Source organism: Wenzhouxiangella sp. 15190, assembly GCF_003417465.1.
GTDB lineage: Bacteria > Pseudomonadota > Gammaproteobacteria > Xanthomonadales > Wenzhouxiangellaceae > Wenzhouxiangella.
Genome location: NZ_QVMV01000028.1, coordinates 171,982 through 229,652, shown reverse-complemented (window position 1 = coordinate 229,652; position 57,671 = coordinate 171,982). Strand labels below are relative to the sequence as shown.

50 protein-coding genes and 2 tRNA genes (2 of these 52 only partly in view) are annotated in these 57,671 nt (G+C 62.3%); 18 read left to right on the top strand and 34 right to left on the bottom strand.

Features of this window, described 5'->3' with window-relative positions:
• Both DZK26_RS08095 and DZK26_RS08090 read left to right on the top strand, forming a co-directional pair.
• Window positions 1-585, top strand: partial view of an NAD-binding protein gene (locus DZK26_RS08095; RefSeq protein WP_116897667.1) — the 3' end only. It extends 1,110 nt beyond the left edge of the window; only the last 585 of its 1,695 coding nucleotides appear in the window; its start codon lies off the left edge, out of view; its stop codon occupies window positions 583-585.
• 37 nt (window positions 586-622) lie between these two features.
• Window positions 623-2,053: a pyridoxal-dependent decarboxylase gene (locus DZK26_RS08090; RefSeq protein ID WP_116897666.1), complete on the top strand. Its 1,431-nt coding sequence runs from the start codon at window positions 623-625 to the stop codon at window positions 2,051-2,053.
• A gap of 146 nt (window positions 2,054-2,199) precedes the next feature.
• Here DZK26_RS08090 and DZK26_RS08085 read toward each other — a convergent pair whose 3' ends face one another.
• The 23 genes from DZK26_RS08085 to DZK26_RS14740 form a co-directional block, all read right to left on the bottom strand.
• Complete coding sequence (locus DZK26_RS08085; protein WP_116897665.1) at window positions 2,200-4,257, bottom strand: M13 family metallopeptidase; 2,058 nt, start codon at window positions 4,255-4,257, stop codon at window positions 2,200-2,202.
• A gap of 89 nt (window positions 4,258-4,346) precedes the next feature.
• Window positions 4,347-5,816, bottom strand: coding sequence for a DASS family sodium-coupled anion symporter (locus DZK26_RS08080; RefSeq protein WP_258870831.1), 1,470 nt, complete (start codon window positions 5,814-5,816; stop codon window positions 4,347-4,349).
• Between the two features lie 19 nt (window positions 5,817-5,835).
• Window positions 5,836-6,504 carry a lysoplasmalogenase gene (locus tag DZK26_RS08075; RefSeq protein WP_258870830.1) on the bottom strand — a complete coding sequence of 223 codons (669 nt, stop codon included), beginning with the start codon at window positions 6,502-6,504 and terminating at the stop codon, window positions 5,836-5,838.
• 16 nt (window positions 6,505-6,520) lie between these two features.
• Complete coding sequence (locus DZK26_RS08070) at window positions 6,521-7,984, bottom strand: phospholipase D-like domain-containing protein (protein ID WP_116897662.1); 1,464 nt, start codon at window positions 7,982-7,984, stop codon at window positions 6,521-6,523.
• A gap of 185 nt (window positions 7,985-8,169) precedes the next feature.
• Window positions 8,170-8,610: a hypothetical protein gene (locus DZK26_RS08065; RefSeq protein WP_116897661.1), complete on the bottom strand. Its 441-nt coding sequence runs from the start codon at window positions 8,608-8,610 to the stop codon at window positions 8,170-8,172.
• 268 nt (window positions 8,611-8,878) lie between these two features.
• On the bottom strand, window positions 8,879-11,329 hold the full coding sequence (locus DZK26_RS08060; protein WP_147306617.1) for a complex I subunit 5 family protein: 2,451 nt from the start codon (window positions 11,327-11,329) through the stop codon (window positions 8,879-8,881).
• On the bottom strand, window positions 11,326-12,816 hold the full coding sequence (locus tag DZK26_RS08055; RefSeq protein WP_116897659.1) for a complex I subunit 5 family protein: 1,491 nt from the start codon (window positions 12,814-12,816) through the stop codon (window positions 11,326-11,328). The genes DZK26_RS08060 and DZK26_RS08055 overlap by 4 nt, the downstream gene beginning before the upstream one ends.
• Window positions 12,813-14,306, bottom strand: a complete 1,494-nt coding sequence (locus tag DZK26_RS08050) for a proton-conducting transporter membrane subunit (RefSeq protein ID WP_116897658.1) — start codon at window positions 14,304-14,306, stop codon at window positions 12,813-12,815. Before DZK26_RS08050 ends, DZK26_RS08055 begins: the two co-directional genes overlap by 4 nt.
• A gap of 3 nt (window positions 14,307-14,309) precedes the next feature.
• Window positions 14,310-15,794 (bottom strand): complex I subunit 5 family protein, encoded by a 1,485-nt coding sequence (locus tag DZK26_RS08045; RefSeq protein WP_116897657.1) that lies wholly within the window; start codon window positions 15,792-15,794, stop codon window positions 14,310-14,312.
• Complete coding sequence (locus tag DZK26_RS08040; protein ID WP_116897656.1) at window positions 15,795-16,145, bottom strand: cation:proton antiporter subunit C; 351 nt, start codon at window positions 16,143-16,145, stop codon at window positions 15,795-15,797. It lies immediately after the preceding gene.
• Between the two features lies 1 nt (window position 16,146).
• Window positions 16,147-16,869 carry a hydrogen gas-evolving membrane-bound hydrogenase subunit E gene (mbhE, locus tag DZK26_RS08035; RefSeq protein WP_116897655.1) on the bottom strand — a complete coding sequence of 241 codons (723 nt, stop codon included), beginning with the start codon at window positions 16,867-16,869 and terminating at the stop codon, window positions 16,147-16,149.
• Complete coding sequence (locus DZK26_RS08030) at window positions 16,866-17,114, bottom strand: hydrogenase subunit MbhD domain-containing protein (protein WP_116897654.1); 249 nt, start codon at window positions 17,112-17,114, stop codon at window positions 16,866-16,868. Before DZK26_RS08030 ends, mbhE begins: the two co-directional genes overlap by 4 nt.
• A complete protein-coding gene (gene mnhG, locus DZK26_RS08025; RefSeq protein WP_116897717.1) occupies window positions 17,101-17,424 on the bottom strand; it encodes a monovalent cation/H(+) antiporter subunit G in 324 nt (107 codons plus the stop codon). The genes DZK26_RS08030 and mnhG overlap by 14 nt, the downstream gene beginning before the upstream one ends.
• Window positions 17,424-17,705, bottom strand: a complete 282-nt coding sequence (locus DZK26_RS08020; RefSeq protein WP_116897653.1) for a monovalent cation/H+ antiporter complex subunit F — start codon at window positions 17,703-17,705, stop codon at window positions 17,424-17,426. Before DZK26_RS08020 ends, mnhG begins: the two co-directional genes overlap by 1 nt.
• Complete coding sequence (locus tag DZK26_RS08015; protein WP_181918313.1) at window positions 17,702-18,187, bottom strand: Na+/H+ antiporter subunit E; 486 nt, start codon at window positions 18,185-18,187, stop codon at window positions 17,702-17,704. Before DZK26_RS08015 ends, DZK26_RS08020 begins: the two co-directional genes overlap by 4 nt.
• Before the next feature lie 309 nt (window positions 18,188-18,496).
• A complete protein-coding gene (locus tag DZK26_RS08010; protein WP_116897651.1) occupies window positions 18,497-19,432 on the bottom strand; it encodes a cation diffusion facilitator family transporter in 936 nt (311 codons plus the stop codon).
• 14 nt (window positions 19,433-19,446) lie between these two features.
• Window positions 19,447-19,767 carry a P-II family nitrogen regulator gene (locus DZK26_RS08005; protein ID WP_116897650.1) on the bottom strand — a complete coding sequence of 107 codons (321 nt, stop codon included), beginning with the start codon at window positions 19,765-19,767 and terminating at the stop codon, window positions 19,447-19,449.
• 10 nt (window positions 19,768-19,777) lie between these two features.
• On the bottom strand, window positions 19,778-20,272 hold the full coding sequence (locus DZK26_RS08000; RefSeq protein WP_116897649.1) for a DUF411 domain-containing protein: 495 nt from the start codon (window positions 20,270-20,272) through the stop codon (window positions 19,778-19,780).
• On the bottom strand, window positions 20,262-20,945 hold the full coding sequence (locus DZK26_RS07995) for a cytochrome c (protein ID WP_116897648.1): 684 nt from the start codon (window positions 20,943-20,945) through the stop codon (window positions 20,262-20,264). Before DZK26_RS07995 ends, DZK26_RS08000 begins: the two co-directional genes overlap by 11 nt.
• Window positions 20,942-24,094 (bottom strand): efflux RND transporter permease subunit, encoded by a 3,153-nt coding sequence (locus DZK26_RS07990; protein ID WP_116897647.1) that lies wholly within the window; start codon window positions 24,092-24,094, stop codon window positions 20,942-20,944. Before DZK26_RS07990 ends, DZK26_RS07995 begins: the two co-directional genes overlap by 4 nt.
• A complete protein-coding gene (locus DZK26_RS07985) occupies window positions 24,091-25,515 on the bottom strand; it encodes an efflux RND transporter periplasmic adaptor subunit (RefSeq protein WP_116897646.1) in 1,425 nt (474 codons plus the stop codon). Before DZK26_RS07985 ends, DZK26_RS07990 begins: the two co-directional genes overlap by 4 nt.
• Window positions 25,512-26,807, bottom strand: coding sequence for a TolC family protein (locus DZK26_RS07980; protein WP_116897645.1), 1,296 nt, complete (start codon window positions 26,805-26,807; stop codon window positions 25,512-25,514). The genes DZK26_RS07985 and DZK26_RS07980 overlap by 4 nt, the downstream gene beginning before the upstream one ends.
• 114 nt (window positions 26,808-26,921) lie before the next feature.
• Window positions 26,922-27,329 carry a CopL family metal-binding regulatory protein gene (locus tag DZK26_RS14740; RefSeq protein WP_116897644.1) on the bottom strand — a complete coding sequence of 136 codons (408 nt, stop codon included), beginning with the start codon at window positions 27,327-27,329 and terminating at the stop codon, window positions 26,922-26,924.
• 234 nt (window positions 27,330-27,563) lie between these two features.
• On the opposite strand from DZK26_RS14740, the gene DZK26_RS07970 reads away from it, so the two are divergent.
• Together DZK26_RS07970 and DZK26_RS07965 are read left to right on the top strand one after the other, a co-directional pair.
• Window positions 27,564-29,825, top strand: a complete 2,262-nt coding sequence (locus tag DZK26_RS07970) for an ATPase, T2SS/T4P/T4SS family (RefSeq protein ID WP_220337061.1) — start codon at window positions 27,564-27,566, stop codon at window positions 29,823-29,825.
• Window positions 29,822-30,910, top strand: coding sequence for an AAA family ATPase (locus DZK26_RS07965; protein ID WP_258870829.1), 1,089 nt, complete (start codon window positions 29,822-29,824; stop codon window positions 30,908-30,910). The genes DZK26_RS07970 and DZK26_RS07965 overlap by 4 nt, the downstream gene beginning before the upstream one ends.
• Window positions 30,911-30,917: 7 nt before the next feature.
• On the opposite strand, the gene DZK26_RS07960 is transcribed toward DZK26_RS07965, so the two are convergent.
• The 6 genes from DZK26_RS07960 to serA form a co-directional block, all read right to left on the bottom strand.
• A complete protein-coding gene (locus DZK26_RS07960) occupies window positions 30,918-32,852 on the bottom strand; it encodes a nitric oxide reductase activation protein NorD (RefSeq protein ID WP_116897643.1) in 1,935 nt (644 codons plus the stop codon).
• A gap of 36 nt (window positions 32,853-32,888) precedes the next feature.
• Window positions 32,889-33,695 carry a CbbQ/NirQ/NorQ/GpvN family protein gene (locus DZK26_RS07955; RefSeq protein ID WP_116897642.1) on the bottom strand — a complete coding sequence of 269 codons (807 nt, stop codon included), beginning with the start codon at window positions 33,693-33,695 and terminating at the stop codon, window positions 32,889-32,891.
• The gene (locus DZK26_RS07950) at window positions 33,688-35,043 is read right to left on the bottom strand and encodes a cbb3-type cytochrome c oxidase subunit I (RefSeq protein ID WP_116897641.1); all 1,356 of its coding nucleotides are present in this window, start codon (window positions 35,041-35,043) and stop codon (window positions 33,688-33,690) included. Before DZK26_RS07950 ends, DZK26_RS07955 begins: the two co-directional genes overlap by 8 nt.
• Window positions 35,044-35,056: 13 nt before the next feature.
• Window positions 35,057-35,512 (bottom strand): cytochrome c, encoded by a 456-nt coding sequence (locus tag DZK26_RS07945; protein ID WP_116897640.1) that lies wholly within the window; start codon window positions 35,510-35,512, stop codon window positions 35,057-35,059.
• 108 nt (window positions 35,513-35,620) lie between these two features.
• Window positions 35,621-35,899, bottom strand: coding sequence for a GNAT family N-acetyltransferase (locus tag DZK26_RS07940; protein ID WP_116897639.1), 279 nt, complete (start codon window positions 35,897-35,899; stop codon window positions 35,621-35,623).
• Window positions 35,900-35,921: 22 nt separating this feature from the next.
• On the bottom strand, window positions 35,922-37,154 hold the full coding sequence (gene serA, locus DZK26_RS07935) for a phosphoglycerate dehydrogenase (protein WP_116897638.1): 1,233 nt from the start codon (window positions 37,152-37,154) through the stop codon (window positions 35,922-35,924).
• A gap of 50 nt (window positions 37,155-37,204) precedes the next feature.
• Here serA and DZK26_RS07930 point away from each other — a divergent pair, with 50 nt between their 5' ends.
• Window positions 37,205-38,563 (top strand): FAD-binding oxidoreductase, encoded by a 1,359-nt coding sequence (locus DZK26_RS07930; RefSeq protein WP_116897637.1) that lies wholly within the window; start codon window positions 37,205-37,207, stop codon window positions 38,561-38,563.
• Between the two features lie 220 nt (window positions 38,564-38,783).
• On the opposite strand, the gene DZK26_RS14180 is transcribed toward DZK26_RS07930, so the two are convergent.
• From DZK26_RS14180 to DZK26_RS07915, 3 genes are read right to left on the bottom strand one after another with little or no spacing between them, the layout of a single operon-like run.
• Entirely contained in the window at window positions 38,784-39,515 is a 732-nt protein-coding gene (locus DZK26_RS14180; protein ID WP_147306616.1) for a hypothetical protein, read from the bottom strand.
• A gap of 24 nt (window positions 39,516-39,539) precedes the next feature.
• The gene (locus DZK26_RS07920) at window positions 39,540-41,390 is read right to left on the bottom strand and encodes an alpha/beta fold hydrolase (RefSeq protein ID WP_116897635.1); all 1,851 of its coding nucleotides are present in this window, start codon (window positions 41,388-41,390) and stop codon (window positions 39,540-39,542) included.
• A gap of 40 nt (window positions 41,391-41,430) precedes the next feature.
• Window positions 41,431-42,546 carry a choice-of-anchor L domain-containing protein gene (locus DZK26_RS07915; protein ID WP_116897634.1) on the bottom strand — a complete coding sequence of 372 codons (1,116 nt, stop codon included), beginning with the start codon at window positions 42,544-42,546 and terminating at the stop codon, window positions 41,431-41,433.
• On the opposite strand from DZK26_RS07915, the gene DZK26_RS07910 reads away from it, so the two are divergent.
• Both DZK26_RS07910 and DZK26_RS07905 read left to right on the top strand, forming a co-directional pair.
• On the top strand, window positions 42,537-42,992 hold the full coding sequence (locus DZK26_RS07910) for an FAD-linked oxidase C-terminal domain-containing protein (RefSeq protein WP_220337069.1): 456 nt from the start codon (window positions 42,537-42,539) through the stop codon (window positions 42,990-42,992). The two genes, DZK26_RS07915 and DZK26_RS07910, sit on opposite strands and share 10 nt — an antisense overlap.
• Window positions 42,993-43,284: 292 nt before the next feature.
• The gene (locus DZK26_RS07905) at window positions 43,285-43,953 is read left to right on the top strand and encodes a MarC family protein (RefSeq protein WP_116897633.1); all 669 of its coding nucleotides are present in this window, start codon (window positions 43,285-43,287) and stop codon (window positions 43,951-43,953) included.
• A gap of 283 nt (window positions 43,954-44,236) precedes the next feature.
• Here DZK26_RS07905 and mfd read toward each other — a convergent pair whose 3' ends face one another.
• Window positions 44,237-47,659, bottom strand: coding sequence for a transcription-repair coupling factor (gene mfd / locus DZK26_RS07900; protein WP_116897632.1), 3,423 nt, complete (start codon window positions 47,657-47,659; stop codon window positions 44,237-44,239).
• A 153-nt stretch (window positions 47,660-47,812) separates the two neighbouring features.
• Here mfd and DZK26_RS07895 point away from each other — a divergent pair.
• From DZK26_RS07895 to folE2, 11 genes are all read left to right on the top strand, one after another.
• Window positions 47,813-47,889 (top strand) — tRNA-Val (locus tag DZK26_RS07895).
• A 357-nt stretch (window positions 47,890-48,246) separates the two neighbouring features.
• Window positions 48,247-50,169 carry a threonine--tRNA ligase gene (gene thrS, locus DZK26_RS07890; RefSeq protein WP_116897631.1) on the top strand — a complete coding sequence of 641 codons (1,923 nt, stop codon included), beginning with the start codon at window positions 48,247-48,249 and terminating at the stop codon, window positions 50,167-50,169.
• Between the two features lie 38 nt (window positions 50,170-50,207).
• Complete coding sequence (gene infC, locus DZK26_RS07885; protein WP_116897630.1) at window positions 50,208-50,729, top strand: translation initiation factor IF-3; 522 nt, start codon at window positions 50,208-50,210, stop codon at window positions 50,727-50,729.
• A gap of 123 nt (window positions 50,730-50,852) precedes the next feature.
• Entirely contained in the window at window positions 50,853-51,050 is a 198-nt protein-coding gene (rpmI, locus tag DZK26_RS07880) for a 50S ribosomal protein L35 (RefSeq protein WP_116897629.1), read from the top strand.
• A gap of 12 nt (window positions 51,051-51,062) precedes the next feature.
• A complete protein-coding gene (gene rplT, locus DZK26_RS07875; RefSeq protein WP_116897628.1) occupies window positions 51,063-51,419 on the top strand; it encodes a 50S ribosomal protein L20 in 357 nt (118 codons plus the stop codon).
• 2 nt (window positions 51,420-51,421) lie between these two features.
• Window positions 51,422-52,426, top strand: coding sequence for a phenylalanine--tRNA ligase subunit alpha (gene pheS / locus DZK26_RS07870; protein ID WP_116897627.1), 1,005 nt, complete (start codon window positions 51,422-51,424; stop codon window positions 52,424-52,426).
• Window positions 52,427-52,460: 34 nt separating this feature from the next.
• Window positions 52,461-54,836 carry a phenylalanine--tRNA ligase subunit beta gene (gene pheT, locus DZK26_RS07865; RefSeq protein ID WP_116897626.1) on the top strand — a complete coding sequence of 792 codons (2,376 nt, stop codon included), beginning with the start codon at window positions 52,461-52,463 and terminating at the stop codon, window positions 54,834-54,836.
• Between the two features lie 7 nt (window positions 54,837-54,843).
• On the top strand, window positions 54,844-55,143 hold the full coding sequence (locus tag DZK26_RS07860) for an integration host factor subunit alpha (RefSeq protein ID WP_116897625.1): 300 nt from the start codon (window positions 54,844-54,846) through the stop codon (window positions 55,141-55,143).
• Window positions 55,124-55,480, top strand: a complete 357-nt coding sequence (locus DZK26_RS07855) for a MerR family transcriptional regulator (RefSeq protein WP_116897624.1) — start codon at window positions 55,124-55,126, stop codon at window positions 55,478-55,480. Before DZK26_RS07860 ends, DZK26_RS07855 begins: the two co-directional genes overlap by 20 nt.
• Before the next feature lie 200 nt (window positions 55,481-55,680).
• Window positions 55,681-55,757: transfer RNA gene (locus DZK26_RS07850), tRNA-Pro, on the top strand.
• 144 nt (window positions 55,758-55,901) lie between these two features.
• On the top strand, window positions 55,902-56,876 hold the full coding sequence (folE2, locus tag DZK26_RS07845; RefSeq protein ID WP_116897623.1) for a GTP cyclohydrolase FolE2: 975 nt from the start codon (window positions 55,902-55,904) through the stop codon (window positions 56,874-56,876).
• Window positions 56,877-56,880: 4 nt separating this feature from the next.
• On the opposite strand, the gene DZK26_RS07840 is transcribed toward folE2, so the two are convergent.
• Window positions 56,881-57,671, bottom strand: the 3' portion of a protein-coding gene (locus DZK26_RS07840) for a hypothetical protein (RefSeq protein WP_147306615.1). Its footprint extends 127 nt past the window's final position; the window shows 791 of its 918 coding nt (coding positions 128-918); its start codon lies off the right edge, out of view; its stop codon occupies window positions 56,881-56,883.

Below are 57,671 nucleotides of genomic sequence, written 5' to 3'. Positions count from 1 at the left end.
CTCAATCCCGAATTGCTGGTGATTGCACGTGAGAACCATCTTCACAATCGCCAATTGTTCGAGGAAGCCGGAACGCATCTGACGTGTTCGGTCAGCGGTATCGTCGCCTCGGCGATACGCCCGGTACTGGAAGCCCCGATGGTGCCGGCTTTCTTCGAGGCCATGCTCGGGCGTGACGAAGGCTGGAGTCGCGACTGCCTGAAGCGGATTCATGATCGGATCGGTGAAGAACGCGTGCAATACTGGAGTAGCAGAGTCAGTGAAAAGCGTACGCCACCGTTGGCTGAAATTATCGAATCCGGTGGAGAATTTACGGTCGGGATGCTGACGCTCGATCCTCGAGACCGAAATGAAAAGCTGGATGCCCTGGTTCTGATGATCGGGCGCGAAGACCATGTGCTCCTATTGCCGGATGAGGACGAGCCTCTGGCCATGGGTGACCGCATTTTGTTTTGCGGCACTCCGCACTCGGCAGAACTGATCTGGGCGGTAGCGGTCGATCCCGACGTGGTCCGCTACCTGCAGTCCGGTCACCCACGCCTGGCGAGTCGACCCTGGTGGTGGCGAACGGCGGCCTCACCGTAGCCGGTTTATATTCAGAGAACCACGGACTCAGGAATCAATGGACAGCAACGAGTTTCGTCGTCATGCCCATGCGCTGGTCGACTGGATGGCCGACTACATCGACACCATCGAGGAGCATCCCGTCAAGGCGCGTGTCGCACCGGGAGAGATCGCCGAACAGCTTCCGACCAAGGGTCCGCAAGCGGGCGAAGACATGGCTGCCATCCTCGCGGACTTCCGCGAGCTCGTCCTGCCCGGGATGACGCATTGGCAGCATCCCATGTTCATGGGCTATTTTCCGGCCAACAGTTCCTACCCTTCCGTGCTGGCGGAGATGTTGACCGCCACCCTGGGTGCGCAGTGCATGAGCTGGGAGACTTCCCCGGCTGCCGCCGAGCTGGAAGGCCGAGTCATGGAATGGCTACGTGACTGGCTTGGGCTGCCGGCGGACTTCGAGGGCGTGATCCAGGATACGGCCTCGACGGCGACTCTATGCGCGTTGTTAAGCGCCCGCGAGCGGGCGACCGGATTTCTCGTCAACGAGCACGGCTTTGCCGACCTGGATGAGCGGCGCTTTGCCATCTACTGTTCGACCGAGGCACACTCGTCGGTCGAGAAGGACGTCAAGATCGCCGGTTTCGGTTCAGCGGCACTCAGAAAGATTCCGGTCGATACCGATTTCGCCATGCGCCCGGAAGTATTGGCCGAACGGATCGAGTCCGATCTTGCTGAAGGAGTGGTTCCACTGTGTGTGATTGCTGCCCTGGGCACGACCAGTTCCACCGCGATCGATCCGATCGACGCCATCGGCGTGATCTGTGCCGAACACGGCACCTGGTTTCACGTGGATGCGGCCTATGCCGGTACGGCATTGCTGCTGCCCGAATTTCGATGGATGCTGGGCTCGGCCGGGAACGTCGATTCCTTCGTTGTCAATCCGCACAAGTGGATGGCCACGAATTTCGATTGCACGGCTTACTACGTGCGTGATGTCGACGCCCTGGTGCGAACTTTCGAGATCCAGCCGGAATACCTCAGGACCCGCGCAGATGATCAGGTGCGCAATTATCGCGATTGGGGCATCCAGCTCGGCCGGCGCTTCCGTGCGCTCAAGCTCTGGTTCGTGATGCGCTCGTTCGGCCTCGATGGTCTGCAGGCCATGCTGCGCCGGCATATCGAATACGGCCAGTGGCTGGCCGAGACCATCGACACCCATCCAGGCTTCGAGCGCCTGGCTCCGGCGCCGCTCAACTGCGTATGCTTTCGCTGGCTGCCGCCGGGAGGTGCGGACGAGGCTGTGATCGAGAAAGCCAACCAGCGCTTGTTGGCCAACATCCAGGACAGCGGCAAATTGTATCTGACGCATACCCGCCTGGATGGCCGCTACGCGCTGCGTATCGTTCCGGGCCAGACGCGCGTCGAGCGCTTTCACATCGAAGCAGCCTGGGCCCTGATCGAGGAAACGGCCAGGAATCTCGCAGTCGACTGAAGCACTGCAAAACCCGGAAGCCACGGAAAACACGGAGTTCACGGAACAACGATCGGTTAGCAGCAAATCCGCCTATTGGGGGGTGCTGGGCGTTCTCGTTAGTCTTTCCGTGTACATCCGTGTATTCCGTGGTTGAAAGGTCTTGATTACCAGATGCTGATGCGGTCTTCCGGCGCCAGATAGAGTTCGGCGTCCGAATCGACCCCGAAAGCTTTGTACCAGGCGTCGAGATTGCGAACGATGCCGTTGACGCGGTACTCGGCCGGGCTGTGTGAATCATTGATCAGCCGGTTGCGGAGGGATTCCTCGCTGGCCCACAGGTTGCGCCAGACCTGCGCCCAGGCCATGAAGAATCGCTGGTTGCCGGTGAAGCCGTCGAGTACCGGCGTCTCGCCGTCGGCGTGATCATCGAGATACATCCTGTAGGCGTGGTGGGCGATCGACAGGCCGCCGAGGTCGCCGATGTTTTCGCCCAGGGTCAGTTCACCGTTGATGTTCATGCCTTCGATCGGTTCGAAGCCGTTGTATTGCTCGACGAGCTTGCCGGTGCGCTGCTCGAACTGCTCGCGAGCGGTGTCGGTCCACCAGTTGCGTAGCACGCCGTCGGCATCTGAGCGTGAGCCCTGGTCGTCGAAACCGTGGCCCATTTCATGGCCGATGACGCCGCCGACGGCGCCGAAGTTGACGGCCGGATCGGCGTTGGGATCAAAGAACGGCGGCTGCAGGATGGCGGCCGGAAAGACGATTTCGTTGCGGGTGGGGTGATAGTAGGCGTTGACCGTCTGCGGCGTCATGCCCCACTCCCATTCACGTACCGGCTCGTCGAGCTTGGCGAGTTGATCGTTCCAGGACCATTCGCTGATCCGATGGCTGTTGCCGATCAGCTCGTCTGCGTTAATGGCCACGTCGGAGTAGTCGCGCCACTTTTCCGGATAGCCGATCTTGGGCAGGAAGGCCTCGAGCTTGCGGTGAGCCTCCTTGCGTGTTTCATCGTCCATCCAGGCCAGGGTGTCCAGGCGCTCGGCGAAAGCCCGGCGCAGGTACTCGACCAGTTCCATCATCTGTTCGCGGTAATCCGGCGGGAAGTGGCGCTCGACGTAGACCCGGCCGACCAGTTCGCCCAGGCGAGAGCTGACGAAGTTGATGCCGCGTTTTTCGCGCTCGCGCTGTTCATCGACGCCATCGAGGCGCTGTTCGAACAGATCGAAGTGGGCCTGCTGGTACTCGCTCGACAGCAACGGTGCGTGGTTGTTGATCCAGTGGAAAGCGTGCCAGGACGCCCAGTCTTCAGCCGGGGTGGCGGCGAATACTTCGCTGTTGGCGTAAATGGCCGTGTTGGTGGCCACGACCGCCTCCTCGATGCCGTCGAGATTGCGTTCGGCCAGGAAGGCCTGCCAGGGGAATTCCGGTGCGTTCTCGGCCAGTTCGGCCGGGCTCATGAGATTGTAGTTGGCCTGGCGATCGCGGGCCTCGACCCGGGTCCAGTGGTTCTCCGCCAGCTTCATTTCCAGCGCCAGCACGGCGTCGGCCCGCTCCTGGGCCTGGTCGATGCCGGCGCGCTTGAAGGTGGCGGCGATATAATCGCGGTAGGCCTGGCGATGACCCGGGAAGGGATCATCCTCGCGCGTGTAGTAGTCGCGGTCGGGCAGGCCCAGGCCGCCCTGGTAGAGATAGGCCAGGTAGCGATTGGGGTTGCCCTGGTCCAGGGTGACGAAAGACGCCACGATGGAATCCGTGCCCTGTCGTCCCATCCAGCGGGCGGCGGCCTCGTGCGAATCGATGGCCAGCAGCTTGTCCAGGGTTTCGCGGATCGGCGCCAGGCCCAGCGCTTCGATGCGATCGGTGTTCATGTAGCTGGCGTAGAGATCACCAACCTGCTGTGACGGGCTGCCCGGCTGCGGGTCGTTGTCGCCCAGGTCGCTGATGATGTCCTCGACGCGTTCCTCGGAGAGGATGCGCAGTTCGTTGAAGGCGCCCCAGCGCGAGAAGCCCTTCGGAATTTCCGTCGATTCCAGCCAGCCGGCGTTGACCCAGGTGAAGAAGTCGTCGCCGGGTTCGACCGATTCGCTGATATTGGCCGTGGCGATACCCCAGTCGCCCAGTGTGGCCTCGGGCGAGGTGGTGCCCCGGTCGTCGGCGTTTGCGTGCGCGCCGACCAGGCCCAGCAGGGCGGCGGCCGTCAGGCACTGATTCAGTTTTCTCATGCGGTTTCCCCGGTTGGTGGATTGTAAAACGATGCTGCCGGCTCCAGCGGCAGTTCAAAGAGTGAAAGACAACGGCCCGGCGCTCGGGTTCAACCCGGAATGAGGTCGGCGGCGAATACCCGGCCCAGCAACGCGTACATCAGCCCTGTGACCACAATGACCATCACCAGATTGATGACCAGGCCGGCGCGCGCCATTTGCGGGATCGTCACCAGACCGCTGCCGTAGACGATGGCATTCGGTGGCGTGGCGACCGGCAGCATGAATGCACAGCTGGCGGCGACCGCCGCGGGTGCGGCGAGTACGATCGGGTCGAGTCCCATGCCTACGGCGACGGAGCCGAGGATCGGCAGGAAAGCCGCGGCAGTGGCCGTGTTGCTGGTCACTTCCGTCAGGAGGATGACCGCGCCGACGACTAGCCCGATCAGCACCACAACGGACAGGCCATCCAGCTGCTGGAAGACTTGTCCGATCCATTCGGCCAGGCCCGAATCGCTGATGCCGGCCGCCAGGCTCAAGCCCCCGCCGAACAGAATCAACACTTCCCAGGGCAGGCGAGCGGTGTCCCGCCAGGAGAGCACGAAACGCCACTCGCGCCAGTCGATCGGCACGATGAACAGTAGCAGGGCGCCGAAGATGGCGATGCCGGTATCCGACAGGCCGGGAAGAAAAGTCTCGAGAAGCGGGCGACCAATCCACAGTCCGGCAGTGAGCACGAAGATGACAGCGACCTGCTTCTCGGCGCGGTCCGTGCGCCCGGATCGGGCCAGTTCGTTGCGGATCAATTCATCGCCCCCCGGAAACTGGTAGACGCGCAACGGAAAAAGCACGCGGGTCAGCAGCAGGAAGACGAGGGGAAGGGCGACGATCACCAGGGGCAGGCCGACCAGCATCCACTGGGAAAAGCCGATCTCGACGCCGTGGTTGTCGAGCAGCCAGGCGGCCAGCAGGGCATTGGGCGGTGTACCGATCAGGGTGCCGAGGCCACCGATATTGCAGGCGTAAGCCAGTGCGAGCAGCAATACCAGGGCGAATGCGGAGCGATGGTCCCGATCCTTGTCGATGTCGGCCAGGTCAGTGACCGAAAGCGCGATGGGCAGCATCATCATGGCCGTGGCCGTATTCGACACCCACATGCTCAGGAAGGCCGCGGCCAGCATGAAGCCGGCAATGATCGCCGTCGGCTTCGTGCCGACGCCGCGGATGATGTTGATCGCGATGCGCCTGTGCAGGCCCGATCGCTCCATCCCCAGGGCAATGATGAAGCCGCCGAGGAAAAGGTAGATCAGGGGATTGGCGAAAGGCGTCGTCGCCCCGGCGATATCGGTTACGCCGAGCACCGGAAACAGAACGATCGGCAACAGGGCGGTGGCGGCAATGGGCAGTGCCTCGCTGATCCACCACACCACCATCAGTGCGGCGACAGCTGCAACCTGCCAGGCGGTGTCGGGCATACCATCCGGCGCCGGCAGCAGCAGTATCGCCACGAAAGCTGCAAGCCCGGCGATCAGGCCGATGCGCGGCCGCAGGAACTTCATGTGGTTGGGGACGACGTTCACGGGTCCAGAGGATAGCGCCTCAGCGCTCTAGACGTTTCGGCATGGCCTCGATCGCACCCGTGAATATGAGGTATTGCGCGAGTGCGTAGATGGCAATGATGATCTGCACCGAGTAGGAGAAATCGGCCACGAAACGGGTGATTCCGATCAGTGCATCCGACACCACGAACAGGGCCGCGCCAGCGAACAATCGACCGGGCCGCTTCTCCACGGTTGTGGCTGATACGGCCATGAAGACCAATGCAGCGACATAGACAGCGACCGGTATGCGGTCGTTTCCCAGGGACGGCCACATCAAGGCGAGCACGGTCAGGCCGAAGGCGATCACCGGTAGCCACCATGGCCACCGCTGCATGAATGTCCTGCGATGCCGGACGAACGCCATCGAGTAGGCGATTTGGGTGACCAGGAAGCAAGCCAGGCCGGAGGTGAAGTAGTGGTTGCGATCAAATGCCAGGAAGATGTCTCCACCGGCTGCAGCGACGAATCCGATGGCCATCGGAACGGCCGCGGCCGGCTTTAGCAATATCGCCAGCGCGGCAGCGGCGATCAGCATCGGTGTAAATTTCAGTATCCAGCTTCCGGGCAGAGGGGGCAGCCATAACGTAAGCCAGTAGGTCGCGGCAATGATCGCGAATGCGAGTCTTGCATGGGTGACCCATTTCAAGTCTTGTTCTACGGATTGCATTTGCTCTCGATCTCCCTCAGAACGTCGATAGCCCCGTCGCTTCCATGATCCTATATTGCCAGTAACGCATGTGGGAGTGGTCGGCGTAACGCTCATAGGGCAGGCTGTGGATACGATCGGGCTGATTCGACCAGCGCTCCTCGAAGAACACGATGATGGCTTGCATGGCTTCCACATCGGTGTCCATGCGCAATTCGATATTGGTTTCCAGATTGTAGTTATCGAGGTTTCGCCGCGTGAAATTGGCCGAACCGGCAAGCACCCGATCGGGTCCGCTGCCCGGACGCAAGATCAGCATCTTGCCGTGGCACTGTTCGCCCCGGGTATTGCACCAGCGTATGGGAATGCCGGCCTCGTGCAGTTCCCAGGCAACCTGCCGGTTGGGTACGCCGTTCTTTTTGCGTCCGAAGGCGTCCTCGTTGGGGTCGAGCAGAACGCGTAGGGTCGCGCCCCGTTCATGGGCCTCGATCAGTGACTCGATGATTTCACGGTGAGAAAGATAGAACATCAGCAAGTCCAGCGAATCCCCAGCTTCTGCCGAATCGATCATGGCAAGCGCAGCCTCGCGAATGGCCGCTTCGGTCAGGACGCGCACTTCGGCCATGGCGGGCCTGGAGGTCTCGAAGGCCAGCGTCGGCCAGTCGGGTTCGCGCCCGGTCGAGAAGCGTACGACGGCACGTTCGGTCTCGAGCAGGTCGCCCACTGCTGGCCCGTCGAAGGTGACGGCAATGTTGTCGTGCCGGCTGCTGGCGTCGTGCGGGTTGGCTGAGGTGACCAGGCCCTCCGCTCCGTTCTCGCTGTCGACAACCAGGGTCTTGCGATGATTGGCCTTGAAATTGAGCATGGTCAGGTAGGTTCTGAGCGTGACTTTCCCCTCACCGACCGGATTGGGCAGCCAGCCGCCGCGATGACCGTTGCCGAACCACTGGCAGCAGATGCGCCACGCTGCCGACCAGATCGGATTGGGATCGCGCAGTCGCTTCAGGTCCGTCTCGATGACCTCGACGCCCGCCCGCTCGAGTTCGGCGAACAGCGGCTGGTCGACGCCGTCGTAGAGGTCGTTGAAAGGGTCGGTGATCAGCACCGCACGCAGCGAATCGTGCGTTTGGCGTTCGGTGACCAGGGCATTGACCAGTTGTGTCGACAGCGGGCGGTATCCGTCACCGGCCCGGCCGGCGAACTGGTTGAGCAGGAAGAAGTCGCTGATCACGAGCGTTTCGGCCCGCTCGATCATGGCGAAGGCCGCATCGAAAATCTCTCGCTCGTTGTGTTGCTGACCCTCGGCATCCAGCCAGGTCGAATCGGCATGAAAGCGAACCGAGGTGGCAGGGCGCCAGGGGGCGGCCATATTCACGCCTTTCGGCAACGGTTTGTGGAGGTGCCAGACAGCCGTGGCCAGATAGCCGAGGACGAGTGCTGCAATCGCAAGTGTGAGCGTTCGCTTCAAGGTCCAGGAGCGGGCAGGCTTTGATTTCTCCATGCCTGCAGATTATCGCCGAATCGGACGGGTCAGGCGAGCAAGGGACTCGAGAGATCGAAATTTGCCGGGGTGGCAGGTGCCGGTTGGTTGGACAGAAGCCGGCTGGAGGGAATGGTTGTGTCGATGGCATGCAGGAGTCCTGCACATTCCGGTAACATCGGAATGCGCAGGACTGCGCAAAGTGCTTAGTTTTCCTTGTGGTTTTCGTGCGCTTTCATGTGGGCTTCCATTTGTTGCATCATGCCCTGGTGCATCTTTGAGTGCATTTTCATCATTTTCTGGCAGCGCTCGCCATCCATCTCCTTCATCTTCTGATGCATCTCCTTGCGGTGCTGACTCATGCCCTGCATTTGGCCCATGGCCTCGTGCATCTGGCGCATGTGTTCCTGCATGAGCTTCCGGCGCTCATCCGGATCTTCCGTGTTGTGGATTTGCTGCATGGTTTCGCGCATTTTCTTCATGCGTTTTTGCATGCCGTCGCCGCTCATCATGCCCTTGTTCATCTTGTCCTGCATGCTCATTTCTTGCATGCCTTCGTCGTCTTTCGGTTGGTCTTCGTCACCAGCCAGAGCGACGGGTTGGGCCAGGAAAAGCGATATTGTCGTGATAATGATCAGGTTTCTCATGATTCGATCTCCTTCGGGCTTGGTTGTGGATGGAATACAGGCCATGCGTCTGCAATTTCGATCGTCATTTATTTTGACAGGCGTGAGCGGGTGCATGTTCCTCCCCTTTGCCTATTCCCCGAGTCAGCCAGGAGCCGGAAAGCAGGAATGAAGCACCACCGTAAATCACGTACTGATCGGGCATTTCTGAAAAGATCAACAGCCATGAGCTCCAGGGCTTGATACTCGATCGTTGTAAGCGGAGCAACTGCATCAAATTGAAATCCGGTCAGATCAAAATGGAGCTTGCACTCAGGGCCAGCAGGAGAAGGAAGGCCAGGCCCAGTCCCAAACTCGGATCGCGCGTGGTGCGTTCGAGCAGGGCACGTATCGCTCTTGTCAATGAAGCGTCATCCGAGCGCTCGGTTGCTGGCCAGTGGCGCACAGCGGGGCGGAAGATGAACTCGCACAGTTCGGTCCACCAATCCCGATTGGCGGCAGTGGACGGGCGGGGTCCGGCATCCCGCTCCGGGTCCACCCTGCCGGCTTCAAGCAACTTTCCGGGATCTCCGCCTTCGAGCCAGGTTTCGGCGGCGTCGGCAGCCATGCGGGCGAAGTCGTCGCGTTCTGTCCCGATTTTCTCGATTGCCGTGGATACCGACCGGTCAGCATTGTCATCGGCGGTGAGCGCCATGGTCCGTTCGAGCAGGCGGGTAGCGATCAGGCCGGCCATCATCCGGGTGGCGTTAAGGTGACGGTCGGCGCGCACCGATTCGGCTTTTCTCTGCCCCCGCGTACGCAGGCGGGATTCGTCGACAGCGGCGCGAACGATACTGTCGCGCAGTTCGTCGAGTCGGGCGTAAAGAGTATTGCGCCTGGCACGTGTTCCATCAATCGCCGAAAGGCGCTCGTCAAGAACGGTCAGCATTTGTCCGGGCAGGGAGCGCGTGCGTTTGATTCGTTTCGGTTGGGGGCGTGTGACCCGGAGGCCGGCGGCACGTTTTCCCCCATGACGGCAGAGGATCACGAAAGTCACGGCGGCCCGGCGATACCAGATGTCGACCCCGAACCAGGCCGGCGCGGCCAGTTTGAACAGCCCCAGTCGGGTGCCGACGGCAAACAGCGCGATGCCACCGACCAGCACGGTGCCGAATGAGCGCAGGTCCGATGGGCCGAGGTAGTAGGTGTCGAGGTAATGTCCGACCGGCTCGGCCGGAATGGCAAGCGTCTTCAGTCCCGGAACGATCAGCCCCTCGAGGACGATGCCGGGCTGCAGTCCGATGACAATGATCGGGATGGTGAGCAGGATCATGGCCGTCGACATCGGACCGGTGGCGTCACGCACGGGTTGGGGCGGGGGCTGTCGGGATGCACGGACGAAGACCAGCCCGATCAGTTTGACGAAGGAAGCCACCGTGCCGGCACAGGTGGCCAGGAAAATCCACTCTGCGACCACGAGCCAATCACCGCCTTCCCGGGCGGCTCCCTCCACCAGGGCATGGTGAATCAGGCACTTGCTGACGAAGCCGTTGAACAGGGGAATGCCGGTGATGCCGGCCGCGGCCACGAGCATGCAGGTGAAGGTTACCGGCATCCTCCGCCACAGCCCGCCCAGCCGGTACATGTCGGCGGTGCCGGCATGGAGCGCCACGACCCCGGCGCCGAGAAACAGGCTGGCCTTGAACAGCGCGTGGTTGACTACATGCAGCAGGCCGCCGGCGGTGCCCATGGCGCCCTCGCTTCCCAGCCAGACACCGGCGCCGATTCCGGTCAGGACGAATCCCATCTGGCTGACGCTGTGCCAGGCCAGCATGCGTTTGGCATGATGCTGGCCGAGCGCGAGAATCACCCCGACAAGCATTGTGGCGATACCCAGCCATAGCACGATGAGGCCCAATCGGGCATTCAGCGCCCAGGCCGAGAGCGCCGATTCCACACCACCTTCGGGGCGGAAGATGACATGCACCATGCGGAATATGCCGTAGGCGCCTGTCTTGATCATGACGCCGGATAAAAGTGCGCTGGCCGGGGCCGGTGCCGCGGGATGTGCGTCGGGAAGCCAGGTGTGCAACGGCACCATGCCAGCCTTGACTCCGAACCCGATCAGGAGCAGGACGAAGGCCGTCCACAGCATCACGGGCGATCCGGCGCCGGGCGGGAGCGGTTCGATGCTATCGGAGCCGGCCATGGCGCGGACCAGCAGGATCCCGGCCAGCAGAAAGAACCCTCCGATCAGGGTCATCCAGAAGTACTTGATGCCGGCCTTGCGCGCTTTCTCGCTGCCATCATGAATGACCAGGAGCAGGGCGGCGAGCCCGAGCAATTCGAAGCAGACATACAGGGTCGGCAGGTTGCCGGCGAGCACGACGCCGAGATTGGCCGAGAGCACGAACAGGCTGGTCGCCTGGAAGCGTTTCCGGCCAGTGTCGTCGGACAGGTAAGCGGTCGCGTAGACAGTGGCGCAGAACCATACGAAGGCGCCGCTCAGGGCAAACAGCAGGCTGATGGCATCGGCGGTCAGTTCGAATCGTCCGGTCAGGGCCGGCAGCGACCAGGTCAGGCGCCCGGACGCCAGCACATCCGGAACCAGCACGATCACGCCTGCCAGGGTCAGCCCGGAAGTAGTGACCGCTACCATCGCCAGACGGCGTTTCCCGATGCGGACGCAGGCCAGCGTCAGTGCCGCGACCAGTGGCAGCAGAACCACCAGGGGCAGAAGGAGTTCGGTGGAAAACATCATGGCGGCGGCTCCACGAGCCACTGTGCAGCGTTCTTCGCCAGGTCGAGGGGGAAGCCCGGCAGGGTGGCCGCCGTTCCCAGGATTACGGCCAGCATTCCGGTTGCGATCAGTATGCCCAGCATCCACCCGGAAGCTTCGCGGCTGTGGCTATGGGCGAACCGCGGATCATCGGTGGGCAGCCAGATCCGGTAGATGATCGGCCACAGGTAGACGGCCGCGAGCAGGGCGCCGGCAAGCATTACACCCAGCCGGACCATGGCGCCGGCGTCGGCCAGTCCCAGGCCGAGCAGCCACTTGCTGATGAATCCCGACAGGGGTGGAATACCCACCAGGCCGAGGGCCAGAACGGTCAGCGCCAGGGAGGTTACCGGCATGCGTTGTGCCAGCCCCCGGAGCTGGCTGATCCGGGTTGCACCGGTGACGGTCGCGACCAGCCCGGCGCAGAAGAACAGCCCGCCCTTGAGAAAGGCATGATGGGTAATGTGGACGAACGCGCCGGTCACCGCCTGGCCGCCGATTGTCGAAACGGCCATGAGCACATAGGCCATCTGGCTGATGGTCGACCAGGCCAGTCGGCGTTTGAGATCGTCCTCGCCGACGGCTCGTGCCGCGGCCAGAAGAACGCTTGCGCCGGCGATTCCACCCAGCCACGGCAGTACCCCCATCTCAATCAGGCGCGACACGCCGAAGATTTCAAACATCACCCGCAGGATGCCGAAGACGCCGGTGGCCACCATCACCCCGGAAAGCACGGCCGAGAACGGGGCCGGGGCGGCCGGATGTGCATCCGGCACCCAGCCGTGCAGCGGCATCAGCGCCGCCTTGACGCCGAAGCCTGTGACCAGGCAGGCGAAAGTGGCGAGCACGAGGCCGGGCGAACCGTTGATATCCGCCAGGCCGCCCGGAAGGAACCGGATCTCGCCGCCGAGGTGAAAGACCAGAATGATGCCGGCCCATACAAAGGCGCCACCGGTGATGATGTAGACCAGGTACTTCAGGCCGGCAGCGACGGCCACCCGTGTCCGATCGTGCGTGATCAGGGGATAGCTGAGGAGCGAGAACAGCTCATAGAAGACGAGCAGCGTGACCAGGTTGCCGGCGAAGGCTACCCCGATCATGCAGCCCTGGCAGGCCATGGCGAAGGCATGAAACCGCCACTGCCTGCGGTCATCCGGCAGATAGCCGAAGGCGTAGATCAGGGCGAGGAGGAAAAGTCCCGAGACGGTGGCCGCGAACAGGGTGCCGAGCGGGTCGATCCGGAAAACGATCCACACCGGCGGTGCGATCTGGACCAGCGTCATTTCTCTGAGGAGGCCGTCTTTTGCCGCCAGCGCCAGGAGCGCGGTGATCAGGAATGTCGTAACGGCCGTCCCGGCAACCACGGCAATGCCCAGACGCCGGTTGCGTCGACCGGCTCCCAGGGCCGCCAGACCACCGATAATCGGCAGTGCCAACGCGATCAGTGGCAGCAGCGAGGTCAGGGTCATGGGATGCCTCCTTCCAAGCCGAAGGCGAGGCGCACAGCCGATTCGGCCAGTGAAAATGGCATCAGCGGGGCCTGCGCGCCTGTTCCGAGCAGAATGACGTAACCGGCGCAGATTCCGATCGGTGCCAGCAGCATCCAGGGTGTTTCCTCACGCAGTTGCGGAATGCCGGTTTCACGGAAGTAGGCGCGATAGATAATCGGCAGCCAGTAGGCGGCATTGAGTAGACCGCTGAGTGCCATCAGCGCGACGAATCCGCCGCTGTCGGCCGCAAGGGCACCCAGCGAGAGATACCATTTGGTAATGAAGCCGGCCAGCAGGGGCACGCCCATGAAGCTCAGTCCGGCGATGGTGAACGCGGCCATGGTCCACGGCATGCGGTAGCCGATTCCGTCGAGTTGGTCGATGTGTGTTTTGCCGGTGTTGTGCTCGATGGCGCCGGCGACGAAGAACATGGTGATCTTGGTGAAGGCCTGGTTGGCCAGGTGGATGATGGCCGCCAGTGCCGCAGCCGGGGTCAGCAGGGAAGCGGCCAGAAGGATGTAGGACAGCTGGCTGATGGTCGACCACGCCAGCCTGGCCTTGAGCCGGTTCTGGCGCAGGGCCATGATGGAGCCGGCAATGATCGTGAAGCCGGCCAGGTAGCCCAGCCAGGTGGCGAATCCCAGGCTCTTGAGCAGATTCACGCCGAACACGTCATAGAGGACCCGCACCACGCCGAATGCCCCGGCCTTGACCACGGCGACAGCATGCAGCAATGCACTGACCGGCGTCGGCGCCACCATGGCGGCGGGCAACCAGGCATGCAACGGCATGATCGCCGCCTTGACGCCGAACCCCCCGACCAGGGTGAGGAAGATCAGGAGCAACACACGATGGTCGTCGACATCGCCGAGGATGCCGCCTTCGGCCAGGCTGAGTGTGCCGGCGGAATGGAAGACCAGCAGCATGCCGGCCAGAATCACGGCGCCGCCGCAAAGGGTATAGGCAAGGTACTTGCGGCCGGCCCGGCGCGCTTCGGCATCCTGGTCGTGAATGACCAGGGGATAGGTGCAGACGGTAAGCAGTTCGTAGAAAAGAAACAGGGTGAAGAGGTTTTCGGCGAAGGCGATTGCCACGGTGGTCGAGATGCACAGCGCGAAGAAGCCGAAAAAGCGCTTGAGCGCATGGCTGCCTTTCATGTAGGCGAGCGCGTAGACCGTGGTCAGCACCCACAGCGTGGCAGTGACCAGGGCATAAAAGAGGCCGAATGCATCGACCCGGAAGGCGATTGACAGCCCGGGTAGGATTTCACCGACCCGGAAGATGTAGACCGAACCCGCCAGAGTGCCCGGCAGCATGGACCATACGATGACGAACTTGAGTCCGGCTGCCGCCAGGCTCCAGATGGCGCGCCAGCGCCCGCTCGTCCCCATGACGAACACGCCGCCGGCGCACAGTGCCGAGATGAGGGGCGCGAGAACGGGGCGAAGATCATGCAGTTCGATCGGCATGGCTCAGCCGGTGTCGGTCAGGGGCAGGATCGCCGGGGCGACGAAATCGAGCATCGGTTTGCCGGCCAGACCGAGCAGGAAGCTGCTGGCGGCCAGGAGCAGTATCGCTGCCAGCATGGAGGGCGGAGCTTCCCGGGAGGTGACCACGCGGACATGCAGCGGCGGCCGGAAGAACAGGGTGTTGATGATACGCACGCCGTAGGTCAGTACAAGCAGACCACCGACGATGACGACCCCCATGAGTAACGGACGCCCGGTCTCCAGCGCGCCGAGGCCAATCTGCCACTTGCCCACGAAGCCGGCCGTCGGCGGTACGCCGGCCACTGCCAGCAGCGCGACACCGAGCGCCAGGGCCGAGAGCGGCATGCGCTCGCCCAGACCGCGCAGGTCGTCGATATGACGGAGCCCGCTCTGGTGGATGAGGGCGCCGGCGGCCAGAAAGAGGGCGGCCTTGATCACGGCATGGTTGATTATATGCACCGCGGCGCCACTGGCGGCAGTGGCCGAGCCGATGCCGAGACCGATGAAGATATAACCGATGTTGGTGACGGTCGAATAGGCCAGCAAACGCTTGAGGTCGCTCTGGACGAGGGCTGCGACTGCACCCCAAAGCACCGCGATGGCGCCTAGCCATATCAGGAGAGATTGGAGTGGCATCAATTGGAGCGACCCGTGATCGCTGAAGGTCTGCAGGGTGCGGATAATGCCGATTACGCCTGCCTTCACGACCACCGCGGAGAGTAGTGCGCTGACCGGAGCGGGCGCGCTGGCGTGGGCATCCGGGAGCCACACATGCAGCGGGAACAGTGCCGCCTTGACCATGAAGCCGATAGTCAGCGCTCCCAGTGCCAGGGCGGTGGGCACGATCGACGCCGCGGCGTCCAGACGGCCGGCAGCGTCGGCCATGTTGAGCGTGCCGGTCTGGGCGAAGATCAGGCCGATGGCGAACAGCACCAGTAGCGACGATACTGCACCCAGCAGCAGGTACTTGATAGCGGCCAGGCCGGCCTGGGGCCCGCGCGCCATGGCCACCAGGGCGTAGGCTGATACCGAAAACACTTCCATGAACACGAACAAATTGAACAGATCCCCGGTGACCAGAAAACCGTTCATGCCGCCCAGGTTGATCATCACCAGCGCGTAGTAGAGCGGAATGCGGGCAATCGGCACAACCGCCGGAATGTAGCGTCGGGAGAAGATCAGAACGAGCAGGGTGATCATGCTGAAAACGGCGATGGCGGCGCCGAAGCGGTCGAAATGCAATGCCACGCCGTAGGGGGGCGGCCAGCCACCCGCCGCGTATGAGAACGGGCCTTCAGCGAGCAGTCGCCGGATCAGTGAAATGCTGATGGCCAGGGTGAGCGCACTCGAAGCCAGCGCGAACCCCCATGCCGCAGTCGGAAAGCGCCGGAACAGGGCCGGAATCAGGGCGCCGCCCACGATGGGAACCAGCACCACCAGCGCCAGGCCGTGGGCCGCGGCGCTCATTTACTCGACTTTGCCCAGTTCGTTCAGTTCCACGCTCCCGCATTCGCGCTTGACCCGGACGATTAGCGCGAGTGCGAGTGCGGTGATGCTGACGGCCACGACGATTCCGGTCAGTACCAGCGCATGCGGCAGCGGGCTGGCGAAAGGGCCGACCGCGTCCGGGCCCAGCAGGGGCGGCACGCCGTTGTCGGTCATGCCGGCAGTGACAATGAACGCGAATACGGCCGTTTCCATGATGTTGAGGCCGAGGATCTTCTTTAGCAGGTTCTGCTTGACCAGAAGAATGTAGAGCCCGACCAGGAATATGGCTACGGCGGCGATGTAATCGACATGGGTCAGAAGTACATTCATTTCACCCCTCCCTGAGCGCCCGGAACAATCCGACCAGAACCGCCGCGCCGCCGATCCCGATACCGAGTTCCAGGCCGATCATCACCATCTCGCGCCAGAATGGGTGGTCGGGAAGCGAGAACAGCCATCCGGAAAATACCAGCCCGGTGAGCCCCAGCGCACCGAATACCAACGGACCGGCGGCACGGATCCAGTTGCGCAAACCGGGCGGTAACTCTTCGTCGTCGGTCTTGTCGGTCCGGCCGCTGAACAAGGCCAGCAGGATCAACATCGCGCCGAGGACCACGCCGCCCTGGAAGCCGCCGCCGGGCAACTCGTGGCCCTTGAGCATCACGAACAGCGCGAAGGTCGCGATGAAGGGGGCCATCAGTCTGACGACGAACGAAACCACCGGACTGACCGGTACCCGGGTAGTCTTAAGATCGATATTTTGGGTGCCGGAGCGTTCGGTCGGACCCGCCAGCGAAGTGGCTGCCAGGACGGCGATCAGCGCGGTGAAGATCACCGTCACTTCGCCGAAGGTGTCGATTGCGCGGTAGTTGAGCAGGACGGCTGTCACCAGGTTATCGGCGCCGCCGGCTTCGTGTCCGCCCTTGATGTAGCCGGCGCTGACATGAGTATGAACCGGCGAATCGGTAGTGCCCGGTTCCGGCAGGTTAACGACGGCGGCGATCAGGACTGCGCCGAGGGCTGCGATAAGGACCAGGGCAAGGAATTTCCTCATTTTTCGCGCCGCCCGATTTTCGCGATCGCCGTGAAGAACAGCACGGCGGTGATGCCGGCGCCGACCGCCGCCTCAGTCATGGCCACGTCCGGTGCGCCGCGATGGGCCCACAGCAGGCACAGCACGAAACTGTAGATGGCAAAGAGGGTGACTGCCGTGGCCAGGTCACGGACCCGGGCTATGCCGAGCACGCAGGTGATCAGCAGGGCGAGAATGAGTAGATCGAAAAGATCACTGACCGACATGACCGGATTTCCTGTACCAGGGTTCAAGACCGGCCCGCCACGCGGCGCGTGCCAGTGCATGGCCGGCGGTGGGGCTCGACAGCAGCACCAGCGCGATCAGGGCGATGATGCGAATGCCGCTACCGTCGAAGCCAGCCAGGATTGCCAAACCGAGAAGCACCAGTCCGGCACCCAGTGCATCGCACTTGGTCACCGCATGCACCCGGGTGTAGAAATCGGGCAGGCGTAGCAATCCAATGGTGCCGATGAAGAAAAACGCCGCGCCCGCCACGATGAGAAGGCCGGCCAGGGTCGCTTGAATCGCCGCCATCATTTCGATTCCCACACCCCGCGTATCCGGCCAGTCTCGAGAAACCGGCTGAACACCAGGGTGACTGTGAAGCTCAAGAGCCCGTAGACCAGCGCGACATCCAGCCATAGGCCCTGATCGAGGGCGAGGCCGAGCAGCACCAACACCACAAGGGTCTTGGTACCGATGACGTTGGCTGCCAGGATGCGGTCGGGCAGGGTGGGGCCGGCCAGTGCGCGCCACAGGCAGACAAACGCGTTGACCAGCAGAAACAGGATGGTGCCCCATAAGAGAGTGGTCATGACATCGTCTCCCGCTGGAGCACCCGGGTGATCCGGTCTTCGAGCCGGCCGTCGCGAACCGGATTGGCGAAGTGCTCGTCCAGGCAGTGGATTGTCAGCACGCCGTTTTCGCTGTCGACGCAATGGGTGCCCGGAGTGAGAGTGATCGAGTTGGCCAGGGCGACCCGGGTAAATTCATGGTTCAGCCGCATCCGGTGCTTGATGACGACCGGATCGATGGGCATGGTCGGCTGGAGGATGACGCGGGCCACCTGGAGCGCGGCTGGTACGATCGAACGGATCAGTTCAAGGGTGTAGATCACCAGCCCGGCCAAGCGGCGCAGGCTGAGTGCCGGCGCGCCGTCGGCCCAGAGGAGTTCCGCCGCCCAGAATCCGACCAGTATGGATACCAGGGCGCCCCAGACCAGATCGACCGGCGCCAGAGGTACGGCCAGCACCAGCCAGAAAACGAAAATGACCGCCGCAACCTGCACGACTCTCATGGCCTGCCTCCCCGGCATGATCATGCACTTCTGCCCGCGCCGGCTCGTGTACGCTCTGCCGCGACCACCCTGAACAGGGCGAACAAATGAATTCCCATCATACGGGGCTGCCGGGGGTCGTAGTTGACCGAAATCAACGTTGCTGTCTGGCCCGTTTCCTCGGACGGTGAAAACGTTTCCGGCTTCGAGCGGAATCGGACAAGATGTGGAAAGGCCGCGGAGGCAAGTGCCTCAATGCCGGATTCAGCCAGCCTTGGCCAGAATAGTCGGTGCCATCACGAGGAAGGTAGTCGTGATGGAGGTCGGGAGTTATGGAGGGTTTGGGTTGTTGTTTCCAGTGATGTCGATGTCCTCGGCTCCCGATTCGTCCAGGCATTCCTGTTCGATCTGGAGTGTGGCGAAGAAAAAGCCATAGTTCGACTTGAGCATTTCGTAGGCCGTTTTGAGCACTGCTGATGCATCGCCGTCATCGCGGACCCGCAAGTGCGCGGAAAACACATGGCGACCGCTGGTCAGCGCCCAGGCGTGCACATGATGGACGTCCTTGACGTCCTGGAGTTCTTCGAGCGCGCGTGTGATGTCGGCCAGGTCGACATCGGCAGGGGTACCTTCCATCAAAAGGTGCATCGAATCTCTCAGAACACCCCAGCTGGCCCAGAGCAGTACGAAACCAAAAGCCATGCCGAGGATCGGATCGATCAGCAGAAAGCCGGTGAAATGGATGACCAGGGCGGTCACGATGATCAGCAGGCTGCCGACAAAGGTCTGGATGATGTGCCAGAGCGCACCCTTGACGTTGAGATCGCTTCGGCTTTGCTTCCAGATGAGCGCGAGGGATATGATTTCAGTGACCAGGCCGCCCGCAGCCGCCCAAAGCATGGGCGCCGGTGGCAGCTCGATGGGCTCTGCCAGGCGCATGCCGCCCATCACGATCACGATCAGGGCCATACCCAGCAGAAAGCCGCCATTGACCAGTGCGCCGATCAGTTCGGCCCGGTACCAGCCGAAACTGCGATCCTCGTCCGCGGGACGTCGGGCCAGTCGGGCCGCGACGATTGCAACCAGTACACCGCCGACGGCCGAAAAAGTGTGGAAGGCGTCCGAGATGACTGCGACCGATCCGGTCCACAGTCCGATGGCCATTTCAACAACGAAATAAACACCGGTTAGCCAGGCGGAAATCACCATGCCGCGGCCGCTCGCGGGCATGTGCCCCGCGTGTCCGTGAGCGTCGTGATTCGACATGATTTTTCTCCTTCTCAGCCTTCACCGTTCTCGATGGTCTTTCGGTCGCGAATCCGCACGACCCGATCAACCGGTTCGATGGCGACCAGCCCGTCGCCCGCCGCGCCCGTATGAGCGGCTTCCAGGATCAGGTCGGCAATCTCCTCGGCGCGCGTGGTGAATACCTCGATACGGGCGAATCGGTGGGTCCAGTCGTCGCGGAAGAAATTGCGGTATTCCCCGAATCCACGAACCGGGCTGACGGTAAGACCGTTGATGCCGGCCTCCTTGAGCGCGTCTTCAACGCCTTCCAGCGCGCTGAAGCGCACGATGGCTTCGACCTTCCGCGTGCTCATGGGTCCACTCCTACTCGATGGCTTCGTAGTGATTGAACACTTCGGTTTCGCCGTCTCCCTTGAACAGCACGACGTCATAGGCCATCCGCCGATGGTCGACTTCCATTCCCGGTGAACCGAGGGGCATGCCGGGTACACTCAGACCGCGCGCGTTGGGCTGTTCGGCCAGCAGGCGCAGCACGTCCTCGGCCGGCACGTGGCCTTCGATGACATAGTCGCCGACCACCGCGGTATGGCAGGAAGGCAGTTCGCGCGGCACCCCATGTTCGCGTTTGACGCGACCCATATCGGTTGTCGGAACTTCCTCGACGTCGAAACCGTTGGCCTGCATGTGCTCGACCCATTTTCCGCAGCAGCCGCACTGGGGGTCGTGGTAGACCGTCATCTCGTGCTGGGTGGATTTCAGGACCTGCTCTGAATCCTGATCATCCGACTGTGCCTGGCACCCGGCGGTCAGGAGCAGCGCGCTTGCGAGGATGATGGCTGTGGTGAGTTTAGTGGTCATGATCGTGTTCTCCTTCGGACGACTCGTCCGTTTGGTGGTGGTCTTGCGGGTGGGAATGGTCATCTTGTTCGTCATGCTCGGCTTCCGACTCCATGGGCATGTCGCTGTCGCCATGATCGTGCCCGCCGTGGGAATGCCGGGCACCCGCATTGCGCGCAGCCTCGAGCAGGCCGGCATACTCGCCAGGCTCGAACTGCGGAAAGCGCTTGATCAATGCGACCAGGGGCCAGAGGTCCTCGTCGGCGTGGGTTTCGCCCCAGGCCGGCATACCGGTCATGCGGATGCCGTGGCGGATGACCCAGAAGATCTCCTCGGAGGATCGCGCACGTGCGACTTCTGCCAGGTCCGGCGGCGCGGGATTGAGCCCTTGCGCGATCAGGCTGGGAGGTTGTCCCGGCGCTGCGTGACAGGTCGCACACATGTCCTCGTAGGCAATAACCGTCGCGTGCAGTTCTTCCGCATCCTCAAGGCTCGGCGTGGCATCCTCGACCGTGCTTGCCGATCGCGCGACGGCGTTTTCGCGAATCGTTGTCAGCGTGCGCTCGGTCAGGGCCCAGTGCTCGCCGTCGGCCGACACGTCGACGCGTCCATTGAGCGCGATGGCCCAGAAAGCCACGCATCCGACCACGAACAGAACAAGGGCGGAAATAATGAATGACAGGATGATTCTCATGATCGTGCCTCCCTGTTGCCGGTGGACTTCAGTCCGAAGGATTTCCAGAGGTAGTAAATGGTCGGGACCACCAGCAGTGTGAGGATCGTGACGCTGATCATGCCGCCGACCATCGGGGCGGCGATGCGGCGCATGATCTCCGAGCCCGTGCCATGGCCGAGCATGATCGGCAGCAGGCCCGCGATGATCACCGACACGGTCATCATGATGGGACGAACCCTGAGCAGCGCGCCGTCGGTGACGGCCTGCATCACGTCGGTCCGTGACAGGGCGTGTCCCGCTTCTGCGGCTTCGCTGCGGTGGCGGGCCAGCGCCTGGTCCAGATAAACGAGCATGAGCACACCGATCTCCACGGCCACGCCGGCCAGGGCAATCATGCCGGCGCCGACCGCCACGGACTGGTTATAGCCCAGCAGGTAGAGCAGCCAGTAACTGCCGACCAGTGACAATGGCAATGTTCCCAGGATGATCAGGACCGAGATCGGATTGCGGAAGTTCATGAACAACAGCAGGACGATGATGCCGATCGCGGCCGGCACCACCAGCTTGAGCTTGTCTGCGGCACGTTGCATGAACTCGTATTGCCCGGACCAGCCCAGCGAATAGCCGGCCGGCAGTTCGACCTGCTCGGCGACGGCCCGCTTGGCGCGCTGGACATAGCCGCCCAGGTCCTTGTCGTTGACGTCGATGTAGATCCAGCCGTTTAGACGGGCGTTTTCGGTCCGGATCACCCCAGGGCCGGTCTCGACGGCAATATTCGCCACGGCGGAAAGCGGAATCTGCGCGCCCTTGGGCGTGACGATGGTGAGATTGTCCAGATCCTCGAGCGAATCGCGAACGTGGCGCGGATAGCGCAGGTTGATCGGGTAGCGCTCCAGTCCGTCCACGCTTTCACCGACGCTCATGCCACCGACGGCCGAGCGCACGATTTCGTGCACGTCGCGAATGTTGAGTCCGAAGCGGGCGGCTTCCTCGCGCTGGACATCGACTGTGACATAGCGACCACCGGTCACGCGGTCGGCATAGACCGAGGCGGTACCCGGCACTTCTTCAATGACGTCCTCGATGTCCTCGCCGATCTGGTTGATGACTTCCAGGTCGGCACCGGATACCTTGACCCCGACGGGTGTCTTGATGCCGGTTGCCAGCATGTCGATGCGATTCTTGATCGGCATGATCCAGGTATTGGTCAGGCTGGGTACCTGGACCAGTTCGTCGAGTTCGGCCTTGAGCTTGTCCATGGTCATACCGTCCCGCCATTCAGATCGCGGCTTGAGCCGGATGGTGGTCTCGATCATGGTCAGTGGTGCGGGGTCGGTGGCCGTGTCGGCACGGCCGGCCTTGGCGTAGGCGGTTTCGACCTCCGGCACCGTCATGATCAGACGATTGGTCTGGCCCAGGATTTCCGCCATCTTGCCGGCCGAGGCGGCCGGATAGGCGCTCGGCATGTAGAGCAGGTCGCCTTCATTCAGTTCCGGCATGAACTCGCTACCGATGCGACTGTAGGGTATCCAGGCACTGGCGAGGATGATCAGGGTCAATGCCACGGTCGAAATCGGGAAGCGCAGGGCGGCTGCAAGGATCGGCCGGTAGACCCAGGTCAGGAAGCGATTGATGGGATTCTTGTGTTCCGGTGTTATGTGCCCGCGGATCAAGTATCCCATCAGCACGGGCACCAGGGTGATTGCCAGTCCCGCGGCGGCCGCCATGGCATAGGTCTTGGTGAAGGCGAGCGGTTTGAACATGCGGCCTTCCTGGGCCTCCAGGGCGAAGATGGGCACGAAGCTCAGTGCGATGATCAGCAAAGAGAAGAACAGTGCCGGACCGACTTCCACGGCTGCATCGGCCAGCGCGTTCCAGCGCGCTTCGCCCTCGAGTTTGCCTTCGGCGTGCTCGAGGTGTTTGTGATAGTTCTCGATCATCACGATGGCAGCGTCCACCATGGCACCGATGGCGATGGCGATACCGCCCAACGACATGATGTTGGCGTTGATGCCCTGGATCTGCATGATGATGAATGCCGAGAGAATGCCCAGCGGCAGGCTCAGCACGATCACCAGGGAAGAGCGGAAATGAAACAGGAAGATCAGGCACACCAGCGCGACGACGATGAATTCCTCGATCAGCTTCTCTCGTAGCGTGTCGACCGCCCGGTTGATCAGTGAGGACCGGTCATAGGTTTCGACGACTTCGACGCCCTCGGGCAGTCCCTCCTTGAGCGTTTCCAGCTTTTCCTTCACCCGCTCGATGGTGGCCATGGCGTTTTCGCCGAATCGCATGACGATCACGCCCCCGACGGCTTCCCCTTCGCCGTTGAGCTCGCCGACGCCACGGCGCAATTCCGGTCCGAACTGTACTTTCGCAATGTCCCCGATGCGTATGGGTACGCCATCGTCGGTGGTACGCACGGGAATGGCTTCGATATCTTCGAGCGAGTCGACGTAGCCGGTGGCGCGGACCATGTACTCGGCTTCGGCCATTTCGATGACCCGGCCGCCGGTTTCCATATTGCCGCTCTGGATGGCTTCGCGGACCCGCGTCAGGGGAATGTCATGGGCGCGCAGCTTGTCCGGGTCGACCACGACCTGGTACTGGCGGACCATCCCGCCGATGGAGGCGACTTCCGAAACCCCCTCGACGGTCTGCAGCTCATACTTTAGAAACCAGTCCTGGATCGAGCGCAGCTCGGCCAGATCGTGCTGGCCGGTTCGATCGATCAGGGCGTACTGATAGACCCAGCCCACGCCGGTGGCATCCGGGCCCAGCGCAGGGCGGGCCTCCTGGGGCAGGGTGGGCGCGACCTGGCTCAAGTATTCGAGTACGCGCGAACGCGCCCAGTACAGGTCGGTACCGTCCTCGAAGATGACGTAGACGAAGGAATCGTTGAAGAAAGAGTAGCCGCGGACGGTCGTGGCGCCGGGCACCGACAACATGGCGGTCGTCAGCGGATAGGTCACCTGGTCTTCGACCACCTGTGGCGCCTGCCCGGGATAGGTCGTCTTGACGATGACCTGCACGTCCGACAGGTCCGGGATGGCGTCCAGCGGCGTCTTGAGCATCGCGATGGTGCCCCAGGCAGCCAGCAATGCCGACAGCATCAGAACCAGAAAGCGGTTCCGGATGGACCAGCGGATGATGGCACCGATCATGGCCGACCTCCGGATTCACCATCGTCCTCGTCGTGGCTATCGTGTCCGGAATGATCCATCTCCGTGTGGTCCATGTCGGCATCGTTCTGGTGACCTTCGTGATCCATGGCTTCGGCGGATCCTGATTCGGCGCTGTGGTCCATCTCCTGGTCCGTGCCATGATCCATCTCGTGATCCATTTCAGAATCCGAAGCATCCTCGCCGTCGACCATTCTCAACAGGCTGGCGTCGGCACTGGCCTCCGAGTCGATCAGGAATTGACTGGAGACGACGATCCGTTCGCCTTCGGCGAGGCCGTCCGTGATCTCCGTGACGCCGTCGGATTCCAGGCCCGTGACGACTTCCGCAGGCCGGAAGCGGCCTTCTCCCAGCGCCAGGATGACGCGTTCACCCTGGCCGGTGCGGATGATGGACTGGGTGGGCACGACGAGGGTGTCGGGATGCGGGTCGGCCGCGATCGAGACGCGGGCGTACATGTTGGGCTTGAGCGTCAGGTCGGGATTGTCGAACGTCAGGCGCACGCGCCCGGTACGTGTCTCCTGTCGAATGCTCGGATAGACGTAGTCGACTTCACCCCGCCATTCATTGCCGGATTCGGCCCAGGGAAGCTGCATGACGGCCTGCTGACCCGGTTCGACCCGGTTGACCTGTCCCTCGAAAATATCGACTTCCACCCAGATCCGGGACAGGTCGGCGACGCTCATGATGGTCGTGCCCGGTTGCACGAACATGCCCTGGCGGATATTGAGTTCGAGCAGGTGGCCGTCCTGGGGGGCGTGAACCGTGAAGAGTCGGTTCGGCGACCCGCGCTGTTGCAGGGCACGGACTTGCTCTTCACGCATGCCCAGTGACGCCAGCCGGGATTTTGAAGCCGTAACGAGCGATTGGTTGCCCATTCTCACTGCCTGCAGGTACTCTTCCTGCGCGCTCACCAGGGCCGGGGAATAGATCTCGAACAGGGGCTCTCCGGCCGATACCCGTTCACCTTCCGTTTCGACATGCAGCACCTCGATCCAGCCCTCTGTACGGACATGAACGTGGGCAATGTGACCGCCGTCGGGCGTGACCAGGCCCACGGCGTCGATGTCGCGCGCCAGGGTCCGGCGTTCGACGGTGGCGAGCTTGACGCCGATGTTGTTGATGACGGTCGGATTGATCCGGATGGAAGGCTGGCCCTGGTCGCCCCCCGAGCCCGCTTCGTCGGCGTAGACCGGGACGAGGTCCATGCCCATGGGTGACTTGCCGGGCTCATCGCGCCGGTAGTTCGGGTCCATCGGCGCCTCCCAGTAGAGGATTTCCCGCCCGGATTCACCCGAGCCCTCCTGGCTGCCCGAATCGGAGCCGCTCAGACCCCACCAGGCCGCCAGAAAGCCGACGGCGGCAGCCGCCAGTGCAATGACGATGACTTGCAACTTGTTCACGATGTTTCTCCCGCCAGATAGAGGATCTGTGCCCAGGCTGCTCCGGCCCGGGCTTGCAGTTCGGCCCGCTTGATCTGCGCTTCCAGATCGGCAAGCTGGCTGCGAATGAGTTCGGCAAAGTCCGTTTGCCCGTTTGCATAGGTGGTGACCGAAGCCTCGACCGTGTCCCTGGCACGCTCGGCCACAACCTTTTCGTAAAGGTCGAGTCGTTGCCGGTAGCGCTGCCAGTCGGCGACTGCCTGTTCGAGCTGGCGCTTGAGGTCCAGCAGCAGCGCATCGCGGTCGAATTGGGCAGCACTGCTGCGTTGAACCGCCGCCGTGTGTCGCTTGTCCTGCCGATTCTCGGCAAACAACGGCAGCGACAATGTCACCCCGATGCTGGCCAGGTCGGGACGCTCGGATCGAAGGCCGTAGCCGGCCTCGATGGCCAGTCTGGGCTTGTAGGCCTGTTCAGCCAGTTCGATACCGAGTTCGGCGGCTTCAATCCGGGCTTGCTTGGCTTCGACGGCAGGATGGGAAACCAATTGATCCTGCAGTTCGTCGAGATCGGTCGACGTTGCTTCGAAATCCGGCAACTGCTCGGGCAGGGGGCGATAGGCGTCGCTACCGATGTAGCGGGAGAGTGCCGCCCGCGCACGGTCGGCCATGCGACGGTGTTCGGCAATCCGGTCGTCGAGCAGGGATAGTTCCAGTTCAGTGCGCAACAAAGCCTGTGAATGCAGTCCGCCGGCGGCAAACCGGGACTGCAGGGATTCGATCTGTTGTTCAATTCGATTCCGGCTGTTACGGAGTACCGCGACAGCCTGGTCCTGCCAGGCAAGTTCAAACCACGCCTGACGGGTCTCCAGCGCGATCCGACGCAACGCGAGATCGGTTTGCGCGCGCTCGGCCCCGGCTTCCGTACTGCGCTGGCGACTGCGAATGTCCAGCGTTCGGCCAGGCGGGATTTCCTGGCGCAGCCCAAGTCGCAAGGCCTGGGTCATGCCTTCCTGGTCCAGCCGGAAGGTGTCGGTCGGCACGTTGACGACCTGGGCCGAGACCATTGGGTCCGGCAGCTGGGCATCGGCCACGGCGTCGCTCTCGAGTGCCTCGCCGCGGGCCACGAATTGCTGAACGGCGGGGTCGGCAGCCGATGTCGCCAGTGACACGGCCCGTTCCAGCGTCAGCGGTGATTCATCGCTTGATTCGGCCGCGGGTGTTGCCGTCGAGAACACCAGCAGAATGAACAGGCAAGGCAGCAATCGCGCCAGGCGAATGGACCGGTATGCAGACAGGAGGGTGCCATTGGACATGGTGGACCTCTCTCGATTGGTTCAGGAAAAACTTGAGTCGTAAGCGCTAACCGCCGGGACACGCTGATTCATTGCGGCATGACGGCGTCCGCGCAGGGAGAAAACTTGTGGGGATCAGGCCCGGGGTGGGCGAAGCAGGGTCGTGATGACTTTCTGAGGGGCGGGTGCGGCAAGGGCGGCAGCGTGGGCTTGTGCGACCGCCGGGGCGGCGGGCGCGGATCCGATCGGAACGACGAGTGTCAAGGCAGGGCAGACGCAGCTGCACTTTTCGTCAGTGCAGTCACCTTCCTGTTTGTCTTCATCGCAGCAATCGCCGCCGTGCGCCTCGGACGTCGAATCCGAAGCCGGTTCCGTATTATCCGGGTGACAATCCGAACCTTGTTGGTCGCCGGCACTGGATACCGCCTGAGTCGACTGATCCATGACGATTGGATTCGCATGAATGCTCCAGGCCGACAGGCCTCCCGCCACCAATGCGATGGCGAGTATGTATCGGAGCAGAGAAGCGGCGGACCAGTCCATGTCGGGAATGTAGCAGTTCTTTCCTGCGAAATAAAGGCAAATGAATGGTTTTCCAGTTGACCAGGCGACTGGTAACCTCCCACGTACGACTTCGGGGTTGAAACATCGTTCCGTTCAGATTGAATTATTCTGCTATCTTTCATGCAGCGTCTCTAATCAAGGGGACAGGTCGAACATGCTTGGATTGCCGCGATTGAGTTTCGTCGATTTCCTGCTGGCATTGGAGGCTACTGCGTGACTACGTCGCCTTCGGAACGCATCAGGCACCTGCTCGATTCGGTGCCGCGTTCGGGGTTCCTGACTTCGGGTGATCTGGAAGGAATTGTTTCCGGCCGCAGCATTCCGACACGCGAGGCGGTCGAGCGTATCCTGGAGCTGATAGAGCCTCTTGGTGTGCGCCGACGTGTTCTGCTGGTCGGCATCGGCGCCGGCTATCTGGCTGCCGGGCTCGCGCGCTTGGCCGACGATGTCGTGGTGATCGAGCGAAGCTCCGAGGTGGCTGATATCGCCACCGCCAACCTGGCGCGGGCGGGAATCGAGAATGTGCGCTTGATTCTCGGCGAGGGCGAACTGGGTGCGCCCGATCTGGCGCCTTTCGATCTGGTCCTGTGCAGTGCCCGGATCGTCAAATGGGAAGGTCTGGCCGAGCAACTTGCCGAGGGTGGTCATCTGGTCACGCTCGAGGGTAACGATCCCCTCGTGCCGTTGGTCGTGGCACGGGCCCGCATGGATGGCGGCTTCAAGCGGCGTGAACTCGGGCCGGTCAACCTTGCCCACGATGCCGGCGAGATCATGATCGACCTGGGATATGTCGACGAAAAGCAACTCGCCGACGCACGGGTGGAAGCACGTCGGCGTCGCGAGCCGGTGATTTCGGTGCTACAGCGTCGCAACGACATTGTGGACATGGATCTCTATCGCAGCCTCGCTGACCGCTACGGTCTGCAACTGACCAGCGCCGACGATCTGCTCAAGGATCTCGATCTCGCCCTGTTTCGACGATTTTCCAAGACTTTCCTGGATAACCAGCGCCTGGTGCCGATCCGCTCACGCGGCGGCATTCTTTACGTGGCTACTGACAACCCCGATGTCCCGACCGAGGATGTGGCGCGGGTGCAGGCCTTCAAGTCGGTGGTGAAGCTGCTGGTTACGCCCACCGACTTTCGGCGGTTGTGGCAGGTGATCGATCTGTCCTCGCGCGGCAGTGAAATGCTGCGCTGGACCGAGCAGAAAAAGGAGCCGGCTCATTCCGAAGACCTGCTCGACAGTTCCGATCGCGAGCTCAGTCACTACCTGGTTTCTCTGTACGAGTCCATCCTGCTCGATGCGGTCAGCGCCAAGGCTTCCGACATTCATGTCGAGCGCTATGGTGACCGGATCCGGATTCGCATTCGCGTCGACGGTGAGTTGCACGATCTGACCCATTATCAGCTTACTTCACGTGACCATGCCGGCCTTATCAACGTCATCAAGGTACGCGCCGAAATCAACATTGCCGAGCGCCGTCTGCCGCAGGGCGGGCGATCGCATATGCGGGTGGGTACGACCAACTACGATTTGCGCATTCAGATCCAGCCTTCACTGCACGGCGAGCATGCAGTCATCCGGCTGTTGTCGCAGACCGGCCGGGTGCTGGGCTTGCGCGAGCTGGGCATGTCCGAACGCGTCGCCGGTTTCTACCAGCGGCTGCTCGACAATCCGGCCGGTCTGGTCCTGGTGGTGGGCCCGACCGGATCGGGCAAGTCGACAACGCTGTACGCCGCGTTGCAGGAACTGGCCGACGACGGTCGCCGAAAGGTAATCACCGCCGAGGACCCGATCGAGTACTCCATCGACAATATCCAGCAGACGCGGGCGCGTCCCGATATCGGCTTCAGCTTCGCCGACGCCATGCGTTCCTTCGTCCGCCAGGACCCCGATGCGATCATGGTGGGCGAAATCCGGGATGGGGCGACGGCGCTGGAGGCCATGCGAGCTTCTCAGACCGGGCACCTGGTGCTGTCGACCCTGCACAGCAACGACGCAGTCGACGCGCTGCAGCGCCTCTATGATCTGCAGGTATTGCCCAACTCGATCGCCGGGGAGCTTCTGGCAATCATCGCCCAGCGCCTGGCCAAGCGCATCTGCGAGCACTGCCGGGAACCGGCCGAACCTGACGAACGAATTCTCCGGGAGTTGTTTCCGGAGCGTGTGCCGGTCAACTTCCGTTGCTTTCGGGGTCGCGGCTGCAAGCATTGCAACGGCCTGGGGACGCGTGGCCGGATTGCCGTGGTCGAGTACCTGCAGGTCAGCGACGATATTCGGCGGGTGATTTCCCTGCAGCCGCCGGCCGGGGAGTTGCGCTGGCAGGCGCTCGACGCCGGCCTGATCACCATGCGCGACAGCGCGCTCGACCACGTCATCAACGGCACGGTTCCGCTCGAGGAGCTGCCCCGTATCCTGCCTCAGGATCGCATGGCGCCCGAGCAGCGCGGTGGCAGGAGGAAACAGCCGTGAGCCGAAAGCCCCAGCTGCAACGACCACCGGCCGAAATGGCCTTTGCCGATGAGCTCAAACGTCTGGCTCAATGGGACAAGCATCCCGTGCCGCCGGGATGGAAGCTCTCGCCATTGGCGGTGGAGAAGTTCGTGCTCGGCGATGACGAGTTGAAAATCAGTCGCAAGATCGTGATTGAACCGGGCGTGATCACGCGCGTGGTGATCGCGCTGTGTACCGACCGCGGTTGTCTGCTGGTCGGCGAGCCGGGGACCGCCAAGTCCTGGTTGTCCGAGCTGCTCGCTGCGGCCATTTCCGGCGACTCCTCTCTGACCCTGCAGGGCGGGGCACTCAGCGAAGTCGACCAGCTGCTCTACAGCTGGAACGATTCGCTGCTTGCCCAGGGCGGCCCCAGACCGGAGGCGCTGGTGCCCAGCCCGATCTATCGCGGCATGCGTGACGGCAAGATCGTGCGCTTCGAGGAAGTGGCCCGCTGCCCCCAGCCGCTGCAGGATGCGTTGCTGTCGATCCTGTCCGACCGCCTGATCACGGTGCCGGAACTCAGTGGCCGGTCCGGCGTTCTCTACTCGCGCGCCGGCTTCAACGTGATCGCCACGTCCAACAGCATCGACGAGGGGGTCAACCGGATGAGTGCCGCGCTAAAGCGGCGCATGAATTTCGAGACGGTTCCCTCGATCCGTGATGTCGAAGACGAAATCGAGGTCGTGTCGCGCGAGGTGGGCCGGCTGAACGAGTATGCCGGCATCGATGTGCGGATCGATCCATCCGTGATCATGGCTCTCGTCACTATTTTCCATGAACTGCGCAACGGCCAGTCCCTGAGCGGGCGCTCGACCGACCGACTCGCCGGTGCAACGATGTCGACGGCCGAGGCCGTCAGTGTCGGCCATGCACTGTGCATCCATGCCCGTTACTACACCGACGGTGAAGTGGTTATCGACAATCTGGTCCATTTCATCATCGGTTCGGCGTTGAAAGACCAGGCCGACGATCGCCGCCGGTTACGCCACTACTTCGACACGGAAATCGCCCAGAAGCGCGGCGAGGTCTGGAAAGCGGTTTACGCCCAGCGCGACCTGATCTGATATTCCATCAACGCTGGACCAGCTGGCGGTAGATCGCGGGCAGGGCGGTGGCCAGCGCGGCGGCTCGGGGCACGATGGCGTAGCCGCTGCGTCCGAAGATCAGCGGGAAGTACTGACGCGCGCGCGCGTCGATGGTGACGCCGAAAACCACCAATCCATGGAGGCGGGCCTCGCGCACAGCCATGCGCGTGTCCTCGATGGCGTAGCGGCCTTCGTAGTGGTCGGTGTCATTGGGCTTGCCGTCGGTCAGCACCAGCAGCAGGCGGTGGCGGTTGGATCTCTCGGCCAGCTCCGCGGCCACGTGCCGGATGGCCGTGCCCATGCGCGTGTAGCGACCGGGCTCGAGCGCGGCGATGCGGCGTTCGATGCCGTGATCCATGGGCTCGTCGAAGCGCTTGAGCGGCGTGATCTCCACGCGTTTGCGCCGGTGGGATGTGAAGCTGTAGACGGCCTGCTCGTCGCCGCAGGCGTCGATGCCGTTGGCCAGCACCAGCAGGGCTTCCTTTTCGATGTCGATGACGCGGCGGTCGTCGAGCCAGGAGTCCGTCGACAGCGACACGTCCACCAGGGTGGCGACGGCCAGGTCGCGCGAGGTATCGCGCCAGGCCGAGTAGATGCGCTCCGAGCCGGAATGGCCGGCGGCGCGCTCGGTGACCATGCGTACCAGGGCGTCGGTGTCGAACTCGTCGCCATCGAGCTGGGCGCGCAGCAGTTCGCGCCGCGGCCTGAGCGCCTCGAACTGCCGCCGCACCTGCCTGATGCGGGCCCGCGTGCCGGTATCCGGCGACCAGTCTTCGCCGGCCAGTCCGGGCTCGAGAACCTGTACGGCACAGAAATCGGGTAGATAGCGCCGGCGGCCGTAGTGCCATTCCGGCCATGTGACATCGGACTGCAGTGCAGTTTCGGGAACAGCCGCGGAGGCGACCTCCAGCCCCATCTTCAGACGCGTGGCCGCTTTCTTTCGGTGTTTGGACAGGGTCAGTTGGTCGAGCCCTTCGGCGGCCTGGCGGGCTTCGTCCTCGTCGTCATCTTCGACCGAGCGATTGACGTTGACCATCTCCGCCCAGGAAATGATCTTCTCGAAGGGATTGAGCATCAGTGGGTCGTCGCGCTCTGTCTGGTCGAGGCGGCGCCGGTGGGCGTGGAACATCTGTTCGCCGACTTCCGTTGCGTCGCCGCCGGCCTCTTCTTCGTCGTCGTCTCGTTCGGCCCCGCTGTCGGTTCCGGCACCGGCGGTGGCCGCGGGCCATAGCGGCACCGGCAGTGGTGGCCGATAGCCGGACGGGGCGCGAAAATCGCGGATGATTCCGGGGTTGTCGGTCACGGCCCTGTACAGGTCGGTTGCACGCTGGTCGAGTTCGACGCTTTTGCCCAGCAGGCGGAGAATGACCTGTTCGACGGCATCTTCGGCCGGCGGCAGGCGGCGCGAAGGCCGCAGGCGGATCAGCCCCGCGGCCAGCTCGGCGTAGCGCGCACGCCAGCCGGGGAACTCGCGTAGCAGCGCCTGGAGCGCCTCGGCCGAGGCCGCCAGGTAGAGCAGATCGCGCTGAAGCGGATCGGGTGTCGCCGGTGGCAGGCGACTGAAGGCCAGAAAGGCGGTCTGCCAGAAATACAGCAGGCGGTTGCGTTCGGGGTCGGGGAACAGGGCGTTGCGTTGCGGCAGGATCAGGTGCTCAGCATCGAGTCGGGCCAACTCCATCGGCTCCTGGTCGAGCCCCAGGCGCTGGCGCCAGCTCAGCCGGTGGTCCTGGCCGGTCGCGCGCGATGTGGTCAGGGTGATACCGGTCGGACCCCCGAGCGCACGGAAGTAGACCGCCAGGGCATCGCGCAGGGTTTCGAACTCGACAGCGGCCTCGGCATGGGTCGGATAGCTGGTTGCCGATGAGGCCCAGCGATGCCACCAGCGGCCGGCGAGTTCCTCGAATTCGAGCCATTCGGGCATCGGGACTCACACTCCGTGCATGTGATCAGAGGTTTCTTAGAACGTGTGCGAGAGCAGTTCCTCGAGCGCGGCGATGACGTCCTCGTCGTCGCTCAGCGGCTGGATCAGCGTGGCCCGGGCGGCGGTTTCCATGGCCATGCCGCCGGCAACCAGGCTGGCGCAGTAGACCAGCAGGCGGGTCGAGACGCCTTCCTCGAGATCCTTGCCCTTGAGTTCGCGAATGCGGCGGGCAAGGTTGATCAGGCCGGCGCACAGATCCTTCGACAGGCCGCTCTCGGCGGCCACGATGTCCGTTTCCACCTCCGGCGGCGGGAAATCGAAGCTCAGCGCGGCGAAGCGCTGGCGCGTGCTCGGCTTGAGCGATTTCAGAACGTGCTGGTAGCCGGGATTGTAGGAGACGACCAGCATGAATTCCGGCGGTGCTTCGAGGACTTCACCGGTACGCTCCAGCGGCAGGATGCGGCGGTCGTCGGTGAGCGGGTGCATGACGACCGTGACGTCCTTGCGCGCCTCGACCACTTCGTCGAGGTAACAGATGCCGCCTTCGCGTACGGCCCGGGTGAGCGGGCCGTCCACCCACTTCGTCTCCCCGCCGGAGAGCAGGTAGCGACCGGTCAGGTCCGCGGCCGTGAGGTCGTCGTGGCAGGCAACGGTAAACAGCGGCCGCCCCAGTCGGGCGGCCATGTGCGCGACAAAGCGGGTCTTGCCGCAGCCGGTCGGGCCCTTGAGCAGCAGTGGGAGCCCCTGCTTCCAGGCCGCCTCGAAAAAATGACACTCGCCGGCGGTCTCGCGGTACCAGGGCAGTTCCGGCGAGGGGTCGGTACGCCGTTCGGCTTCACTCATCCGCGCTGCCGACGGCCATGTGCGACGCACCGCCGGGTGTTTGCTCGCGCGGCTTGCCGAGGGTGGCCCACAGGAAGATCAGCGCACCGATGACCACGATGATGCCGGCACCAAAGCGCATGGCGTAGAACACCCAGATCTGGTCCTGCGTTGTCATGTAGTTCTCGCCCATGACGCGCTGCAGGTGGGTCTGGACGACGCCGGCGAAGGTCAGGGTGAAGGTCATGAAGGCCATGCCGCCGGTCATCAGCCAGAAGCTCCACATGTTGCGGATCTGGTTGTAGGGCAGCTTGCCGCGGAGCTGTGGCATGGCGTAGGTGATGACCGCCAGGTTGAGCATCACGTAGGCGCCGTAGAAGGCGAGGTGGCCGTGGGCGGCGGTGACCTGCGTGCCGTGGCTGTAGTAGTTGACCCAGGACATGTTGTGCATCAGCCCCCACACGCCGGCGCCGAAGAAGGCCATGACCGCACAACCGAGAGTCCAGAGAATCGCCGCCTTGTTGGGATGATTGCGGCTGCCCTGCCAGAACATATAGAAGGTGAAGATCACCATCGAGAACAGTGGCAACACCTCGAGCGCGCCGAAGATGTTGCCCAGCGGCTGCCAGTAGGCGGGCGTGCCGATCCAGTAGTAGTGGTGACCGGTGCCGAGCAGGCCGGCGAACAGCACCAGGCCGACGATTACGTACAGCCACTTCTCGATGATCTCGCGGTCGACGCCGGACATCTTGACCAGCAGGTAGGCCAGCAGCGAGGCCATGATCAGGCCCCAGACACCCTCCACCCAGAGGTGGATGACATACCACCAGTACATCTTGTCCAGCGACAGGTTGGCCGGGTTGTAGAAGGAGAACAGCCAGAAGATGGCGGCCAGCCACAGGCCGGCCATGAGGATCATGGAAATGGCCGTTCGGCGGCCCGCCAGCAGCGTACGGGAACCGTTGTAGAGGAACATCAGGAACGAGATGGTCAGCAGGATCTTGACCCACGTCGGTTGTTCCAGAAATTCACGGCCTTCGTGGATGCCGAACTGGTAGCCGACCAGGGCCGCGGCGCCTGCGAAGACGAAGATGCCCAGTTGGATATAGGCGATCATCGGGCTGTGGAGTTCGGATTCAGCTTCCTCGGGCAGCAGGTAGTAGGTGGCGCCGAAGAAGCCGATCAGCAGCCATACGACGAGGAGGTTGGTGTGGCTCATGCGCATGATGTGGAAGGGCATGGCCTCGGCCATGAACTCCGGCCACACATACACCGCTCCGGCCAGCAGTCCGAACAGTACCTGTGCGGCGAACAGGGCCAGCGCGGCGATGAAAAACGGATAGGCGACTTTCTGGGTCTGATATTTCATTCGGCTCTCCCTCTTATCCCGAAATCGTCGGTGGCCAGTCTTGCGTGTCGATCTCGCTGGTCCAGCGGAAGAAATCGACCAGGGCGTCCAGTTCCTCTTCACTCAGGTGATCGTAGGAGGGCATCTGACGGCGGCCCGGAGCGCCCAGCGGCTGTAGGCGAATCCAGGACTTGATCCCCTGGCGCGCGGCTTCCGGGTTGTCCGCACCGCCGTAGCGCAGCCATACGTTGCCGAGCTCGGGCGCGAAATACGCGCCTTCGCCGAGCAGACTGTGGCAGTTGATGCACGACTCCTTCTCCCACACGTGCTTTCCGAGCTTGACCGACTCGGTCAGCCCTTCGTGATCGGTGGATTCGGTGACGATGTAGTAGTGACTGTGGGCCGTCAGGCCAACAAAAATGATGAAGAAAATGATGGAGCCGCCCAGAAAGATGTTGCGCGCGGCGTTACGGCTGAGACCCTCGATCATTGGACCCTCCTGAAGCCAATGAATGAATGTGATGCTTGATGTGCATCAATTCCATTCTAGGGTCTCGGTGGTTTCTGGCACAAGGAAAACCGCAAAAAAATCTGGACCTTACGTTAGCAGTTCCTGATATTCCGGATGGCGTTCGATCCAGGCAGCCACGTATGGGCAGCGGGCGCGAACCCTGAAGTTCTGGTCGTCGGCCCAGTCGAGTGCATACTTTGTCAGTTGCCCGGCGATGCCGCGTCCGCCGACCGCCTCGGGCACGCCGACATGGTTCATGCTCACCACATCGCCGTCGATGCTGAAGTCGAGCACGCAGGAATGGCCTTCGACGACAGCCTCGAAGCGGCCGGTCTCGCGGTCGAGTTGAATATCCAGGTCGCTCATGCGCAATCTCCTTGATTCGGGGTCAGTAGAGGAAACGGGTGCGGATGGTCGCCGGAATGGCCTCCAGACCGCGGATGATGCGTGTGGCGTCCTCGGTCTCGGCGTCCATCACTACGTAACCGACGTCCGGCAGGGTTTGCAGGTATTGGGCGACGATATTCACGCCGGCTTCGGAAAATACACTGTTGATCGCCTGCAGCACGCCCGGCTCGTTGCGGTGGATGTGCAGGATGCGGCGGGCGGTGGCGTGGTCGGGCAGGGCGACTTCCGGGAAGTTGACCGCGCCCATGGTCGATCCGTTGTCGGAATAACGCACCAGCTTGCCGGCCACATCGAGGGCGATGTTCTCCTGGGCTTCGCGTGTGGAGCCGCCGATATGCGGCGTCAACAGCACGTTGTCCATGCCGCGGAGTTCGCTGACGAATTCTTCGTCCGGCCCGGAGGGCTCGGACGGAAAGACGTCGATGGCTGCACCGGCGAGATGATGCGTTTTGAGAGCCTCGGCCAGGGCCGGGAGGTCGACCACCTTGCCGCGTGAGGCATTGATCAGCCGGCTGCCGGACTGCATGGCCGCCAGTTCGCGCTTGCCGATCATGCCACGCGTCTGCTCGGTATCGGGAACGTGCAGGCTGACGATATCGGCCTGCTCGAGGACCTCGGTCAGCCCCGAGCTCGCCCGCGCATTGCCCAGCGGCAGCTTGTCGACGATGTCGTAAAAAATGACGTTCATGCCCATGCCTTCGGCCAGGATGCCGAGCTGCGAGCCGATATGTCCGAAGCCGACGATTCCCAGGGTCTTGCCGCGCACCTCGTGCGAGCCGCTGGCGGTCTTGAGCCACTGTCCGCGATGAGCAGCCATGTTTTTCTCCGGGATGCCGCGCATCAGCAGAATGACCTCGGCCAGCACCAGCTCGGCCACCGAGCGGGTGTTGGCATACGGCGCGTTGAATACTGGAATGCCGCGCCGGCGGGCAGCGTCGACATCGACCTGGTCGGTGCCGATGCAGAAACAGCCGATGGCGGTGAGTTTGTCGGCCGCGTCGAGCACGTCCTCGGTGATGTGGCTGCGCGAGCGAATACCGAGAAAGTGGACGCCGGCGAGCGCCTCCTTGAGCGCGTCGGGCTCGAGCGCGGATGATTCGACCCGCAGGTTGCCGTAACCGGAATTACGGATACTGTCGACGGCACGGTCGTGAATGCCTTCGAGCAGCAGGAAGTTGATCTTGTCCTTGGGCAGAGAGTGTTTGGCGGCCATGCGTATGATCGATTGCGTGTTTGCAGGCTGAAGGGGTGATAATAACCGTCATGAGCCGCTTTGACCCGATTGAATCGCTGACCGATGCCGAATCCCTGACGCACTATGGCGGGGACTGGACGCGTTTCTGGCCCGCCCGGCCCGAGGCGGTGGTGTTCCCGCGAAGCACAGATGAAGTCGTTGAGCTGGTTCGCCTGGCCCGCCGCGACGGGCTGAAGCTGGTGCCCAGCGGCGGCCGCACCGGTCTGTCCGGCGGTGCCGTGGCCAGCGACGGCGAAGTTGTCGTCTCGCTGGAGAAGATGCGCGAGGTTCTTGAGCTCGACCCGACCGAGCCCAGTCTGCGCGCTCAGGCCGGCCTGCCGGTGGGAGAGCTGCAGCGCCGCGCCGCCGATGCCGGCTTTTACTATCCGGTCGACTGGGCGGCGGCCGATTCCAGTCAGCTCGGCGGCTCCATCGCCACCAACGCCGGCGGCATCCGGGTGCTTCGCTACGGCATGACGCGCGACTGGGTGCAGGGCCTGACCGTGGTCACCGGCACCGGCGAGGTGCTGGAGCTCAATCGCGGCCTGGTCAAGAACAACACCGGCCTCGACCTGCGCCACCTGATGATCGGCTCCGAAGGCGTGCTCGGCCTCATCACCGAGGCCACCATGGCGCTGACCAAGCCCCCGCCGGAGCAGTCGGTGCTGCTGGTCGGTTTTACCGGCCGGTCGTCGATCATGCCGGTTTTTGCCGAACTGCGTGCCGGTCTGACGCTGTCGGCCTTCGAGTTCTTCGACCGGCGCTCGATCGACCATGTCATGGCCGCGACCGGAGAAACCTTCCCGCTCGACGGCGAGTGCCCGTACTACGCGGTGGTGGAATTCGACGATCCCGGGCAGGCGAGCCAGGAAAAAGCGCTGGCCCTGTTCGAAAGCCTGGCCGAAGCCGGTCACGTGGCCGACGGCACCATCAGCCAGTCGCTCACCCAGGCCGAGGAACTCTGGCGCTGGCGCGAGGCGATCAGCGAAGCGATCAGCCCGCGCACACCCTACAAGAACGACTTATCCGTGCGCGTCTCGCGCGTGCCGAAATTCCTGGAATCACTGGACCGGCTGGTTGCCGAGCACTATCCCGAGTTCGAGGTGGTGTGGTTCGGCCACATCGGCGACGGCAACCTGCATATGAACGTGTTGCGGCCCGAGACTTGGTCTATCGAGGATTTCCACGCCGCCGGAAAGAAACTCAGCCCGCGCGTGTTCGAGTTGGTCCGGAAGTTCGAGGGTAGCGTGTCGGCCGAACACGGTGTGGGCCTGCTCAAGCGCGACGACCTACACTACACCCGCTCGAAGGCCGAAATCGATCTGATGCGCCAGATCAAGCATGCCTTCGATCCGGACGACATTCTGAATCCCGGGAAAGTCTTCTAAAAGCAACAACCGCGAAGACGCAAAGAACGCGAAGCGATTACGATAAGAGAAGAAACGATAAACCACGGAAATCACCGAATACACGGAATGAATTGAGGAACAATTTTCTCTTTCTGTGATCTTCAGTGTATTCTGTGGTTTCTTTGTTTTTGATTGTCTTTGCGCTCATTGCGTCTTTGTGGTTAAAGCTTTTGAAGTTCAAGCTGCCGCGCCGCATTGACTACATGTATTCATGCAGAAACTTTCCCGTGCACGGGAAACCCTGCAAGGTCAATAGCTGATGCGGCCGCCATTCGACAGCTTTCATTTTCTCCAGGTCATCTTCGCCGGCGAAGTTCGGCAGGTTTTCAATGGCGGCAAAAAATTCCCGCGAGTACAGCAGGCAATAGGTTCCACTCGGGGGGATGTCGTGTTTGCGGAGCAGGTCTTTGATGTCTGTTTCGGTGAAGCCGGCCAGTTCGAACATTGCCTGGTGTTCAACACTACCACCGGCATAGCCACGATCTCCACGTCTTGCTAGCTGTTCGCACGACTCCTGGTTCAGGTCATGGCCGGAATCAAATAATGTGCTCACCGAAACCACATGTTCACACAGATCAGGACGTTCAAGGATAGCAGCGACATACCTGAAACAGGTTGAACGGAGATAGGATGCTTGTCTGCCCGATGAGGCGATTACGCCGACCGTAATGCTCTCGTTTGATATTAAATAACAAGGCTTCTCGGACCAAAGTTCTGTTGCAAGATGTAGGTACTCATACTCTAAAGGTTGTGGCTCTTTGCCGAAAAATACTCGCTCATCCGGGTCGCCTGCCAGACCACAACCGATGATGAACGATGTTAACCACACCGCGGCCATCAAGGCCAACACTCGAGTGAAACTGGAAGAGGAAATGCAACAATGGCGAGCACGAGCTTGCTGTCTAGGCTCGGAACGGGATATGCCGAACATTCGCTCGTGCTCCTGGTAAATACGTCAAGGACGTTGATCGTGCGGAACCACAACCTTGGCAGTTCCCGCGCTCGTTACATTTCCACTTGAACAGCCGACTTCGATCGTGTATCTGCGCCCTTTCTCGGTTCCCAGCCGGCTGGCCCGCAACTCAAGCGTCAAATCACCGGTGATCGCAATATCTGAGGCAGGGTTCCCTTCATTAGCGGAAACATCAGCTACGGCACAGCCATTGACCGGACTTCCATTGGCGGTGACTGTCAGGTCCACGGGAACCATGCGGTTGGTCGGCGGCCACAGTTCCTCGGGGTTGGCGTCCACATCGACTATCTCCGGTAATGGTGGATCACGCTCCAGAACGCGTACTGAAATGCTGTCCTGAAACGGACCGTTTTGCGCGATCACCGTGGTGAACCCTTCTTCGATCGGCGTGATCTGTCCATCCTCTGATATCGTCGCTACGGAAGGGTTGGAGGATGCGTATACGGTTCCGGTTGAGGAGTCGCTGATATCTCGGTTTATGTCATCGGCATATATGCCGGAAACTGAAATCCGGCGCTGGTTTTCGAACGGGAAGATCGTTGGGTCCGGCGTGGTGATTTCGATTTCCATCAATTCGGCAGGAGCTTCGACCAATGAGGTAATGGCTTCCGAAGCGGCGAAGCCGCCGAGATCGTCGGTTGCGAATGCGGTCATTTCCAGCTCGCCGACGAACTCGAGTGGAATCGTGAATTCAGCGGAGAAAGGGGCTGTGTCCATTCCCTGAGAGTGTACTTCGGTGACCAACAGCACGCGTTGGCTCTCAAAATCAGCGGGTTCATAGACCGTTACAGTGAAGCTTTCACCGGCAACAAATTCAGCTCCGTCCGCTGGGGTGAGAAATTTGATCAAGGGTAATTCGGGCTCGTCATCCGTTGTGGAAATGCCTGAATGTGGATTTGGCGATGCTGTCTGCATGGCGGACGGCGAAGGAAAGTGCCCGTACAACAATCCGTCGGTTTGTGCGTTGAGCAGGCTGACGCCACTTGTCGTCAATATCCGGTCGGAATAGCTTTCACTCTTGGTGGCGTTCCAGTGCAGGCTGTCCGGAAACCCTTCGAATATGCTGGTTGCGCCGGGTGGGATGCCGCCAATTTGGCTGTCGCGTCCAACAACCAGATCATGTTCCGGGGTGTCGAATAAATCCGACGGACGCAGGCCGAAAAACCAGAGCAGGGGACCGGTCGGTCCGGCTATGGAGCCATCGACAATCGGATCAGTAATGAACTTGCCACCAACTCCCACCATCGCGTGAGAAGGTATCGATGTTGCAAGGAGGGAATTGATTGCGTTGCTGCCAACCGCGAGATCGTCGATTGCGCCGTCGGAAATAGGTTTGCCCAATGAGTCGAAAACCCTCCTTGTGATAAATCGTACAAGCAAATCAGGATTGTCTCGGAGCGCCAGGAGCGCATTGGCCCAGGGAGAGCCAAAGTGCGGTGTGTTCAGGGTGATCAGCCGATTGATCAAAGTGGGTCGGGTGGCCTCGTATACCCGACCGAGGATGCCGCCCATACTGTGGCCGATCACGTCGGCCTGCCGCATGGCCAGACCCTCACCCCTCAGGTCGGTACAGACCTGGGCGAGCCAAGTGTCAAACATCAGGCGATTGGTTTCGAAATGAGCTGCATTTGTTCCAATGTAATTGGCACGGCGAAATGTTATCGCGCCACTCTCCAGCACAAACGGGTGCGCGAGCAGCGGGGTTTCACTCCAGGCATCTCCGGGGTTAGACCATAGTCCATGTGCGAAAACCACACCCGGTCTCTTTAGCTTTGGCCGCAAAAAGGTCTCAAACGCCGGGTAAGCTCCATCGGGAATGTATTCAGCGCGCACGGTTACGAGCCGCTCGGACGATCCTTCGTCTCCGCCGCGGTTAAAATCTTCCGGGACAAGGTAAAAGAGTCTGGCCTAGTCCATTGACAACGCTAACCTCGATCTCATCCAGGCGGTCCTCGCTGTCAAAGGACTCAATGAACCCGCCATCCTCGGGTGCGCTGGAGCCAGATAGCGAGTACTTGACGTGTCCGGGGCCAGGTGTTTGCACAGTGAACAACAGACGGGTGGCTCCATCGGCAACTGCTCCGTCGACCGGCACGGGCGCCGGGGGCGAAACACAGTTGACGAGAACGTCACCTGGATCGGTTTGTGCTGGCGATATGCTTTTTCTCCGCGGCGCCATGTGTATGGAAGCCGCGTCCGCAGAGATGTCATCGAGAATCACTGCAGAATCCATCAAGTCGTCGCCTTGATCGCGAACCCGAAATTCCAGCGTGATGGGGCCATCGTGCCGGAGAGCCTCACGTACGGTAATCCAATCAGTCATGCCGGATGCGGGCAAACCGTTCCCGAATTCCGTATTGAACTGCCGGGGGTCGGCTGCGAACAGGTCAAATCCGGATCCTTCGGCCGTTGATGCAGAGACCGGATATACGCGGTTGTCTTGGGCAGTGATGCCGACAATTTCCCTGGAACCACCGGAATCGGACAGTGTTGCAGTGAATTGGTCGTTGTAACCGGATTCAGAAAATGCGGGATACTCGGCGGTCATGAATCGAAAACGAAAAGCCACGTGAGTCGCGCTGGCCGGCGGTTCGAGCTCAATGGTTATCGTGGTTTCATCGGACCCAGATAAGTCAGCGCCTGGAGCAGCTTCTGGAGTGCCGGCAATGCCAGTGCTCAGCACTACGAATGTGTTTCCCTCGCGTGGCTGAATAACGCCCAGTTCATCGAACGCCCTAGCCGAGGCCTGAGATCCGTTCGTCCATGCAGCAATAACTTGCTCGGCGGGAACGTCCAAAGCCTCAATGAGAGATGCCGGGTCAATCCTCGGACTCGTCGCAAGAGCTTCGGAGGCTTGGTAAGCTCTACTCTCCGCGATTCCGCGACGTTCTTCCAGCGCGGCTTGCGGCACAGAGCTGGCGTGAACGACTGCGGTGAAGAAAAATGAAAATAACAGGATGATCAAAGGAAAGGGCTGAGATATGCTCATGCTCTGTCTCCCCAGAAATTCGCACAACGCCTAGCCGGCGTTTACCGGCGGGCAACATATCCCTTCCCCGGCACACACTTCGTGCCGCTGATCGCCGAGGCTACTGTCTGAGGCTGAAGAATTCAAGTCTAGGTTTTAGGTGGATATTCAAAGTCGTATGGTTCGGCCATATCGGCGACGGCAACCTGCACATGAACGTGTTGCGGCCCGAGACTTGGTCGATCGAGGACTTCCACGCGGCCGGAAAAAAGCTCAGCCCCCGCGTGTTCGAGCTGGTCCGACAGTTCGAGGGCAGCGTCTCGGCCGAACACGGTGTGGGCCTGCTCAAGCGCGACGACCTGCGCTACACCCGCTCGAAAGCCGAGATCGAACTGATGCGCCTCAAGGCCGCGTTCGACCCCGATGGCATACAATCCTGGGAAGCTGTTTGCGGAGTAATCAATTGATTTGGAACCGCAGATGAACGCAGATGGACGCAGATAATGAATGAAGAACTTGTATCCGCTTGGGACGCACGTGGCTCTGCCCAAGCGAAGGGTCGTACGTATGGGCGCGAGCGAATCTGCGTTTATCCGCGTTCATCTGCGGTTCCAATACCCATCGCAGCGACGCCTATCGGTAGCGTGCCAGGAACACCGCGTTGCTCCCTGACCTCTGACTTCTGGCCTCTCCGGCAGGCGATTCCATCCTCCATGCTATCGTTCACTGGAATCCGAAACGTTTTCCAGCTCGGTATCTATGGCATCCATCATCGAGTATTTCCTGATCGCGATCGTCGGCATGTTCGTGATCGTCAATCCACTGACCACGGCCTTTGCCTTTGCGTCACTGACGGCCGACAGCGACGACGAGGAGCAGGAAGCGATTGCACGCCGGGCGGTGATCGCCTCGACGGCGATGCTTTTCGTCTTTGCGCTGATGGGCTCGCTGATCTTCCAGCTGTTCGGCATCACGCTGGCGGCCTTTCGTATCGCCGGCGGGATGATCCTGTTCGGCATCGCCATGAACATGCTCAACAAGAGCGAAGCGCCCGACCATGCCAAGTCCGAAGCGCGGCCTTCGCGCGCCCTGCTGGCCCAGGACGTCGCTATCGTGCCGCTGTCCATTCCCTTCATCAGCGGCCCCGGCGCCATCGCCACCGCCATGATCCTCACCAGTGAGGCGCCGGGGTTCTGGTACTCCATCGTGGTGCTGTTCGCCATCGCCGTGACCACCGTCTCGTGCTACTTCACGATGGTTTATTCCAACGTCGTAATTCGCTGGCTGGGCAACAGCGGGCGACGCATCCTGACCAAGGTGTTCGGCCTGATCCTTGCGGTGATCGCGGTCCAGTTTGTCCTCAACGGTGTCGGTGAAGCGGTCACCAACTACCTCGCCGGACTCGAGGGCGCTGCCGGCGCCGGCTGAATGACAGAGCACATCATCCCGAACCCCGGTCAGGTCGTTGATGGTTGGATGAACTAACCGCGAAGACGCAAAGAACGCGAAGAAATGCGAAGAAATGCGAAAGAAGAAAATCTTGTAACCACGGAAATCACGGAATACACGGAAACCAGGAACCAAAAAAATCGTGACAGCATCACGGCAATAGAGCTTAAAGTCTTTTTTCCGTGCCCTTCCGTGTCTTCCGTGGTTCCATGTTCTTTTCCCTTCGCGCTCTTCGCGTCTTAGCGGTTAACGCTTTTCAGGCTCAGGCCGCCGCCCGTTCCTTCGGCGCCAGGCGCTCGAGCAGTTCCTCGGCCATGTGAAAGCGATCCTCGACTTCCTCGAACTCGCCCTTGATGCGCAGCTTGTCGTTGTCGGGCAGTTCGAAGGTATGGGACTCCTTCTGGATCATCTTGAGCAACTCGCCCATGTCGATGTCCGGCTTGGCCTTGAACTCGACCCGGCCGCCGGCGGGGCCGACTTCCAGGCGCTTGATGCCCAGTTTCTTGGCGCGCAGTCTCAGTTCGGCCGTGGCGAACAGGTTCTTGACCTCTTGCGGCAGCAGGCCGAAGCGGTCGATCATCTCGACCTGCAGGTCGTTGAGCTTCTTATCGGTGTCGGCCTGGCTGACTCGTTTGTAGAGCACCAGGCGCTGGTGCACGTCGGGCAGGTAGCTGTCCGGGATCATCGCCGTGATGTGCATGTCGACCTCGCTGGTGATCGACATCGGTTCGTCCAGGTCGGGCTCCTCGCCGTTCTTGAGTGCCTCGACGGCGCGGTTGAGCAGGTCGGAGTAGAGCGCGAAACCGATCGCCTCGATTTGGCCGGACTGGTCTTCGCCCAGCAGTTCGCCGGCGCCCCGGATCTCGAGGTCGTGGCTGGCCAGGGTGAAGCCCGCACCCAGGTCTTCCAGCGACTGGATGGCCTCGAGGCGCTTCTTGGCATCGCGCGTGAGCGTCTTCCACGGCGGGGTGATCAGATAGGCATAGGCCAGATGATGCGAGCGGCCGACCCGGCCGCGCAGCTGGTGGAGCTGCGCCAGGCCGAACTTGTCGGCGCGGTTGATGATGATCGTATTGGCCGTGGGCACGTCGATGCCGTTTTCGATGATGCTCGAGCACACCAGCAGGTTGATGCGGCGGGCATAGAAGTCGCGCATGGTCTTTTCCATCTCGCCCGGCGGCATCTGGCCGTGGGCCATGCCGATGCGGGCGTTGGGAAACAGCTCCTCGAGCTCGGCGACCTGCCGCGGCATGGTGCGCACCTCGTTGTGCAGGAAGTAGACCTGCCCCCCGCGCTGGAATTCGCGCGAGACGGCGTCGCGGATGGTGGGTGTGTCCCACTCGGATACGAAGGTGCGAACCGCCAGGCGCTTGGCCGGCGGTGTGGCGATGATCGACAGCTCGCGCAGGCCGGCCATTGACATGTTCAGTGTCCGTGGAATGGGTGTGGCGGTGAGCGTGAGCAGGTCGACTTCGGCACGCAGGGCCTTGAGCCGCTCCTTCTGGCGCACGCCGAAGCGCTGCTCCTCGTCGATAACGACCAGGCCGAGATCGCGGAACTTGATGTCCTTCTGAAGCAGGCGATGGGTACCGATGACGATATCCACGGTGCCGTCTTCCAGGCCAGCGACCGTCTTTGCCGCAGAACCACCCGAGCGCGACAGCAGGCGCACGTTGACGGGCCAGTCGGCGAAGCGATCGGCGAAATTGCGGTAGTGCTGTTCAGCCAGCAGGGTGGTGGGGGCGAGCATGGCCACCTGGCGGCCGGAATTCGCGACGACAAAGGCGGCGCGCAGCGCCACCTCGGTCTTGCCGAAGCCGACGTCGCCGCACACCACCCGGTCCATGGGCTCGCTGGAAGCCAGGTCGGCCAGGACGCCGTCGATGGCCGTCTGCTGGTCCTCGGTCTCCTCGTACTCGAAGCCAGCCGCGAAGCGGGCGTAGAGGCCGCGGTCAATCTCGAAACTCTGGCCCTGCCGAGCGGCACGGCGGGCCTGGAGGTTGAGCAGCTCCGCGGCGGCATCACGCACCTTCTCGGCCGCCTTGCGTCGGGTCCGTGCCCAGCGGTCGGAACCGAGCTTGTGCAGCTCGACGGCTTCGGGGTCCGCCCCGGTATAGCGGCTGACCAGGTGCAGGTCGGTCACCGGCACGTAGAGCTTGTCGCCGCCGGCGTACTCGAGGCAAAGGTATTCGGCCGTTGTTTCCCCGGCGTCGAGCACTTCCAGGCCCAGGTAGCGACCGATGCCATGTTCGAGATGGACCACCAGAGCGCCGGGCTGCAGATCGGCCAGGCTCTTGATCATGGTTTCCGGGTCCTGGCCGCTGCGGCGTTCGCGACGCACGGTGCGGGTATGGCCCGGGAATAGCTCGCTTTCGGTCAGTACGGTAATGGCGCGATCGCCCAGGCGGCAGCCGCCCGATACGGGCATTTCCACCACGGCCAGCGGATCCTCGCCGCTGACGAAGGCCGACCAAGAATCCAGCAGTTTCGGGCGCAGTCCGCCGGCGCGCAGCGCATCGCGGATCAGCTCGCGCCGGCCGGCGGTGTCGGCGGCGATCAGTACGCGGTCGCTCATTTCGCGCAGCTTGCGGGCGGTTTCCTCGGCCTTCTCGTCCAGGTCCAGGCCGGGCGCGGGCGCGACCACGTCGGTGGCGGGTTTGCGCCGGGTCACCTTCACGGCGGCATCGTCGTCCATGGTCCGGACCAGGTCGGCGGCCGGCACGAACAGTTCATCCGGGTCGAGGACCGGCCGTTCGATATCGCCGCCGCGCTGCTCGTGACGATGCTCGACTTCACGCCAGTAGTCTCTGGCTGCCTCTTCCACGCCGGGCAGCAACACCAGCCGGTGCGGATTCGGCAGATAGTCGGTCAGGCTCGACGTGGTTTCGAAAAACAGCGGCAGGTACTGCTCCAGGCCCTGGCCGTGATGGCCTTCGCCCACGTCCTGGTAGGGCAGTGCACGCCTGAGGTCGACATCGAAGCGATTGCGAAAGGCGCGCCGGAAGAACTGCCGGCTGTCCTCGTCGAAGGGGTACTCGCGCGCCGGCAGCATGTCGATACGCTCGAGCCTGCCGGTGGATCGCTGGCTTTCGGCGTCGAAAGTTCGGATCGATTCGATCTCGTCGTCGAACAACTCCAGGCGATAGGGCTCCGGCCGGCCCATGGGCCACAGATCCATGACCGCGCCACGCACGGCGAACTGGCCGGGCTGCCAGACCTGTTCGGCGACTTCGTAGCCGGCCGCGTGCAGCCGCCCCCGGAAGCGTTCGGTATCGAGCCGCTCGCCGACGGCCAGGTTGAGGCTCTGGCCCTGCACCCAGGCCACCGGCGGGAGATGCTGCATCAGCGCGGTGATCGGCGCGATCACCACGCCAGCCTCCATGCCCGGCAGTCGCGACAGCAGGTCCAGGCGACGCGAGATCAGGTCGGGATGCGGCGAATAGAGATCGTAGGGCAGGATCTCCCAGTCCGGAAAGAGTTCCGCATCGGCCGCGCCGAGGTGATTGATGTCGTCGCGCAGGTTGCGGGCGGCATAACCGTCGGGGACAGCCACCAGCACGGGGCCGCCCTTGCGTCCCGCGTAAGTCGAGACGGCCAGCGCCAGGGGCAGGCCCTCGAGCAGCGGCCAGTCGACGCGGCCGTCGCCGTCTCGGGGCGGATTGAATACGGAAAAGCGCTCGGACATCGGTGCTGGTGGCTTCCTAAACCGCACATTTTAGCAAGCAGGAGGGGTACGTCCGGGTGAACCCGGCATGCGTGGCCGGTGGATTGCGAAAATCGGTGCATTGCGCTTGTCGATTTCCCGTTCTTCCGGTAGACTTTCCGGCTTGATTCGGAAGGGCGATTAGCTCAGTTGGTTAGAGCGCTGTCTTGACATGGCAGAGGTCGCTGGTTCAAATCCAGCATCGCCCACCACCTGAATCTGCCCCAGCACTACTGAGAACGCCCGCATCGGCGCCGGGCGGTGCTCGAAATCCTCATGTACATTTGAGTACACTCCGGTTCCTGCGCTCCGTCCGTCACCGATGCGGACGCTCTCAGCAGCACTGGAACAGATCCAGGAACCTAGCAGGGGTGGGTGGCCGTGCTAGGAACGAATTATTTGCCTGCATTTTGGCAACCAGCTCAGGCCCAATGCGGGATCGCCTGCTGAAGGCCTCGCCACCGCGTCGAACTGAAGCAGGCCATCCCGTATCGGGCCGCGATCGGAGCCTTCAATTTTTCGGAATTTGCCCCAATCTCGGGGGCTGACAGGCGGTAGAATTCGCAACCATGGTTCAGATAACGCTTCCAGACGGTAGCCGGAAGGTTTTCGATCATCCGGTGACGGTACACGAGGTGGCCGAGTCGATCGGTCCGGGCCTGGCCAAGGCGGCGCTTGCCGGTGAGGTCGAGGGTCGGCTGGTGGATACCAGCTACAAGATCGATCAGGATGCCGAATTGCGCATCATAACGGCGCGCGACGAGGAGGGGGTCGAGCTCATTCGACACTCCACCGCGCACCTGATGGCGCAGGCGGTCAAGCGCCTGTTTCCCGAAACCCAGGTCACGATCGGTCCGGTGATCGACGACGGCTTCTATTACGACTTCGCGCGCGAGGAGCCTTTCCGTCCCGAGGATCTCGAGAAGATCGAACAGGAAATGGCGAAGATCGTGGCCGAGGACATCGCCGTGGAGCGCTCGGTCATGGAACGCGACGAGGCGGTCGAGTTTTTCCGCGACCAGGGCGAGGAGTACAAGGCGAAGATCATCGAGGATATCCCAGCCGACGAGACGCTCTCGCTCTACCGCCAGGGTGATTTCATCGATCTGTGCCGTGGCCCGCACGTACCCTCGACCGGCAAGCTGGGCGCTTTCAAGCTGACCAAGCTGGCCGGCGCCTACTGGCGCGGCGATTCCGACAACGAGATGCTGCAGCGAATCTACGGCACGGCCTGGCCGGACAAGAAACAGCTCAAGGCCCATCTCAAGCGCCTGGAAGAGGCCGAGAAGCGCGATCATCGCAAGCTCGGCGCGCGGTTGGATCTCTATCACATCCAGCCCGAGGCCCCGGGCATGGTGTTCTGGCACGATCGCGGCTGGCGCATCTACCTGGCATTGCAGGACTACATCCGCGCCCGGCTGCGCGAGGCCGACTACCAGGAAATCCACACCCCGTCGATCGTAGACCGCAGCCTGTGGGAGAAGTCCGGGCACTGGGAGAACTTCGGTGATGACATGTTCATCACCTCCTCGGAGGATCGGGTCTACGCCGTCAAACCGATGAACTGCCCCTGCCACGTGCAGGTGTTCAACCAGGGCCTGAAGAGCTACCGCGACCTGCCGCTGCGCATGGCCGAATTCGGCTCCTGCCACCGCAACGAGCCCTCGGGCGCGCTGCACGGGCTGATGCGGGTACGCAACTTCGTCCAGGACGACGCCCACATCTTCTGTACCGAAGACCAGATTCGCGACGAGGTGCTGGCCTTCAACAAGCTGGTCTTCGACGTCTACAACGACTTCGGCTTCACCGACGTGGTGGTCAAGCTTTCGACCCGGCCGGAAAAGCGCGTCGGCGCTGACGAAGTCTGGGACAAGGCTGAAAAGGCCCTTGCCGAGGCGCTCGATGCCGCCGGCATCGAATATGAGCTTCAGCCGGGTGAGGGCGCCTTCTACGGGCCCAAGATCGAGTTCTCCCTGACCGACTGCATCGGCCGCGTGTGGCAGTGCGGCACCATGCAGGTCGATTTCTCCATGCCCGGCCGCCTGGGCGCGGAATACGTCGACGAGGACGGGGAGCGCCGCGTGCCGGTGATGCTGCACCGCGCCATCCTGGGCTCGATCGAGCGCTTCATCGGCGTGTTGATCGAACACTATGCCGGTGAGTTGCCGTTGTGGCTCGCGCCCGTGCAGGCGGTGGTGATGAACATCACCGACGCCCAGGCCGACTATGTGCGCGAGCTGACCAAGACCCTGAATCAGCAGGGTTTTCGGGTCGAATCGGACTTGCGCAACGAGAAGATTGGCTATAAAATTCGCGGCCGCACGCTCGAGAAGATCCCGTATCTGTTGGTGGTGGGTGATCGTGAGGTCGAGAATCGCCAGGTGGCGGTGCGTCTGCGCGACGGCACCGACCTGGGCGCCATGTCGATCGACGATCTGATCAAGCGCCTGTCCACGGAGGTGGCGCAGCGCGGCCCGATCACCGATAATTGACGGTTCACTTGAACTGAACGCAGAAAGGAGCAGCACACATCGCAACAGATAAGAAGACCCGACGCAACGAGGACATCACGGCGCGCGAAGTGCGCGTAGTAGGTTCCGAAGGCGATCAGATCGGGGTGATGGCGATCAGGGATGCGCTGGCCCGTGCCGGGGAAGAAGGCATGGATCTGGTGGAAATCGCGCCGCAGGCCGAGCCACCCGTCTGCCGCATCATGGACTGGGGCAAGTACCGTTTCGAGCAGTCCAAGAAAGCGCAGGCAGCACGCAAGAAGCAGAAACAGGTTCAGATCAAGGAAGTGAAGTTCCGCCCCGGAACCGATGACCACGACTACGACGTCAAGATGCGCAACCTGCGCCGGTTCATCGAAGAGGGCGACAAGGTCAAGGTGACCCTTCGCTTCCGTGGTCGCGAAATGGCCCACCAGGAGCTCGGTCTCGAGATCCTCCAGCGGGTCGAAAAGGACATGGCCGAAGAAACGGTCGTGGAGCAGCGCCCGCGTATGGAAGGCCGGCAGATGGTCATGATGCTGTCGCCGAAGAAGACTTCCTGACGCGGACGCTGAACGAACCGGCAGCACAAGCTGTCGGATACAACTAGCTGGAATGCAGCTCGCAAGCGTTGCCCGGACGGCCCGGGTAACCGCTGCACGAAGGTAAAACAAGGAGAGAAGACAATGCCGAAGATGAAGAGCAACCGGGGCGCGGCCAAGCGCTTCAGTGCCACGGGCAGCGGGCGCATCAAGCGCAAGCGCGCCAACCATAGCCATATCCTCACCAAGAAGGACACCAAGCGCAAGCGGCGCTTGCGGTCCAGCACCCTCGTCGATCGCGCGGAAGAAAAAGCCGTGCGTCAGATGCTGCCGAAACTTTAAGGGAGAGCGATCATGGCAAGAGTCAAACGTGGAGTAGTCGCCCGTCGTCGTCACCGCAAGGTGCTCAGTCGGGCCAAGGGTTATTACGGTGCCCGTCGCAAGGTCTATCGCGTTGCCAAGCAGGCCGTCATCAAGGCCGGTCAGTACAGCTACCGCGACCGCCGTCAGCGCAAGCGCGATTTCCGCAGCCTGTGGATCCAGCGCATCAATGCTGCCGCCCGCGAGCACGGCCTGTCCTATAGCCGGTTCATCAATGGCCTGAAGCGGGCCGATGTCGCCATCGACCGCAAGGTGTTGGCCGACCTGGCCGTCAACGACAAGGCCGCCTTCAAGGCGCTGGCCGAGAAAGCTCAGTCCAGCCTGGGCTGAGCATGGATACGCCGGCATCGCAGAGCCTGCTCGAGGACGCCCTCGAGCAGGTTGCCTCAGCCGACAGCGAGCGAACCCTGGACGAGGTCCGGGTTCGTTTTCTCGGCAAGAAAGGGGCGCTGACCGCGCAGCTCAAGGAGCTGGGCCAGCTTCCGCCCGAACAGCGGCGCGAGGCGGGGCAAGAGATCAACCGTGCCAAGCAGACCCTCGAGCAGGCCATTGCCGAACGCGGCGAGGTGCTTGCGCGTGAGCGCCTGAATGCGCGGCTCGCCGAGGAAACCATCGACGTCACCCTGCCCGGCCGCTCCGTCGAGCCCGGCGGCGCCCATCCGGTCAACCGGGCGCTCGATCGCCTGCTCGATATCTTCCAGCGGCTGGGCTTCGAGGTGGCCACCGGTCCCGAAGTCGAGGACGACTACTACAACTTCGAGGCACTGAACTTCCCGCCGCATCATCCGGCCCGGGCGATGCACGACACCTTTTATCTGCCCGACGGCCGGTTGCTCCGCACGCATACATCACCGGTCCAGATCCGCGTGATGGCCGAGCAGGGCGCGCCGGTGCGCATCGTCGCGCCGGGCCGCGTCTTCAGGTCCGACTCGGATCAAACGCATACGCCCCAGTTCCACCAGGTCGAAGGCCTGCTGGTCGACCGCGACGTGACCTTTGCCGACCTGAAGGGCATGCTGTCGGATTTCGTCAACGCTTTCTTCGAGGACGATCTAGAGATGCGGCTGCGTCCGTCGTACTTCCCCTTTACCGAGCCCTCGGCCGAGGTGGACGTGCGCTGGCGCAATCCCGACGGCACCGCCGGCGATTGGCTGGAGGTGCTCGGCTGCGGCATGGTGCATCCCAACGTACTCAAGAATTGTGGCGTGGATCCTGAGGAATTCACCGGCTACGCCTTCGGCCTGGGCGTCGAGCGCTTCGCCATGCTGCGCTACCGCGTCGATGACCTGCGCCTGTTTTTCGACAACGACCTGCGCTTCCTGCGCCAGTTCCGCTGAGCCTCATGAATCAGGGAGGCTGTAAGGAAACCTCATGAAGATCAGTCATCGCTGGCTCGGCGAGTGGGTGAAGTCCGGCCTCAGCGCGGAAGAGATCGCTGAACGCTTCACGCTCGCCGGCCTGGAAGTCGATTCCATCGAGCCCGTCGCCCCGCCGCTCGACGGTGTGGTTGTGGGCGAGATCCTGTCGGTCGAGCCGCATCCCGATGCCGACCGCCTGCGTGTATGCCGGGTGGCTGGCGACAGCGAGGAGCGCATCATCGTTTGCGGTGCGCCCAACGCGCGCGAGGGCCTGAAGGCGCCCCTGGCCGTCATGGGCACGACGCTGCCCGGCGGCATGAAGATCAAGCCGGCAAAACTGCGGGGCGTGGACTCGCAAGGCATGCTCTGTTCCGAGCCGGAGCTGGGCCTGGGTGAAGAAGCCGGTGGGCTGATGGAGCTGCCCGGCGACGCGCCGGTGGGTGAGTCGCTGGCGGCCTATCTCGGCCTGGACGATCACATCATCGAGGTCGACCTGACACCGAATCGTGCCGATTGCCTCTCCGTTCGCGGACTGGCGCGCGAGCTTTCGGCCATTACCGAAAAGCCGATCGTCTCGCCGAAGATCGAAGCGGTGGCGGCCGTGAGCGAGCGCGGCATCGATATCGAGCTCGACAGCCCCGAAGACTGCCCGTGCTATGTCGGGCGCGTGATCGAAGGCATCGATGTCACGGCGGCCACGCCACTGTGGATGGTCGAGCGCCTGCGCCGCTCCGGAATTCGCAGCCTGGGCCCCATCGTCGACGTCACCAACTATGTGCTGCTGGAGCTCGGCCAGCCCATGCATGCCTTCGATCTGGACAAGATCGAAGGGGGTATCCGCGTGCGCCGTGCAGCGAAGGGCGAGAAGATCACGCTGCTCGACGGCCAGGCAATCGAGCCCGACGCGGACATGCTGCTGATCGCCGATCACGATCAGCCATTGGCGATTGCCGGCGTCATGGGCGGACAGGATTCGGCCGTCGGCGACAACACCCGCGACATCCTGCTCGAGTCGGCCTGGTTCAATCCGGCCACCATCAGCGGTCGCGCCCGGCGGCTGGGTCTCTCCACCGAGTCGGCGCATCGCTTCGAGCGCGGTGTCGATCCGGCACTTCAGCGCATCGCCGCCGAGCGCGCCACCCGATTGATCGTCGACATCGCCGGCGGCCGGCCCGGGCCGGTGGTCGAAGCGAAGGATGAAGAGCACCTTCCGGATGCCTCCCGCGTGACGCTGCGCCTTACGCGGCTCAACCGGGTGCTCGGGTCCGAACTCGACGCCGATTCCGTCGATTCCATTCTCGAGCGGCTGGGCATGGAAGTCAGCCGCAGCGACGATCACTTCAAAGTGGTGGCGCCGACGGCTCGCCGGGATATCGAAATCGAAGCCGACCTGATCGAGGAGGTGGCGCGCATTTACGGCTACGATCGCCTGCCGACCCGTCATCCCGGCGGCGAGATCGTGGTCAAGGCGCCGCCCGAGACGCGCACCAGCGAGCGAGCACTGCGGCAACAGCTTGCCGCCCGAGGCTTCCAGGAAGTGATCGCCTGGAGTTTCGTCAGCCAGGCCGAGCTGGATGCGCTTTCGATGGGCGAGGGCGCCCAGGCACTGGCCAACCCGCTCAGCCGCGAAATGGCGGTGTTGCGAACCAGTTTGCTGCCCGGTCTCCTGAATGTCGCCGGCCGTAACCTGCGCCGCCAGATTCCCTCGTTCCGGTTATTCGAGACGGGCCACTGTTTCCGCAACGGCCCGGAAGTCTTCGAGGAATCCTGGCGTCTCGGCCTGCTCATGACGGGGGATATTCGCCCCCAGCATTTCAGCGGTAAATCGCGTGCAACGGATTATTTCGATCTCAAGGGCGAGGTTGAACACTTGCTCGCCTTCAATGCCGTCGAAGGCAAGGTCCGCTTCCAGCGTGCCGATCTGTCCTGGCTGCATCCCGGGCAGGCAGCCCGATTGCTGATCGACGACAAGCCGGCAGGCTGGCTCGGCCAGTTGCATCCGGCACTGGCCGATGAACTCGAACTGGACCAGGCCATTTACGTGGCCGAATTCGACGGACGCAGCATCACGGCCCGACGGCTGCCGGAACACCGCGACAGTGGCCGTTTTCCCGCGGTTCGCCGGGATATCGCTTTTGTCGTATCCGATGAGCACCCCGCCTCGAATCTGATCGATGCGGTGCGTGAATCGGCCGGCGGATTGCTCGAGGATTGCGTCATTTTCGATCAATATCGGGGTGAAGGGATCGAAAAGGGCTTCAGAAGTCTGGCTATGGGCTTGATTTTGCGCGATGTTTCGCGCACCCTTAAGGATCGTGAGGTCGACGCACTGCTCGAGACGGTGCTGGCCGATCTCGAAGATCGATTCGGTGCCAAACTGAGAGGTTAAAAAGGGGATGTCTTTGACCAAAGCTGATCTGGCCTCCGCGCTATTCGATGAGGTCGGCCTCAACAAGCGCGAAGCCAAGGAATTCGTCGATGCCTGGTTCGAAACCATACGCCAGGCCCTGGAAGACGGCGATCACGTCAAGCTGTCAGGGTTCGGTAATTTCCAGCTACGCGACAAGAACCAGCGCCCCGGCCGCAATCCCAAGACGGGCGAAGAGATTCCCATATCGGCCCGCCGTGTGGTGACTTTCAAGCCGGGGCAGAAACTGAGAGCGAGAGTGGAAGCGTATGCTGGATCCGGGGAGTAATCAGGAACTACCGCCGATACCGGCGAAGCGCTACTTCACCATTGGCGAAGTCAGTGACCTGTGCGCCGTCAAGCCGCACGTCTTGCGTTACTGGGAGCAGGAGTTCCCGCAGCTCAAGCCGGTCAAGCGCCGCGGCAATCGCCGTTACTACCAGCGCCACGATGTGCTGATGGTGCGCCAGATTCGCAGCCTGCTGCACGAACAGGGTTTCACCATCCAGGGGGCGCGCCAGCGGCTCGAAGGCGACACGGCGCAGAACGACGTCTCGCGCAGCCAGCAGCTGGTCAAGCAAATGCGCGTCGAGCTCGAGGAAATCCTCCACGTCTTGCGCCGTTAGGATCTTCGCAAAAACCAGTAACCACGGAATGCACGGAAGCGCACGGAACCTACATCAACTTTATATCTTAAGTTACTGATTTTTATTTATTCCGTGTATTCAGTGTCTTCCGTGGTTCCAATCTTCGGGATCCGGATTGATGGCACATACCATTCGATTCACGGTAAAATACCGCTTTTAACCCCAAGCTAGTTTCCGGTCGGAGCGTAGCGCAGCCTGGTAGCGCACCACAATGGGGTTGTGGGGGTCGCGAGTTCGAATCTCGCCGCTCCGACCATTTTCTCCTGCCTGTTCGCGTTCCGCGGCAGCGTCCTGATTCACGGGTCTTTCATCGGGCATGGCGTTCAATATTGCTTCGCAATACAATCGCCCCCACTAATTCAGGGCGGCTATCGACCCAAACGCAGCAGAGAGCCTTGATATGAAGAATCGACCCAAAACCGCCAACATGCCGGATGTCGCCACGCACGCTCAGGCCCAGGTGGCCGGGCAACTCGATTGGGTCGGCATGAACAGCATCGAGATGCCCATCCTGCTCGATGCCACCGACGGTACCCATACCCAGACGACCGCGCATGTGAATGCCTTCGTCGATCTCGAGCGTCCGGAAAAGCGCGGAATCCACATGTCGCGCCTGTACCTGCATCTCGATCAGGCTCTGGCCGAGCATACCGTCACGCCGGCGCTGCTGCGCCACTTGCTGCGCGATTTCCTGGCCTCGCACGAGGATCTCAGTTCGCGTGCCATGATTCGCCTCGATTTCGACTACATGCTTCGCCGCAAGGCGCTGGTCAGTGACAACAGCGGCTGGCGGCGCTATCCGATCAGCATCATCGCCAGCCTGGATGACCGCGAGTTCGAGCTCGAAATGGCCTTGCAGATCGCCTACTCGAGTACCTGCCCCTGTTCGGCCGCGCTCGCCCGTCAGTTGATTCAGGATCAGTTCCGCAAGGATTTCGGCGATGAGGGCTCGCTCGACGCGCAGGCGGTGCTTGAGTGGCTGGGTAGTGAGGAGGGCATCGTGGCCACGCCACACAGCCAGCGAAGTGCGGCGGATATTCGACTGCAGCTGGCTCCGAGCTTCGAGGCCTTCCCCTTCGTGGAGATGATCGATGCCGTGGAAGGGGCGCTCAAAACGCCGGTCCAGGCGGCCGTCAAGCGCGAGGACGAACAGGCTTTTGCTTTACTCAATGGCCAGAACCTGATGTTCTGCGAAGACGCCGCGCGGCGCGTGCAGACGGCGCTGGAATCACAGGAGCGGGTGATCGACTTCTGGGCCCGCTGTCGCCATTTCGAGAGCCTGCATCCACATAACGCGGTAGCGATCGTCACCAAGGGTGTGGAAGGCGGCTACGAACCGATCGACGGTCAGCCGTCCGGATGGCGCCACGACTGACCGGCTATTGACTGGCAATGTTCAGCCCGACCTGAAGGTCGGGCAGGGCGACGCCGATATTGCGTGAGCCGGGCGCAGCCCAGGACTCGGCAATGGTCTCCCCCGATTCGACGTCCGTGACCGTCAGGCGCAGCAGGATATCGTCGTTGCCGCGTTCCATGCGGTAGTAGTTGAGTTCGATCAAAACACCCAGGCTCATGTCGGCAGCATCCAGCGGTTCGACGCCGACGCCCGGCCGCAGCCCGAAATCGCGCGCAATCCGCCATTCCTCGCCATCGCGAATGCCCAGCCAGCCCGAGAATTGCCGTGCCCGAAAGAAACGGATGACCTGATCTTCTCCACGCGGCTCCCCGGACTCGGCTTCCACCAGACGGTCGCCTATGCGGATGCTTTGGCCGTCGAAGGCCATTTCCTTGAGTAGTCCGACCGCCTCGGCGCCTTCACCAAAGCGACAGGAGGCCGGGTCGGTTTCGCCAACCAGTCCCTGATCGGTAACGTGGAATTTCATCGGGCAGCTTCGACGAGCCCGTCCCTGCGGATTCAGCAGGGCGAAACGCCCATCCAGGCGATTTTCGATCCCGGCGGTCTGGAGGCTCAGGCCGTAGCGTCGCTGGTTTTCACCGCCTGCATCGGCCTGAATCAACGAGAATGCGACCTCGCCTGGTTCGGCGCCGGAGCGCCGCTCAATGCTTAGGGACTGGACCGGGCGATTTTCGTCTTGAATGCTGACGTACTCGCCTGGCAATCGTGCCGCGATCTGCTGCAACACGGGAGACGGGCGATCCGGGTCCGTTG

Coding starts and splice junctions, on each gene's coding strand:
- DZK26_RS08090 (WP_116897666.1), top strand. CDS start 623: ATGGACAGCAACGAGTTTCGTCGTCATGCCCATGCGCTGGTCGACTGG.
- DZK26_RS08085 (WP_116897665.1), bottom strand. CDS start 4,257: ATGAGAAAACTGAATCAGTGCCTGACGGCCGCCGCCCTGCTGGGCCTG.
- DZK26_RS08075 (WP_258870830.1), bottom strand. CDS start 6,504: ATGCAATCCGTAGAACAAGACTTGAAATGGGTCACCCATGCAAGACTC.
- DZK26_RS08070 (WP_116897662.1), bottom strand. CDS start 7,984: ATGGAGAAATCAAAGCCTGCCCGCTCCTGGACCTTGAAGCGAACGCTC.
- DZK26_RS08065 (WP_116897661.1), bottom strand. CDS start 8,610: ATGAGAAACCTGATCATTATCACGACAATATCGCTTTTCCTGGCCCAA.
- DZK26_RS08060 (WP_147306617.1), bottom strand. CDS start 11,329: ATGATGTTTTCCACCGAACTCCTTCTGCCCCTGGTGGTTCTGCTGCCA.
- DZK26_RS08055 (WP_116897659.1), bottom strand. CDS start 12,816: ATGACCCTGACCTCGCTGCTGCCACTGATCGCGTTGGCACTGCCGATT.
- DZK26_RS08050 (WP_116897658.1), bottom strand. CDS start 14,306: ATGCCGATCGAACTGCATGATCTTCGCCCCGTTCTCGCGCCCCTCATC.
- DZK26_RS08045 (WP_116897657.1), bottom strand. CDS start 15,794: ATGAGCGCCGCGGCCCACGGCCTGGCGCTGGTGGTGCTGGTTCCCATC.
- DZK26_RS08040 (WP_116897656.1), bottom strand. CDS start 16,145: ATGAATGTACTTCTGACCCATGTCGATTACATCGCCGCCGTAGCCATA.
- mbhE (WP_116897655.1), bottom strand. CDS start 16,869: ATGAGGAAATTCCTTGCCCTGGTCCTTATCGCAGCCCTCGGCGCAGTC.
- DZK26_RS08030 (WP_116897654.1), bottom strand. CDS start 17,114: ATGTCGGTCAGTGATCTTTTCGATCTACTCATTCTCGCCCTGCTGATC.
- mnhG (WP_116897717.1), bottom strand. CDS start 17,424: ATGGCGGCGATTCAAGCGACCCTGGCCGGCCTTCTCATCGTGGCGGGC.
- DZK26_RS08020 (WP_116897653.1), bottom strand. CDS start 17,705: ATGACCACTCTCTTATGGGGCACCATCCTGTTTCTGCTGGTCAACGCG.
- DZK26_RS08015 (WP_181918313.1), bottom strand. CDS start 18,187: ATGAGAGTCGTGCAGGTTGCGGCGGTCATTTTCGTTTTCTGGCTGGTG.
- DZK26_RS08010 (WP_116897651.1), bottom strand. CDS start 19,432: ATGTCGAATCACGACGCTCACGGACACGCGGGGCACATGCCCGCGAGC.
- DZK26_RS08005 (WP_116897650.1), bottom strand. CDS start 19,767: ATGAGCACGCGGAAGGTCGAAGCCATCGTGCGCTTCAGCGCGCTGGAA.
- DZK26_RS08000 (WP_116897649.1), bottom strand. CDS start 20,272: ATGACCACTAAACTCACCACAGCCATCATCCTCGCAAGCGCGCTGCTC.
- DZK26_RS07995 (WP_116897648.1), bottom strand. CDS start 20,945: ATGAGAATCATCCTGTCATTCATTATTTCCGCCCTTGTTCTGTTCGTG.
- DZK26_RS07990 (WP_116897647.1), bottom strand. CDS start 24,094: ATGATCGGTGCCATCATCCGCTGGTCCATCCGGAACCGCTTTCTGGTT.
- DZK26_RS07980 (WP_116897645.1), bottom strand. CDS start 26,807: ATGTCCAATGGCACCCTCCTGTCTGCATACCGGTCCATTCGCCTGGCG.
- DZK26_RS14740 (WP_116897644.1), bottom strand. CDS start 27,329: ATGGACTGGTCCGCCGCTTCTCTGCTCCGATACATACTCGCCATCGCA.
- DZK26_RS07960 (WP_116897643.1), bottom strand. CDS start 32,852: ATGCCCGAATGGCTCGAATTCGAGGAACTCGCCGGCCGCTGGTGGCAT.
- DZK26_RS07955 (WP_116897642.1), bottom strand. CDS start 33,695: ATGAGTGAAGCCGAACGGCGTACCGACCCCTCGCCGGAACTGCCCTGG.
- DZK26_RS07950 (WP_116897641.1), bottom strand. CDS start 35,043: ATGAAATATCAGACCCAGAAAGTCGCCTATCCGTTTTTCATCGCCGCG.
- DZK26_RS07945 (WP_116897640.1), bottom strand. CDS start 35,512: ATGATCGAGGGTCTCAGCCGTAACGCCGCGCGCAACATCTTTCTGGGC.
- DZK26_RS07940 (WP_116897639.1), bottom strand. CDS start 35,899: ATGAGCGACCTGGATATTCAACTCGACCGCGAGACCGGCCGCTTCGAG.
- serA (WP_116897638.1), bottom strand. CDS start 37,154: ATGGCCGCCAAACACTCTCTGCCCAAGGACAAGATCAACTTCCTGCTG.
- DZK26_RS07930 (WP_116897637.1), top strand. CDS start 37,205: ATGAGCCGCTTTGACCCGATTGAATCGCTGACCGATGCCGAATCCCTG.
- DZK26_RS14180 (WP_147306616.1), bottom strand. CDS start 39,515: ATGTTCGGCATATCCCGTTCCGAGCCTAGACAGCAAGCTCGTGCTCGC.
- DZK26_RS07915 (WP_116897634.1), bottom strand. CDS start 42,546: ATGAGCATATCTCAGCCCTTTCCTTTGATCATCCTGTTATTTTCATTT.
- DZK26_RS07905 (WP_116897633.1), top strand. CDS start 43,285: ATGGCATCCATCATCGAGTATTTCCTGATCGCGATCGTCGGCATGTTC.
- mfd (WP_116897632.1), bottom strand. CDS start 47,659: ATGTCCGAGCGCTTTTCCGTATTCAATCCGCCCCGAGACGGCGACGGC.
- thrS (WP_116897631.1), top strand. CDS start 48,247: ATGGTTCAGATAACGCTTCCAGACGGTAGCCGGAAGGTTTTCGATCAT.
- rpmI (WP_116897629.1), top strand. CDS start 50,853: ATGCCGAAGATGAAGAGCAACCGGGGCGCGGCCAAGCGCTTCAGTGCC.
- rplT (WP_116897628.1), top strand. CDS start 51,063: ATGGCAAGAGTCAAACGTGGAGTAGTCGCCCGTCGTCGTCACCGCAAG.
- pheS (WP_116897627.1), top strand. CDS start 51,422: ATGGATACGCCGGCATCGCAGAGCCTGCTCGAGGACGCCCTCGAGCAG.
- pheT (WP_116897626.1), top strand. CDS start 52,461: ATGAAGATCAGTCATCGCTGGCTCGGCGAGTGGGTGAAGTCCGGCCTC.
- DZK26_RS07860 (WP_116897625.1), top strand. CDS start 54,844: ATGTCTTTGACCAAAGCTGATCTGGCCTCCGCGCTATTCGATGAGGTC.
- DZK26_RS07855 (WP_116897624.1), top strand. CDS start 55,124: ATGCTGGATCCGGGGAGTAATCAGGAACTACCGCCGATACCGGCGAAG.
- folE2 (WP_116897623.1), top strand. CDS start 55,902: ATGAAGAATCGACCCAAAACCGCCAACATGCCGGATGTCGCCACGCAC.